Annotated in this window: 52 protein-coding genes and 1 pseudogene; 11 read left to right on the top strand and 42 right to left on the bottom strand. The window is 40.8% G+C overall.

Features of this window, described 5'->3' with window-relative positions; genetic code table 11:
- The coding region (locus HMPREF9447_RS08260; protein ID WP_009129250.1) for a TraM recognition domain-containing protein at positions 1-1,183 on the top strand (1,183 nt) is incomplete at its 5' end.
- Positions 1,184-1,317: 134 nt separating this feature from the next.
- Here HMPREF9447_RS08260 and HMPREF9447_RS08255 read toward each other — a convergent pair.
- From HMPREF9447_RS08255 to HMPREF9447_RS08190, 14 genes are all read right to left on the bottom strand, one after another.
- Positions 1,318-1,701 carry an Imm10 family immunity protein gene (locus tag HMPREF9447_RS08255; RefSeq protein WP_009129249.1) on the bottom strand — a complete coding sequence of 128 codons (384 nt, stop codon included), beginning with the start codon at positions 1,699-1,701 and terminating at the stop codon, positions 1,318-1,320.
- Between the two features lie 85 nt (positions 1,702-1,786).
- The gene (locus tag HMPREF9447_RS08250; RefSeq protein ID WP_009129248.1) at positions 1,787-2,278 is read right to left on the bottom strand and encodes a YfbM family protein; all 492 of its coding nucleotides are present in this window, start codon (positions 2,276-2,278) and stop codon (positions 1,787-1,789) included.
- 59 nt (positions 2,279-2,337) lie between these two features.
- Positions 2,338-2,802, bottom strand: coding sequence for a hypothetical protein (locus HMPREF9447_RS08245; RefSeq protein WP_009129247.1), 465 nt, complete (start codon positions 2,800-2,802; stop codon positions 2,338-2,340).
- A 96-nt stretch (positions 2,803-2,898) separates the two neighbouring features.
- Positions 2,899-3,729: a hypothetical protein gene (locus tag HMPREF9447_RS08240; protein ID WP_244267587.1), complete on the bottom strand. Its 831-nt coding sequence runs from the start codon at positions 3,727-3,729 to the stop codon at positions 2,899-2,901.
- A 196-nt stretch (positions 3,730-3,925) separates the two neighbouring features.
- Entirely contained in the window at positions 3,926-4,510 is a 585-nt protein-coding gene (locus HMPREF9447_RS08235; protein WP_009129245.1) for a GAD-like domain-containing protein, read from the bottom strand.
- Between the two features lie 79 nt (positions 4,511-4,589).
- Positions 4,590-5,021, bottom strand: a complete 432-nt coding sequence (locus tag HMPREF9447_RS08230; protein WP_009129244.1) for an NTF2 fold immunity protein — start codon at positions 5,019-5,021, stop codon at positions 4,590-4,592.
- Positions 5,022-5,089: 68 nt separating this feature from the next.
- Entirely contained in the window at positions 5,090-6,043 is a 954-nt protein-coding gene (locus HMPREF9447_RS08225) for a hypothetical protein (RefSeq protein WP_009129243.1), read from the bottom strand.
- Positions 6,044-6,122: 79 nt separating this feature from the next.
- A complete protein-coding gene (locus HMPREF9447_RS08220; protein ID WP_009129242.1) occupies positions 6,123-6,527 on the bottom strand; it encodes a hypothetical protein in 405 nt (134 codons plus the stop codon).
- An 87-nt stretch (positions 6,528-6,614) separates the two neighbouring features.
- A complete protein-coding gene (locus HMPREF9447_RS08215) occupies positions 6,615-7,031 on the bottom strand; it encodes a hypothetical protein (RefSeq protein ID WP_009129241.1) in 417 nt (138 codons plus the stop codon).
- A 59-nt stretch (positions 7,032-7,090) separates the two neighbouring features.
- Positions 7,091-7,786, bottom strand: a complete 696-nt coding sequence (locus tag HMPREF9447_RS08210) for a hypothetical protein (protein WP_009129240.1) — start codon at positions 7,784-7,786, stop codon at positions 7,091-7,093.
- Between the two features lie 49 nt (positions 7,787-7,835).
- Positions 7,836-8,636 (bottom strand): hypothetical protein, encoded by an 801-nt coding sequence (locus tag HMPREF9447_RS08205; protein WP_044137588.1) that lies wholly within the window; start codon positions 8,634-8,636, stop codon positions 7,836-7,838.
- Between the two features lie 77 nt (positions 8,637-8,713).
- On the bottom strand, positions 8,714-9,382 hold the full coding sequence (locus tag HMPREF9447_RS08200) for a hypothetical protein (RefSeq protein WP_009129238.1): 669 nt from the start codon (positions 9,380-9,382) through the stop codon (positions 8,714-8,716).
- A gap of 66 nt (positions 9,383-9,448) precedes the next feature.
- Positions 9,449-9,994, bottom strand: a complete 546-nt coding sequence (locus HMPREF9447_RS08195) for a hypothetical protein (RefSeq protein WP_009129237.1) — start codon at positions 9,992-9,994, stop codon at positions 9,449-9,451.
- Between the two features lie 355 nt (positions 9,995-10,349).
- Entirely contained in the window at positions 10,350-11,570 is a 1,221-nt protein-coding gene (locus HMPREF9447_RS08190) for an IS91 family transposase (RefSeq protein ID WP_009129236.1), read from the bottom strand.
- A 411-nt stretch (positions 11,571-11,981) separates the two neighbouring features.
- Between HMPREF9447_RS08190 and HMPREF9447_RS08185 the strand changes: the two genes are divergently transcribed.
- The 4 genes from HMPREF9447_RS08185 (at position 11,982) to HMPREF9447_RS08170 (ending at position 17,407) form a co-directional block, all read left to right on the top strand.
- Positions 11,982-13,532: a DUF4099 domain-containing protein gene (locus tag HMPREF9447_RS08185; RefSeq protein ID WP_009129235.1), complete on the top strand. Its 1,551-nt coding sequence runs from the start codon at positions 11,982-11,984 to the stop codon at positions 13,530-13,532.
- Positions 13,533-13,633: 101 nt separating this feature from the next.
- Positions 13,634-15,733, top strand: a complete 2,100-nt coding sequence (gene topB / locus HMPREF9447_RS08180; RefSeq protein ID WP_009129234.1) for a type IA DNA topoisomerase — start codon at positions 13,634-13,636, stop codon at positions 15,731-15,733.
- Positions 15,730-16,197: a helix-turn-helix domain-containing protein gene (locus tag HMPREF9447_RS08175; RefSeq protein ID WP_009129233.1), complete on the top strand. Its 468-nt coding sequence runs from the start codon at positions 15,730-15,732 to the stop codon at positions 16,195-16,197. Before topB ends, HMPREF9447_RS08175 begins: the two co-directional genes overlap by 4 nt.
- A 127-nt stretch (positions 16,198-16,324) precedes the next feature.
- Complete coding sequence (locus tag HMPREF9447_RS08170) at positions 16,325-17,407, top strand: PDDEXK nuclease domain-containing protein (protein ID WP_009129232.1); 1,083 nt, start codon at positions 16,325-16,327, stop codon at positions 17,405-17,407.
- A gap of 97 nt (positions 17,408-17,504) precedes the next feature.
- On the opposite strand, the gene HMPREF9447_RS08165 is transcribed toward HMPREF9447_RS08170, so the two are convergent.
- The 25 genes and pseudogenes from HMPREF9447_RS08165 to HMPREF9447_RS08045 all read right to left on the bottom strand — a co-directional run bounded on the left by HMPREF9447_RS08165 (position 17,505) and on the right by HMPREF9447_RS08045 (position 35,784).
- On the bottom strand, positions 17,505-17,990 hold the full coding sequence (locus HMPREF9447_RS08165; protein ID WP_009129231.1) for a dihydrofolate reductase family protein: 486 nt from the start codon (positions 17,988-17,990) through the stop codon (positions 17,505-17,507).
- Between the two features lie 399 nt (positions 17,991-18,389).
- Positions 18,390-18,710 carry a helix-turn-helix domain-containing protein gene (locus HMPREF9447_RS08155; RefSeq protein ID WP_009129230.1) on the bottom strand — a complete coding sequence of 107 codons (321 nt, stop codon included), beginning with the start codon at positions 18,708-18,710 and terminating at the stop codon, positions 18,390-18,392.
- On the bottom strand, positions 18,685-20,787 hold the full coding sequence (locus HMPREF9447_RS08150; RefSeq protein WP_009129229.1) for a bifunctional DNA primase/helicase: 2,103 nt from the start codon (positions 20,785-20,787) through the stop codon (positions 18,685-18,687). The genes HMPREF9447_RS08155 and HMPREF9447_RS08150 overlap by 26 nt, the downstream gene beginning before the upstream one ends.
- Entirely contained in the window at positions 20,750-21,160 is a 411-nt protein-coding gene (locus HMPREF9447_RS08145; protein WP_009129228.1) for a helix-turn-helix domain-containing protein, read from the bottom strand. Before HMPREF9447_RS08145 ends, HMPREF9447_RS08150 begins: the two co-directional genes overlap by 38 nt.
- 233 nt (positions 21,161-21,393) lie before the next feature.
- Entirely contained in the window at positions 21,394-22,218 is an 825-nt protein-coding gene (locus HMPREF9447_RS08140; protein WP_009129227.1) for an RteC domain-containing protein, read from the bottom strand.
- A gap of 75 nt (positions 22,219-22,293) precedes the next feature.
- Complete coding sequence (locus HMPREF9447_RS08135; RefSeq protein WP_009129226.1) at positions 22,294-23,142, bottom strand: helix-turn-helix domain-containing protein; 849 nt, start codon at positions 23,140-23,142, stop codon at positions 22,294-22,296.
- Entirely contained in the window at positions 23,139-23,642 is a 504-nt protein-coding gene (locus HMPREF9447_RS08130) for a hypothetical protein (RefSeq protein WP_009129225.1), read from the bottom strand. The genes HMPREF9447_RS08135 and HMPREF9447_RS08130 overlap by 4 nt, the downstream gene beginning before the upstream one ends.
- 104 nt (positions 23,643-23,746) lie before the next feature.
- Positions 23,747-24,103, bottom strand: coding sequence for a hypothetical protein (locus HMPREF9447_RS08125; protein WP_167549112.1), 357 nt, complete (start codon positions 24,101-24,103; stop codon positions 23,747-23,749).
- A gap of 57 nt (positions 24,104-24,160) precedes the next feature.
- Positions 24,161-24,721, bottom strand: a complete 561-nt coding sequence (locus HMPREF9447_RS08120) for a hypothetical protein (RefSeq protein ID WP_009129223.1) — start codon at positions 24,719-24,721, stop codon at positions 24,161-24,163.
- Positions 24,722-24,756: 35 nt separating this feature from the next.
- The gene (locus HMPREF9447_RS08115) at positions 24,757-25,353 is read right to left on the bottom strand and encodes a GAD-like domain-containing protein (RefSeq protein ID WP_009129222.1); all 597 of its coding nucleotides are present in this window, start codon (positions 25,351-25,353) and stop codon (positions 24,757-24,759) included.
- A gap of 82 nt (positions 25,354-25,435) precedes the next feature.
- Positions 25,436-26,020, bottom strand: a complete 585-nt coding sequence (locus HMPREF9447_RS08110; RefSeq protein ID WP_009129221.1) for a T6SS immunity protein Tdi1 domain-containing protein — start codon at positions 26,018-26,020, stop codon at positions 25,436-25,438.
- 86 nt (positions 26,021-26,106) lie between these two features.
- Complete coding sequence (locus tag HMPREF9447_RS08105; protein WP_009129220.1) at positions 26,107-26,628, bottom strand: hypothetical protein; 522 nt, start codon at positions 26,626-26,628, stop codon at positions 26,107-26,109.
- Between the two features lie 61 nt (positions 26,629-26,689).
- Positions 26,690-27,520, bottom strand: coding sequence for a hypothetical protein (locus tag HMPREF9447_RS08100; RefSeq protein ID WP_009129219.1), 831 nt, complete (start codon positions 27,518-27,520; stop codon positions 26,690-26,692).
- A 55-nt stretch (positions 27,521-27,575) separates the two neighbouring features.
- On the bottom strand, positions 27,576-28,226 hold the full coding sequence (locus tag HMPREF9447_RS08095) for a hypothetical protein (protein ID WP_009129218.1): 651 nt from the start codon (positions 28,224-28,226) through the stop codon (positions 27,576-27,578).
- Between the two features lie 81 nt (positions 28,227-28,307).
- Positions 28,308-28,547 carry a hypothetical protein gene (locus HMPREF9447_RS29080; protein ID WP_244267586.1) on the bottom strand — a complete coding sequence of 80 codons (240 nt, stop codon included), beginning with the start codon at positions 28,545-28,547 and terminating at the stop codon, positions 28,308-28,310.
- A gap of 180 nt (positions 28,548-28,727) precedes the next feature.
- Positions 28,728-29,012, bottom strand: coding sequence for a hypothetical protein (locus HMPREF9447_RS29075; RefSeq protein ID WP_009129216.1), 285 nt, complete (start codon positions 29,010-29,012; stop codon positions 28,728-28,730).
- A 31-nt stretch (positions 29,013-29,043) separates the two neighbouring features.
- Positions 29,044-29,928 carry a hypothetical protein gene (locus HMPREF9447_RS08085; RefSeq protein ID WP_009129215.1) on the bottom strand — a complete coding sequence of 295 codons (885 nt, stop codon included), beginning with the start codon at positions 29,926-29,928 and terminating at the stop codon, positions 29,044-29,046.
- Positions 29,929-30,033: 105 nt separating this feature from the next.
- Positions 30,034-30,555, bottom strand: a complete 522-nt coding sequence (locus tag HMPREF9447_RS08080) for a DUF7691 family protein (RefSeq protein ID WP_009129214.1) — start codon at positions 30,553-30,555, stop codon at positions 30,034-30,036.
- Between the two features lie 9 nt (positions 30,556-30,564).
- Positions 30,565-31,323 (bottom strand): PoNi-like cognate immunity protein, encoded by a 759-nt coding sequence (locus HMPREF9447_RS08075; RefSeq protein ID WP_009129213.1) that lies wholly within the window; start codon positions 31,321-31,323, stop codon positions 30,565-30,567.
- Positions 31,324-31,427: 104 nt separating this feature from the next.
- On the bottom strand, positions 31,428-32,270 hold the full coding sequence (locus HMPREF9447_RS08070) for a hypothetical protein (RefSeq protein ID WP_009129212.1): 843 nt from the start codon (positions 32,268-32,270) through the stop codon (positions 31,428-31,430).
- A gap of 52 nt (positions 32,271-32,322) precedes the next feature.
- Positions 32,323-32,940, bottom strand: coding sequence for an NAD(P)H-dependent oxidoreductase (locus HMPREF9447_RS08065; RefSeq protein ID WP_009129211.1), 618 nt, complete (start codon positions 32,938-32,940; stop codon positions 32,323-32,325).
- Between the two features lie 50 nt (positions 32,941-32,990).
- Positions 32,991-33,413 carry a hypothetical protein gene (locus HMPREF9447_RS08060; RefSeq protein ID WP_009129210.1) on the bottom strand — a complete coding sequence of 141 codons (423 nt, stop codon included), beginning with the start codon at positions 33,411-33,413 and terminating at the stop codon, positions 32,991-32,993.
- Positions 33,414-33,485: 72 nt separating this feature from the next.
- Positions 33,486-33,761: pseudogene (locus HMPREF9447_RS08055) on the bottom strand (recombinase); the annotation flags it as partial.
- Positions 33,762-33,859: 98 nt separating this feature from the next.
- Complete coding sequence (locus tag HMPREF9447_RS08050) at positions 33,860-34,471, bottom strand: TetR/AcrR family transcriptional regulator (protein WP_009129208.1); 612 nt, start codon at positions 34,469-34,471, stop codon at positions 33,860-33,862.
- A 470-nt stretch (positions 34,472-34,941) separates the two neighbouring features.
- Positions 34,942-35,784 carry a hypothetical protein gene (locus tag HMPREF9447_RS08045; RefSeq protein ID WP_009129207.1) on the bottom strand — a complete coding sequence of 281 codons (843 nt, stop codon included), beginning with the start codon at positions 35,782-35,784 and terminating at the stop codon, positions 34,942-34,944.
- Between the two features lie 154 nt (positions 35,785-35,938).
- Between HMPREF9447_RS08045 and truA the strand changes: the two genes are divergently transcribed.
- The 6 genes from truA (at position 35,939) to HMPREF9447_RS08015 (ending at position 39,633) form a co-directional block, all read left to right on the top strand.
- Positions 35,939-36,694, top strand: coding sequence for a tRNA pseudouridine(38-40) synthase TruA (truA, locus tag HMPREF9447_RS08040; RefSeq protein ID WP_009129206.1), 756 nt, complete (start codon positions 35,939-35,941; stop codon positions 36,692-36,694).
- 78 nt (positions 36,695-36,772) lie between these two features.
- Positions 36,773-37,669: a DMT family transporter gene (locus HMPREF9447_RS08035; RefSeq protein WP_009129205.1), complete on the top strand. Its 897-nt coding sequence runs from the start codon at positions 36,773-36,775 to the stop codon at positions 37,667-37,669.
- Between the two features lie 132 nt (positions 37,670-37,801).
- A complete protein-coding gene (locus HMPREF9447_RS08030) occupies positions 37,802-38,095 on the top strand; it encodes a type II toxin-antitoxin system HigB family toxin (RefSeq protein WP_044137584.1) in 294 nt (97 codons plus the stop codon).
- A gap of 2 nt (positions 38,096-38,097) precedes the next feature.
- Positions 38,098-38,463, top strand: a complete 366-nt coding sequence (locus HMPREF9447_RS08025; protein WP_009129203.1) for a helix-turn-helix domain-containing protein — start codon at positions 38,098-38,100, stop codon at positions 38,461-38,463.
- Between the two features lie 2 nt (positions 38,464-38,465).
- A complete protein-coding gene (locus tag HMPREF9447_RS08020) occupies positions 38,466-38,936 on the top strand; it encodes a GAF domain-containing protein (protein ID WP_009129202.1) in 471 nt (156 codons plus the stop codon).
- Positions 38,937-38,988: 52 nt separating this feature from the next.
- Positions 38,989-39,633 (top strand): DUF3256 family protein, encoded by a 645-nt coding sequence (locus tag HMPREF9447_RS08015; RefSeq protein ID WP_009129201.1) that lies wholly within the window; start codon positions 38,989-38,991, stop codon positions 39,631-39,633.
- Positions 39,634-39,654: 21 nt separating this feature from the next.
- Here HMPREF9447_RS08015 and HMPREF9447_RS08010 read toward each other — a convergent pair whose 3' ends face one another.
- The 3 genes from HMPREF9447_RS08010 to HMPREF9447_RS08000 all read right to left on the bottom strand — a co-directional run bounded on the left by HMPREF9447_RS08010 (position 39,655) and on the right by HMPREF9447_RS08000 (position 42,445).
- Positions 39,655-40,545 (bottom strand): YitT family protein, encoded by an 891-nt coding sequence (locus tag HMPREF9447_RS08010; protein WP_009129200.1) that lies wholly within the window; start codon positions 40,543-40,545, stop codon positions 39,655-39,657.
- A 149-nt stretch (positions 40,546-40,694) separates the two neighbouring features.
- The gene (locus HMPREF9447_RS08005; protein ID WP_009129199.1) at positions 40,695-41,438 is read right to left on the bottom strand and encodes a LytR/AlgR family response regulator transcription factor; all 744 of its coding nucleotides are present in this window, start codon (positions 41,436-41,438) and stop codon (positions 40,695-40,697) included.
- Complete coding sequence (locus tag HMPREF9447_RS08000; protein ID WP_009129198.1) at positions 41,435-42,445, bottom strand: sensor histidine kinase; 1,011 nt, start codon at positions 42,443-42,445, stop codon at positions 41,435-41,437. Before HMPREF9447_RS08000 ends, HMPREF9447_RS08005 begins: the two co-directional genes overlap by 4 nt.
- Between the last annotated feature and the right edge of the window lie 123 nt (positions 42,446-42,568).

The raw sequence follows: 42,568 nt of genomic DNA, 5'->3' as shown, positions 1-42,568 counted from the left end.
TAGAAATATTGAGTTGCTTGAGCCGTATGAGGGGAAACTCTCACGTACGGTTCTTAGGGGAGAAGGGGGCAGTAATGCCCTTGACTTACCCGATATCAGCAAGCAGGGCGACTTCTTTGTTGAATCACCTATCATCTTGTTAGCCAGCATTATATGGTATTTGAGAATCTACAAGAACGGCAAATATTGCACCTTCCCCCATGCGATAGAATTTCTGAACCGGAAGTATGCCGATATTTTCCCTATCCTGACAAGTTACCCGGAACTGGAGAACTATCTTTCCCCGTTCATGGATGCTTGGGAAAGCTCGGCGGTGGAGCAGTTGCAGGGGCAGATAGCCAGTGCCAAAATCCCGCTTTCCCGCATGATTTCCCCGGCTCTCTACTGGGTGATGACGGCGGATGATTTCACACTCGACATCAACAACCCCGAAGAACCGAAAGTGCTTGTAGTAGGTAACAATCCCGACAGGCAGGGCATATACGGCGCAGCATTGGGACTGTATAACTCTCGTATTGTCAAGCTGATAAACAAAAAGAAACGGCTCAAATCCGCCGTTATCATTGACGAGTTACCAACCATCTACATGCGTGGACTGGATAACCTGATTGCCACCGCCCGAAGCAACAAAGTAGCCGTCATGTTGGGTTTTCAGGACTTTTCGCAGTTGAAGCGTGACTACGGTGATAAAGAGTCCGCCGTGATCTGCAATACAGTCGGCAATGTCTTTGCAGGTCAGGTCGTTGCCGAAACCGCCAAAACGTTAAGTGAACGTTTCGGCAAGGTCTTGCAGAAACGGCAGAACATGACCATCAACCGCAACGAGACTTCCGTTTCCATCAATACCCAGATGGATAGCCTGATTCCGGCATCCAAAATCAGCAACCTGACGCAGGGTATGTTTGTCGGTGCAGTCGCCGATAACTTCGACGAGCGTATCGAACAGAAGATTTTCCATGCCGAGATTGTCGTGGATAACGAGCAGGTCAAGCGGGAAACCGCCCGTTACGTGAAGATACCGCAGATTATCGACTTCACCGACAAGGACGGCAACGACACCATGCAGCAGCAGATTGATGCGAACTACTACCGCATCAAGAACGAGGTCAAGCAGATTGTTGCCGACGAAATCGAGCGTATCAAGGCTGATCCCGAACTCTCGCACCTGATTAAGAACGTGTGATAAAAGAAAAACGGATATTCCGGCCAGACAGATTGCTGGCGGAATATACGTTTTAATAATAATTTATCTCACATTTCCATATATAGTACACTGTTTTGATTGTTAATGTTGAGCGGGGAACGCTGTAAGCGTTATCACGCTTTGTTAACGATTTCTTTTGTCAATTTTAGCTCAAGTAAATCACCAAAAATTTCTTTCATATAACCAATGATACGTTTATTCAATTTTATATTGCTTATATCTACAGTTATAAGGCTATCACTAACTTCTATTTCAAACTTGCCATTAGTCATAATGATTTTTTTTACTTGATTATAACATTGGTCGCCATTACATTCTGCATATAGACCATTTATATCTGCATCAGGGTCATCATCTGTTCTTAATGTGATAGGCTTCTGAAACAGAATATAATTATCTACATCGTATTTGTCGTTTGCAAATCCTACCATGTAATAGTTATCTTTTGAATTTTTGGATGCGTGAGATACATTTGCTTTGAAATTGACTTTTGCCATATTCTTTTTTTGTTATCGTTAATGTGATGCAGCTTGCCGCCGTTAGGTGGCACAGGTGCTTGTTATCAATATTTTCTTCAGTGAGTTACAAATCAACTGTAAAGATGACTGAACAACCTTCTTTTTGAGCATTTTCATAGAAAGATAGAATATCTTCACTCCAACCTAAAAGATAGTTTAAAGTATCATCATTTTTAGGTAATGTGTATTCTTGTTCATCTATTAGTGGACAATTCTTTCGTACAATTTCTTGCAGATTATTTTGATGCAAATAGCTAACTATTTGTATTACATCAGAATGTTTTTTTAGAGTGATGATTTCATCGTCTGTTTCAACTAAGAACTCTCCACCAAATACAATGTTTGTTGGAATAGTATTTTCCTCATTCCACACACCACCACCAAGACAATATTGGATACCTTCCCATGCTTTATCCAACTCACAACCACGAGGCGTTTCCAATAAAGATTCCTCTATTTCTTCTAACATATAATTATATCTTTCTTCCTGTGGCAAGGAACGAAGTTTGTTCAGTTCATCTTCTTTCAAAGCATATAAAACACCTAATCTTGACATAATTTATTCTCCTATTATTTAATTTATTGATAATGGTTAGAAAGGAGCATCGTCAGATGCTATCTTTCGTTGTTAGATACTAAATTTATGGTTTCAAGGACATTGCCCGATACAATATTTTGAACACCACTGAATATATCACTGCCATAATAATAAACAAGATTATCATAATCAGCCCACACTTGTTCTCGTTCATCTAACCATACAGTTAAATAACCGGGATGAATGTCTGCTAAATAGATAACCTTATTGACCTTTAACTTCACAGCCACTTTCTGCATAGCTTCCGGGCTGTATTTCTTTATTTTCTTGACATCAAAATAAAGAATATTAGATTGGTTCAGCTCTAATTTCATGTTATAGAATAGAGCAATCTTGCTTATAATACCGTCATTCAAAGGATAATCAAACTTTGAATAGGATTGTTTCAACTTATCAGCGTAACAATCCGACATCATTTGAAAGTTAAATTCATCCCAATGGTTATGAACAAGTATTTCCTTTATTGCAGTAGGTATATTCATATCTAATTGTATCTAATGGTTTGACAAGAGGCTGCGTTTAGCAGCTATCTTGGCTCGTTAATACTTAGTTATATTTTGCGAAAATCGTTTTTTATATTATTCTAAGAAACAATCTTCAACATTTCCTTTATTATTGAGGTAGCAACATACAGAGTAATCCGGATATAACTTCTCGGATTTGAATGAAATTTTAATCAAAGGCTTACATTCAAAATCAATCAAATCAATGCGCAAGTCCTCATATAAAGATTGGAAGTGTGTTCTTATTTCCTCTTTTGTAATGTTGTCTGCTTGTGAGAATGTAGCTTTGATTATTTTCTCTGATATAGCTTTTTTTATCTCAGAAACTTTTTTCTCTGTCAATTTTGCAATCCATTCATTTATGTAAGAATGGATTTTATCATCTTCGTTTATCTCAATATTTATCAACTGACTATGTAATGCTACTTTTCCTGTTACTATGTTTCCTAAAAGTTGTCCACCTATTATGACATCCAATTTATACGGAACACCTTGTTCTTTCGTATTTATGATATTTAGTTTCTTGAAAATATCGTCCAATACAATTTGGCTTTTAGCAATGAAGAAAAGTGACACATCATCTTTCATAAAAGTGATTGCATCATAATGCTTACTTAACCGTAACGTATAGAGAGGGAACTCCTTTACTCTTATCAATTCAGGAAACATTTCTCTAACAGTATAATAATTCAGTCCAAATAATTTAGTTTTATAAACATATTTACACTGAACAGACATCCATTTCACCAGTTCAATTAATAAAAGGAAAGATGAATTTGCATAACAAATATCGTCTGCTATATATATAGGCGGTTCTTCTTTTTGCTCATCTTCCTTTTTTATCAGATAGATAACCTCATTATCCAATGAAAAAGAAAATTCAAATCCGATTTCTGTTTGTTTCATATTCATAAAATCTTTAAGATGAAGATTATTTATCATCCAAAGATTTTTAGGATTATGCAGATGTATATCTGATACTGCTTTTATCCCAATTATGTGAATCAAACGATTTATAATGTTCGCAAAATTGTTCATTTCCATGCTTAAATATTGTCGAGCAGGGAACGGTTTGCCGTTATCCTGCGTTGTTAATAATCTGTTATCCCATTCTCTCAAACTCTCCGATTGATTGGGCAATGATTTCAATGTACGGTACGGTTTTTAGAATTTGGATATTATCATCAGTTTCAGTGCCGCCTAATACCAATGCTGGGACATATCCCAAACATTCATCTAATTGTGGCAGACCAACTTTATCTTTAATTTCAGCATAACGTTCCACCTTAAACCATGCTTTTAAAGTACTTTCATTGAATACACATTTATTGAGAAGCAGTGCAATGTTGCTGCTCAGGTTTTTGAATGTTCCGTATCTGACATTTATATAAATGACGTAATCCCCGATAATGGAATGATTCACGAAGGCGAAAATATCCCCGAAAGCTGTTACCATAAATGGCAAAGCGGTCTTATAGAATGAATCCGAGTTATATTCATCTGCAAAGTCCTGAAATTCTTCGGGGTTGATAATTCGGAACAGTCCGTCACAAAACATTCCTAAACCAGCCTCTTTCCAAAGGGCAATCAGGTTTTCCGGAGCAATATCAGCATATTTTGCAATGAAAGCATCATCAACTGTCTGTCTGATGCAATCTGTATTTCTTTCTAAAAATTTTTCGTACATATCGTTGTAGTTTTATGACTATTAATGGTTTGACAAGGAGCTGCGTTTAGCAGCTAACTTGGCTTGTTACCAATATAATTTATAGGGAAACAGATAGCCATTTTTGCTTCCATGAAGAATATCTTTTCTTAGAATCCAAAAGCCATTTGCCTTTTTTAAACAAGAATATGTATTGCTTCTTTTCCTGCATAGGCACTTCTCTGTATGTGTGAACTACAATTCTGTCCTTTCCTTCTTCTACAATATCGGTTATTTTCTCTTCATCAATATCATATTCATAAGAACCTTCATTGCCATAAGATATAGTAGTAGGTCTGCTATTCTTGCGTTCACGAGAAGTGCAGTAGTTCAAAAAGATTTTTGATACCAATTCTTTTTGCTTGTTAAATTGTTCTTCAAATGAAAGTTCATTCTGCTTTGCAATATCATTACACATCACTTCCCACTCGTGCATATTCTGCATGAATTGAAGCAATAAATTCTGTATAGTTTCTTTTAGTTCTGTTTCCATATCTGTTCTATATTATTGGTAATGGGGTTCAGCTAACTGCGTTTAGCAGTTTAGGTGATTGTTACCTGCTATTCGTATTTCCAACAGGTTATTTTTTTAGGATTTTCTATGTTGTAGCTTAAAGCAACTCCTTTATCATCAAAGAGTTCTATAATTTGTTCTCCCTTGTTTATATTCAACGTATCAATAATTCTCTTTTCTTTTAGTAAGTAAATTGATATTTGATTTCTTTTCATAAAATTGACATTATTAAGATACATTAATTCCTCATTTTCAGAAATCCAAAATTTACGATATTCGGCGTCAAGTATGATCTCATTCGTGAGATTCGGTTGATTCGCTGAAATTGTAATAATCTTATTTGTTGGCACAATGTGTTCATGCGTATTTGACGTTGCTTCTACAATTTTGCCCAAATGAAAATAAAATGTACCGGAGTTACCTTTCCATGCTGAATAATATATATCTGTTCTGATAATTTCCTCTAATTTATTTTCCATCAAATAATACTTCAAGACCGTTCCCGTTTTGGGACAAAAAATCAGGAAAGTATCGGGAGTTTCTCCTTGAATGATACCTTTACAGGATTTAAGTTTTTTCTTTATTCCTTTTTCTGTCAGATAATTATACACACATAGATAATCACTATTGTAATTCATCAACAAAAGAGAATCTTTATTATTTGAGGAAATATAATCACTGTACCGCTGTATGCCTTTATCAAACTTTTTTATAATGGATAAGTTTATTCTGTCTATTTGAAATATTTTGTTGTCGGATACGGCAAACATATTCCTTCCATCAGAATTAAAATACAGACACCTTACAATATTTTTTATTGATACAGAATTTAATTCTTTTCTGTCAGAGAAAGAGAGTTGGCGCAATTTTATGGAAAGGAAAGCCGATCCCCAGCCATCGGAAAGATAAAATCTATTTTTGTCAAAAGGATCAATAATAGGCTTTAATCCACCATAGGCTCCATTTTTCAGTTCAATCGTCCAAGCTTCTTTTATTTTCATTTCTTCTAATATTTTTAATTGCAGGTAATGGCACGGAAATATGCACCGTTTAGGTGCTTTATTTTCATGTTAGTAATATTTATTCATCCTTTTGCTCCTCTAAGAAATCATTTATCCATTCTTTAACTCCCTCGTCAATATCCTTTTGCAAGGCTTCTTCTAATATCATAATGCCTTCTGCCTTTTCAGTATTATCAAGCGTATTCAAGTATCTGTTCACCATCCAGACATTATATTCTGTTGGTTCTCTACGAACCGAATCGTATAAAAGAGGAACATAAACTTCATTGGCAAACCTCTCTAAATAACGTACAATATTGCCCGGATTACCAAAGTTGAAAAAAGGGAACCTTTCAAGCAACTTGAACAATGGTTCTATTAAGGTATTGTCCTGTATTATCAGGTCTGACTCAACCTTTTGCAAATCCTCTTGCGATTGCAGGTTTGCATTATTGATTTTTGAAATGATTTCGTTCGTATTCATAACTTTAATTCTACTAATCTATTACTAATGGGATGCAGCTTGCCACCGTTAGGTGGCACAGGTGCTTGTTAGCATCATATTTAACTATTAGCAGAAAGCGACATCACCCGTTCCCACCTCAATAATATCGTATTTGCCATCGTTGACCTTTATCTTAATGCCACAACCATGTTCAACATCAAATTCAACTCTGAAACCCAGTCCAAATAGTTCGTCTGCATTTTGTTCAAATAAGACAAAAATGCACATCAATTCTATGTCTTGTAAGTGTGCATCAATCTTATAGGTATCTTTAGACCATGATATGATTGAATTGCAAACTGCACTATACCACTGCGAAATATTGTTGACAAAATAGGCTATTTTTTCTTTATACTCATCGGTCAGTTTTTCTACTGACGCTTCCAAATCGTCTAAAATACAGAGCCTGATTTCTTTATTAAGGTATTCTGAAAATACCCCCATTTCAAAATTATCATCAAATTTTATTTCAGTCGCTTTCATATATTTATTGTTTTTTAGTTTCGTTGATGCTAATGGTTTAGCGGGGAACGCTGTAAGCGTTAGCCCGGTTCGTTATCATCATTTTTATTATCACTATGTTGTTGGCTGTATATACTTATATTCGTTACAAATCCAAAATGCAACAGGATATCAAGTATATTCACTGGCTTTGAGTCGAAATTTATTTTCCATTGGTACATGTAATCAGTGATTAAGTCACTTTCGTCCCATAAATTATGCCCCTTACATTTGACATGAATTGTGCTGTTTTCGTATGTACAGTTATCAATTAAGAATTGTTTTCCGGGTTCAGGATAAACCAAAGAGAAATAATTTCTATATTTATTATAGCTTACAACGATTCGTTTGCCTGTCAATTCATTTTCCAACGATAGGTGCAGTTCATTTCTTTCTGCAAGAAAATCAAAACTATCGTATTCATTATTGAAAACTACTCCATATTCATTTATATATTTAATATAGTTAGCGATAAGCATAGCAATATCAAAAGAAGAATAATGCACTTCAAAGTGGGTATCTTGATTTTTATAAAAAGAATCAAACGAGAAACATTTTTCGTTTATGGCTATATTCTTTATAGGCACTAAATGTTCGTCAGAATATGGAGTTTCGTCTATCATAATTTGACCTTGTAGCAGACGAAAAACAACACTGCCAAAATTTATGTCAATCCATTTCCGTTTAGAATTGTATTTGACACCTAAAACTGATATTTTCTTCTTTATGACTTTCATTTTCAAGAAAATTGATGATAATGGTTTGGTGAGGAACAGCGTTTAGCTGTTATCTCGACCTTGTTACCGATTGTTTAACTTTTTTGTATATATCTCTATCATATCTATCTTTATAAATCAGACCTTTCTTGTGAATAATAAATTTGTAAACTATTCTTCTTTTAATAGCCTTTTGCTTATCATCTTCCCAACCTCCACCAACAAAATGCAACACTTGTCCGGGATAGCGTTCTTGAACACTTGGCGGATATAATGTTGGGACAGTTTCACAAACGATTGTATCCTGTTTGATTTCCCATTTTCCTGTATGATAAGTAACACTATTAATATCCCATTCATCTCGTATTTCCATAAATTCAAATGTACCATCTGTTTTTAATTTTAGAGTTGCATCGGATGTTACATAAAAATCATAATACGATTTTTTCTTTCTATGTTTATAAATGCCTGCCAAACCAGAACGGTTTATTCCATATTTGATTGGCAGATGAGTTGTTTTATATTGCTGCTCAAAGTACCATTCTTTACATGATTTTGGAAAGCTCCATACATGTATATGCTGTTGTGTAGTATCTTTTGCAACGAACTCAACAGAGTAGCTGTAAGGAGAAGCCAAAGTTTCCAATACCAAAGTATCACCACGCATACATCGGATAAAGAACTCCGGACGGTCCAGTCCTACAATATGGCTACCGGAGTTAGGATTATTCTTTACATGGAGAATAAACCCAATATTGTGTAATATTCCGTCATTTACGATTTTCCCATGAAAGACAATAGAATCAGGCATTGCTTGTCCCATTATTGTCTGAAATAAGAACATCAGTATTATGGTATAAAATATCTTCATCACTATGCTATTATCGGTAATGGTTTGGTGAGGAACAGCGTTTAGCTGTTATCTTGACCTTGTTAGCAATATTATTATCAAATTACTGATATATATTTAATATCAATTCCTTTTAGTTCTTCTATATTGACTTTTCGACACGCTTCCAAATTCAACTGCTCTAAATTATACAAATGTAAAATTGTTGGTTTTAGCTTTGTGAGAGCTGTACATCTTTGCAAAAAAAGCGTTTTTAGATTAACACAATTTTCCAAACCTTCGATTGAAGTAAAGGAAGCTCCAATAATACGTAAATACTGTAGACTAATTGTATTTTCTAAAAATGTAAGATTATCTGTCTTTACTCCGCTTAATAGAAGCCTCTTTAATTGATGAAGCATTTCCCAGCCATAGATTTTTGTATCATAGCCAATATTGATATTCTCTAATAATGGGAAGAAAGATAAATCAAAATCAAAATTATTACTCACTTTCCAACGGAAGTCTTTCAACTTTGATAGATGATAAATTCCTGTAACATCCGACTTTTTGGAAAGAGAAACAATCCAATGAAACGTTTGTATAAAATCTCGTTTCTCCAAAAAATCAAAGTTTACAACTCTTTTTTCATCTTTCTCAGAGCGGACAAAAACATTTTTAATATTATTTTTTTGAGCATAGTCAAGACCTTCTTCCAGATAGTCAAAATCTATCGTTATGCCCTTAAAATTGGCAAAATCACTATAATCTACTTTGTATTTTTCCATAAATATAATTTTTCAATATTGCTAATGGTTTGCAGCTAATCGACATTTTGGCGATTGAGGTGCGTGTTAGATACATAATTCATAATCAAAAGGAAGATTATCAATTAAGTTTTCATTTATTTTTGATAGTTCATTTTTCAATTTGGCTTTATCTTCATTTGTGTACCTATCTGATTTTTCATACTGTCTAAAAAGAAAAGCTAATTGTAGCCATTGTGAAAAATCAATTTCCATACATTTGAAATTTTCTTCACACATACACTCTTTATCATGGTCGTAGAAGAAAACTTTTCCTTTAGTATCGAACAACCATAAATCTCCTTGTCCGTCAGTACCCAATATCCACCACTCGCTAATTTCGCTATCACTTGTCCCTTGTACCCAATAACTAATATCTGAAAACTCTTTATTTTCTTGATATGCTTCTTGCATGTTATAAAGAATATAATCAGCACTAATTTCGGTTGTTTGAATGCCGGTTACAATATCCTTGTACAACTCTTGAAACACAAATGATACAGATTTAGGAATACCATACTTATTGTTTGAACGAGGTAAAGCTGTTCTTATCTGTTTGATTGTTTTTATTTCAAATGAACTATCTTTTTTCATATTCACATTGTATCTAATGGCACGGAAATATGCACCGTTTAGGTGCTTAATTTAATGGCACGGAAATATGCACCGTTTAGGTGCTTAATTTAATGGCACGGAAATATGCACCGTTTAGGTGCTTAATTTTCATGTTCAAGACAGTTTTATCCGTCTTGCCTTGTTACATATTATATAGAACTTCAATTTTTAACTGCTGTTTCCGGCAGAAAGAGGTGTAAAGTTCACGCTTACACCTTCCTTGTTTTATTACTGCTCTTATCTGTATTTCATTCATTTTTTGTTCTCCTTTCTTCTGTTTTATGGGATTTTTCTGTATTTGTTCACGGCAGGGCATAGCTATCCCATGTTGCTATCATGCCGCTTTTCGTCTGTGTATGTCGCAATGCTCCAATACAACCGTATATGTTGTGCCGCCACTTGCTACCGTTGTGTGACTGTAAACTCTCATTTGTCCGCAGCACTCGCAGAAATACGGGTTTTCATACTCGCTTTCTTCCTGCTGCAATTTGGCTTCCTCAATCTCGCTTTCATCCCGTCCGAAGTATTCTTCCGGCAAATTACCTTTGTTGGAGTAGAAGCCGTAATACCTCACGATGCGGAAGTAACGCAAGGGAACGTGTTGCAACAATCGGGGGAAGAACTCACGATAGTGCAATGTCAGTTCCTTTTCTACCGGATTTCTTCTGTCGGGTGAGTTCAGGTAGTCACGATAGCGGAATGAAATGTTTTCACCATCCATTGCCGTAATTTTATACTCGCTCAAACACGCTCTTTTGGAATATCTGCCTACATATTGTATCACCTGCTCCGGCATTTGTATCGGCGGCTCCAAATGCACAATCCAATCCTTTTTGTTCGCCACCTTTTTGATGAAGCCCATAAACTCCATGCGGTCACGGAAATCATGTTCCAGTCTGCCCGCATCGAACAGTTCTATCAACGCATTTTCAAACTTGTAGCGGAACACCTTGCAGATAGATGGGATATGTACATAGTCACGTTCGGGAATGACAATCTTTCCGTTGCTGTCAATACCGCCCCACGACATAATCATGTGCGTGTGTACATGAAGCTGCTTTGTTTCCCCATAGGTATGCAGCACGGCAATCACTCCGGTTTTCAAGCCGAACTTGTGCTGCATCCAGTCCTTAACGGTTTCTGCCGATGTGCGCATCAGGATATTCAATATTTCTTTCTTGTTGTGCTTCACCAAATCCAGTAATATATGCGGCAAGGTCATAACCACATGGCGGTGTGGCACTCGCAGCAATTTGTCTTTCATCCGTCCCGCCCATTTCAGCGTATCACGCCAACCGCATGACGGACAGAAACGGTTTTTGCAGCTATGGTAGATTTCCCGTACTTCGCCACATTCGGGACAAGCATAAGTATCTATGCCTAAAGCTGCTGTACGGCATACACGGATAGCGTTCACCGCCTTGTACTGTTCGGGGGTGATATACTCCGCCGGGTGCTGTGCATACTCGTCCCACCACTGATTGAAGAAGTCGGATAAACGGTGCTTTTTCGCTTGGCAACCGTCTGTGTATATGTCGTTTAACAAATCTATCATACTCGTGTCGTTATTTCCGTTGTTTTTGCTACTTCGCTGTAAACTACTGATTCATAGTTGTTTTAATTGTCTTGAATTATTCAATAACCACACCCTATGGTGTAGTTCCTAATCTCTAATAACCACACCTACGAATGTTGTTTCCCCAAAGATAAAATAAAGCTATGGAAAAACGAACGACTGTTCGATTTTTATTTTCAAAATCAGTAAAAAATGAAAAAAAATGCTTTTAATAGTCAGGAAACAGATGTAATTCAGATTTTGCCAAATATCAACTACGACAAACCTGCGAACCGGATGACAAGTAGCGACACCCCACCACAAACTTGCTAATTATCAATGCTTTCCCCTATATATTTACGTCCGGTTTCCACTGAAACCGTTAGTATTCACTATTAAAAATTTAAGTTTATGGACGAAAGACCGGACAACAGCGAACAACTGATGGATATTCTTCTTGTCATGGATCAGGAGAAAAAGACCATCCAAGCCGTCAGCGGAGTAAAGGACGGAGAGTTACAAACCAAGAACCCGTTAGAGGACAACAACGACCTGCTACGGGTAGATCGCCACGGAGATATGTTCTCCAACTTCTTTTCCAATCTTTGGAACCAGTTGAAAGATCCCACCCGTTTCCATTTCTTCCGTGTGCCGGAAGAAGATGTGCAACGGGTAGCGGCAGATTTCCAGCAGACCGTGCAGAACCCCACGCCCGAAGGACAGGCACGCATGGCACAGTACGAGGTACAACATCCCGCACAGGCACAACAACAGGGCGAGCAACAGGCGCAGCCTGCCGCCGGGCAGCAGCAACAACAGCCGACAGACGCACCGCAGCAAGGGCAGGCACAGCAACAGCCGCAGTACAAGTACGACGTGGAAAAGATAGATTGGAACTCGCTCGCCAATCTCGGCATCAAACGTGAACAGATCGAGCAGAACGGTATGCTCGACCAGATGCTACGGGGCTTCCAGACCGACAAGACCGTCCGGGTATATTTCAATCTTGATTCGATCTCCCATGCCAACGACAGCCAGCTTTCCTTGCGTGAAGCTCCCGACGGCAGGGTAGTCGTTTGCAGCCACGGTATTCTCGATCCCCAAAAGTTGCAGCAGCAATTCTTCGGGCATACCTTCACGAAGGAAGATAGCGACGCTATCAAGACCGCCGGGAACGTGGGGCGCATTGTCGAACTCACCAACCGGGCAGGCGAGAAAGTCCCGTCCCTCGTCAGCCGTAACCAGAAAACGAACGAACTGGCATCCTTCCCGGCTGACAAGGTGCGCATCCCGGCGGAAAAGAACGGGCATACCTTCACCCCCGACGAGGTGGCACGGCTGAAAAAGGGCGAAGCTGTGATATGTAAATTCCAGACCAAAGCCAAAGAAGGGCAGAAGCCCAAAACCTACGAAGCCCCCGTCCAGTTCAACGCCGCCAAGATGCAACTCGAACTACTCTTCAACGACCGGGCTAAACTGGCGATGGACGCACACAAGGAGTTACAGAAACAGACCGCCAATCAGGAAGTCCCCAAGACCTTCCGCAAACAGGAACTCACCGAAAAGTCGCAAACGGAACTTGCGGGCGGCGGCACGGTCAAAGTTTCCGGCTTGAAAGACAAGAACGGCAAACCTTATCAGGGGTACATCACATGGCAGCCCGGACAGAAATACCCCGCCTTCATGTTCCCCAAGGATTACAAGACCGCACTCGAAGAGGGACGTGTCAAACCCGCCGTCGAGAACGAGGTACAGGTAGCCGTCAATTCCGAGGGCAAGACCAACGAAGCCACCAAGAGCCTGAAAGAAGCCTTGCAGTCCGCACAAACCCGCCCCACCGGAGAGCAGAAGGAGCAGCAAGACCGCAAGCAGGAACAGAAAGAGGGCAAGAAAGAAGATAAGAAACAGGAGCAGCAACAGGACAAGCCCAAACCCCGGCAGCGCAAAAGTCCCCGCCTCTGATACCCGTCTTATCCGGTAAGATGATCACAAGTAACTATCCGAGGTGTCCCGTCCCCAAGTGACGGGACACTTTTTGTCAAACCATTAAAAACTAAAGAAATATGATTACAGCAATTATTGCCGAGAAACCTTCCGTTGCGAAGGACATAGCAAACGTGTTGAATGTTCGCCAGCGTCACGATGGCTACCTTTCAGGCAACGACTACCTCGTTACCTGGGCGTTCGGCCATCTCGTCCAGCTTGCCATGCCCGATGCTTACGGGTTCTCCGGCTTCCGCCGTGAAAACCTTCCCATCATCCCGCAGGAGTTCAAGTTCATACCCCGCCAGATACGGGAAGGCAAAGAGTACAAATCCGATCCCGGCGTACTCAAACAACTAAAGGTCATTAACGAAGTTTTCGCCCAGTCCGACCGGATCATCGTGGCAACCGATGCGGGTCGTGAAGGCGAAGGAATCTTCCGCTATATTTACAACTACCTCGGTTGCCGCAAGCCTTTCGTCCGCTTGTGGATTTCCTCGCTGACCGACCGTGCCATCCGTGACGGGCTGGATAAGCTCAAACCCGGCAGCGATTACGATAACCTCTACCGTGCCGCTGAAGCCCGTGCCATCGCCGATTATTTAGTCGGCATCAACAGCACACAGGCACTTTCCATCGCCGCCGGACAGGGAATTTTCTCACTCGGACGGGTGCAGACACCCACCTTGATGATGATTTGCTCCCGGTATCTGGAGAACAGGAATTTCACTCCGCAGACCTACTACCAGCTAAAGGTCACGGCGGAAAAGGACGGCACGCCCTTCTCCGCCATCTCCGAACACAAGTACGAAACCCTTCCGGCAGCAACCACCGCCCTTAGTGCCGTTACCGCCACAGGCACGGTCACCGTTGCCGATGTGCAGCGCAAGGAAGTGAACCAAGAACCGCCGCTGCTCTACGACCTCACCACGTTACAGAAGGAAGCCAACAGCAAGCTCGGCTTTTCAGCGGACAAAACCCTTTCCATAGCGCAGTCGCTATACGAGAAAAAGGTACTTAGCTACCCCCGTACCGGCTCCCGCTTTATCTCCGACGATGTTTTCGACGAAATCCCGTCCCGCATCGCCCTTTTGGAGCAATACCCCGCTTTCTCCGCCTGCGCCGCCACCCTGAAAGGGACGGCACTCAACCGCCGCAGCGTGGATGCTGGGAAAGTCACCGATCACCATGCCCTGATTATCACCGAATGTCTGCCCGGCGAACTGCCGGAGGACGAACGCAAGGTGTACGATATGGTCGCCGCCCGCCTGCTCGAATCCTTCTCCGCCCGTTGCGTAAAGGACGTTACCACCGTCCGTTTCACCGCAGCGGGTAGCGACTTTAGCACCAAAGGGACAGTTATCAAGTCCGCCGGATGGCGTGCCGTCCGTGGCGAGAAGGACGAGGAAGAAGAATCCGCCGCCCTTCCGCCTTTGCAGCCCGGCGAAACCTTCCCCCTGCAATCGGCGGAGAACGTGGAGAAACAGACCAAGCCCCGTCCCCTGCACACCGAGAGCAGCCTGCTTTCGGCTATGGAGAGTTGCGGCAGGGAGTTGCAGGAAACCGAACTGCGGGACAGCCTGAAAGACATCGGTATCGGCACGCCCGCCACCCGTGCGTCCATTATCGAAACCCTGTTTTCCCGTGACTACGTGCGCCGTGACAAGAAGAACCTTGTCCCGACCGAGAAAGGTCTGGCGGTGTACCATACCGTAAAGGGCAAACGCATTGCCGATGTCGAAATGACCGGGCAATGGGAAACCGCCCTTGCCCGCATCGAAACGGGCGAAATGGACGCAGCCACGTTCCGCAAGGGAATCGAAGTCTATACCGCCCAGATTACCGAAGAACTTTTGCAGGTGCAGGTATCGGTTACGGACGGTGAACGCATCCCTTGCCCCAAATGCCAGTCCGGGCGCATCCTCTTCTATCCGAAAGTCGCCAAGTGCAGCAACGTCGATTGTGGCGTTACCATCTTCCGCAACAAGGGCGGGAAAGAGCTTACCGACAATCAGATTACCGACCTTGTAACCAAAGGCAAAACGTCCCTAATCAAAGGCTTTAAGAACAAGGACGGCAAAACCTTCGATGCGCACGTTACCTTTGATAAGGATTTCCACACCGTGTACGAGTTCCCGCCCCGCACGGACAAGGCAAAAGGAAAGGGCGGCAGACGATGAACGGCTGGTTATCCGTGGAAGAAGCCGCCCGTATCTGTGGAACGGACGTGCAGCGCATCACCCTCTGGATGAACGGCAACCACATCGCTTTTGCCCGTTTCGATACCGTCCTGATGATAGACAGCGCATCCCTTTTCGCCCTTTTCGAGCGTAACCGGGTAGATACCATCTATGACGATGTACAGCAGAAGAAAAAGAGGGGCAGACCGGGTAAGCACAGTGAGTTGCTGAATACCCCGTTGGATAGGCTCGGCTTCTCGCAGCGTGTCGTCAAGGCTTGTCGGGAACTTAGCATTTTTACAACTGAACATTTGCTGATCCACCTGAAAAGGTATCGCCTTTCCCGGCTGTACTGTGTTCGTAATTTCGGCAGTCAGTCCGGCACTGAAATTCTCCGTTGGCTGCACCGTAACGAACTCATAGACGACGGCGGATCACGGGATTTCCGGGTATTATACCCTTAATCCCATATTACACCTTTGCCAGTCGGTCACTCCGAAAGGACGGTTTTCCCCTTTTCCGTGACCGGATGGCAGACGTTCAGGGCAGCAATACCCCGAACGCCTTTAATCTCAAATAAAAAAGAATAAAATGGAAATTCAGAACAATATCTTTAGCTATGCAACCTTGCTTAAACAAGTCAAGGCACGTGTAGCACTCGCCCAGAAAAAGGCTATCTACGCAGCCAATGAAGAAATGCTTACCATGTATTGGGACATTGGCAAACTGCTATCCGAAAGTCAGAAGCAAATCGGTTGGGGCAACAATGCCCTCGAACGGTTATCCAAAGATTTAAAGAATGATTATCCGAAGGTAAAAGGCTTTTCATCACGTAATTGCAGGTGTATGATTCAGTTCTATAAAGAATATAATCAGGAACTTACAATTTGGCAACGAGCCGTTGCCAAATTAGAAACACCGGATATTATTCTTCCGATCAAGCAACTAAGCTGGTCGCACAATATCGCTTTGGTACAAAAGGTAAAAGACCATAAAGCCCGGTATTGGTACATGATACAGTGTATAAGAAACGGGTGGACTCGTGATTTCTTAGTCGAAGCCATCAATCAGGACTACTACAATATTCACGGCGCACTGGCAAACAATTTCGATGCCACCCTTCCCGAAATACAAGCCAAGCAGGTGAAAGAAACCTTGAAAGATCCTTATATTTTCGATATGCTGACTTTTACCGACGAGTACGACGAACGGGACGTGGAATTAGGTTTGATTAAACATATAGAGAAGTTCCTTCTCCAGATGGGGGCAGGTTTCGCTTTCATGGGCAGGCAGTACCACATCGAAGTTTCGGAAAAGGATTTTTATATCGACATCCTCATGTACAATGCCTTTATGCACCGATATTTAGTTGTGGAGTTGAAGCGGGGGGAGTTCCAGCCCGAATATATCGGCAAGCTGAATTTTTACTGTTCGGCAGTGGACGATATTCTTTGCCGGGAAGGGGATAACCAGACAATAGGCTTGCTGCTTTGTCAGAACAAAGACCGCATTATGGCTGAATACGCTTTGCGTGATGTACACAAGCCTATCGGTATTTCAGACTACGAATTAGGCAGGGCATTACCTAAAGATATTAAATCCGGGTTGCCTTCCATTGAAGAATTGGAGAATAAACTTAGTCGGGAGTTACAGGATAGTGAAGATACGATTTGAATTTAGGCAACAGTGATGCCTAAATTCAACAAGAAAAGTGCGACACTGTTGCACTTTTCTTTCGTATATCTGAATTTGTGCATCACTGATGCACAAATTACACCCTTCCATACACCGTCCTTACCTTCTCGCCGTCCAGTACCTTACAAGACCGTACCACCCATGCCGCACCGTCCTTCACCGTACCCGGCAAAGCCTTTTCATCACCGCCCGTAATTTCCGGCAATGTAATCACCACGATTTCATCTGCCAGCCCGCTATTCAGCAGCACAGCCGCAATTCCTTCGCCGTAGGCGACCATCGCCCCGTCACCCGCAGCTTTCATCCGTGAGAGTTCCGCTACGGCATCCCCCGTGATGAACTGCACATTTTGTTTTTCCGTCAGGTTACAATCAGCTTGCGCCACTACAAAAGTTTCTTTTTCCGTCAGCGGCCAGCCGAGGTGATTCATAAATACATCCAGATAAGTTTCTTCATCCAAGAGCAGGCAATCGGCTTTCAGAACAGCATCGTCCACCTGTTTGTCGGCACGGGCGGCGCACCCATCAATGGTTTGGTACACATACAAAGTAATCTGTTTCATAACACTTTTCTTTTTATTGGTTATGCCCGCCAACTACCATAAAAAACAGCGTGAATTACGCTATTCCGGTACGAGGTACTGGCATACCTAAGAAACGAAACAGGCAAGACACGCTGTATGTGCATACAACATGTGCATTGCGCCGTAATCCCGTTTCTTAGTGAAAAGTGCCAGTTTTCGTACCGAGACGTTCAGCGAACGTACAATCTATATAATCAAAACCCGCTTGCGTTCAAGCCGGGCAATGAACTTTCATATTTTCATCTGCAAATATAGTGCAAACCTGCCGAACTACAAAAGAATAGCCCTGCCTTATCTCACGACAAAGCAGGGCAACCGTTCACTCTTCGCTTACGCCTAAGTGCAGGGTGAACGTGGGGTTATAGTCTGTTTATACTTTCATCCGCTTGTTTTTCTTTCCGGTTTTTTCCTTTCCATCACTGCATCGAATCGGTTACGGATAAACTCATGTACATCTTTTGCCCGGTAGAATACCTTCCCGCTGATCGTGAAGTAGGGCAACAGTCCCATAGCCCGGTATCGCTGCAACGTCCGTATGCCGACTTTCAGCAGCAGGCACAAGTCCTGATTATCCAGCACCTCTTCACCGTCCAGTTGGCTGTTCTTTTTCAGCACCCTTTCCAGCAGCTTTTCGGTCGTGTCGAACCGCTGCATGATCCGCTGCATCCAGCCTTCAAACTCTTCCCTGTCCGTGTACATAGTAATCCCCTTCCTTTTCGACGATTTCCTTCTCACGCATATAGCGGATATATCCCTTTGCCGTCCGTTCCTTCACTTCCAGCATTTCCTGTATCAGTTCGCACAGTTCGATGTAGCCGTACTTCTCCTGCCGGGTGAACGCTTCCCGTGCCATTTCCGCCAGTTCCTTCTCCTTGCGCTTCTCCTTCTCCGCACGGGGCTTTTCGCCCACGTACACGGGCATACCCATCTGTTTGTCCCAGCGGAACTGCATGATAGGAATATCCAGCGGGCTGCCGTCACGCACTTTCAATGCTTTCACTACCGAGATTTCCGGGTTATCGTCCTTCTCTATCGAGAGGATAGCCGCCGATTTGCGCTGTAACTCGCTGCCCAAGTGCCCCCTTAACTTCAACCCGTTCGGGACAAAATGCACCACGGCGGCGATGCACGTGCGGTAAATCCCTGCCAGTCGGTAAATCTCGTCTATCAACGCCACGCTTTCCCCCTCGTCATTGGCGCAGCGTATCAAGTCCGCCACCCCGTCAATCACCACCAGATGAATACCCCCGTGCAGGTAATGGTACTTATCCATGCTCTGCATGATAGCCGTCAGCCGCTCGCTCCGTGACATTCCCGTCAGGCAGTACACGTGCAGGTAGGGCGGCATCTTCTCCCGTCCGGCACGCCGCAACAGCCGCCCCGTGTTCTTGTACAGTTGTTGCTCGCTCTGCTCCGTATCGTAGAGCAGCACCGCACGCCCTTTCCGGTTCGGCTCTACCCGAACCCCTAACAGGTCAGTATCCGTTTCCTTCTCCTGAATCGCCCCGGCGACCAATGCCACCGTATAATTACTCTTTCCCGTGCCTTCCCCGCCCGTGATGCAGAGGATGTTCTCTTCCGAACCCAGCGGCACGTCCCCGGCGGTCACGATGGCGACCGCCTGCTGTGGCGGGTGGTCGTAGTCGATCTCACAGGATTTCAGCACCGCCATTGTGTCACCGTACAGGCTATCCAGCATTTTAAGGAACAGCTTCACGAACTCGTCCCGTGTTCGTCCCGCCTTGAAGTAGTCCGACACGTCCTTGTCCGTCTTTTCACCCGTCAGCGGCAGCACCAGCCGTTTCACCCCGTACTCCGTTAGCTGCTGTCGGTGCTTCTCGGAGCTTTCCAGCCCTATCTTATCCACATCGTACAGCAGAACGATATGTTTGAACCGATACACCAGCTTCCGTATGATCTTTGCAGGTATCACCGATGTTTCCGAATTGAAACAGATCGCATGGAATCCGTGCGCCGCCAGCGTCAGCACGTCCTTTTCCCCGCCCGTCAGGAACAGCGTGTCACCTTTGGGCGGCAACTCTTCCAGCCCGAAACAATAGTTGTCACCCGTATGACCGCCGTACACGAACCGTACTTCCGATTTCGGGCGGTACACCTTCACGCCCCATTTCCCTACGTACCCGAACATCGGTTCTATGGTTGTGGACGTGAAACCAAACGCTTTCCCGTCTTTCGTTTCGCTCCGGTACTCCTTCAACGACTGCACCCCGCATCGGTTCAGCACCGCTTCCGTGATCCCGTACCCAGCCCAATACTCCAGTTCTTTTTCCGTGAACGGCTGCTGCACCGTCCGGTACGGGCGTGGCTTGTGTTCCGGCTCTGCCACCTGTTCTTCCGTCCCGGTCGGCTCTGCCGTTCCGTTTCCTTTCATCCCGTTTCCTTCCGCCAACGGAACAACCCGCATGGCAGCCTGCCGTTCCCGTACCGTTTCCGGCGGCACATCCTCGCTGATACCCAGACACAGCTCACGGTCTATGGTTTCCAGTATCTCCACGAAGTCGGCGGCGTTCTTGCAGTCCAGCCCCTTGATTTTCGCCACGATAAAGAAACAGTCGCCCGAAAAGTCCCCGTTCCCGAAGTCCTTCATCCTGTACGTCCCGCTACGGCGGTCATAATACACGTTGCACGAAGCCTTGCTGTCCTCGTACAGCGGGTTCAGGAAATTCCTGCCTACCCGCCACTTCACGGGCAGGTAGTGGCGGAACACGTCCAGCCCGTTACTCGTCCTTGCCAGTATTTCCTCTTTTCTTACCATACAGCTTGTATTTACGTTCATGCAAAGGGTGTTGTTCAATCATCCGGTCGATCTGCTTGTCGGGTGTTTCCCGCATCCACCGTTCCCGGAACTGTTCCACGTCCGTGCGGCGGTAGCGGATTTTCTTCCCGCAGATGGAGAAGGCGATAATCCGGTTCGTGCGGTAACGTTGCAAGGTGCGGGGACTGATTTCGAGATATTCGCACACCTCGCTGCCCGTCATCCACTTGCCCGTCGTCCGGCTGTTCTTCTCTTCCTGTCCCTGCTGCCCGTCCAGTTCCCTTTGCCGGGACTCTTCCACGTATGCCGCTATCCCGTCTATCTTCTCCACGAGGGCGGCAAACGCTTTGCTTTCGATTGTTATTACTTCCATAATCTGTTGAATTTTAGATTTATGGTCGCAAATGTCCGCCTATTCGATTATTTTTCTTTTCACGTCCGTACCACCTTGCCAAAGATTTTTTCCGGCACGAAAAAAGCCGCCGGAGAGCCTTTTCTTCGCTTCTTCCGGCGGCTGCAAGCCGCTTGTCACTGGTTAGGGTTCGATAAAGTCGCTTTTAGCAGCTTGCTACGAACTTGGTAATCCTATCATTGGTTTCTAATAAGTTAGCTATCCGTTTCGTCCATCCGTTTCAGCAGTTGTTCGATTATTTGGTCAAGATACACCGTCCGGCTGTTCTTCCGGTTACGCATGGCGATAAACGTGTGGTACACGTCGCCCAGATCAATATGGAACGTCCGTTCAAATGCCGTCACGATGTCGATAATGTCCGCTTTCCCGTTATCCACGCTTCCCACCGCATGGATGCCGTATATCAGTTCCACCGCCGCCGCTTTCTTGTCCGTCCAGTACAGTTTCTTTCCCGATAGCGGCTCGCCGTCCGCAGGCTCACGCATCCGCCTTGTCAGGAAGGCTAACAGCAGTTCCACCGCAATCAGCCGGGCGACCAGTCGGTCATACCCTGTGGAGAACTCCGCTTCCGGCTCGAACAGAAAAGTGTCCGTTTCCGGGCTTATCTCTGTTTGTCCCCGTTTGAAGTAGAAACTGTCCCGGTACGTAGCCCCGCTACGGTAATACTGGAAAAAGGAAAGGCTGCGTTCAAAGACCGTTTTCAGTTTCTCAATCTCACCTTGGTAATAACCTACGGCAAGTTCATAGTTTGGCGGTCGGTTACTTTCAATCTGGTATAGCTTGTAGAAGTACAGCAACCGTCCGAGTATCAGCGGTTTTTGGTACTTAAAAAATCGGATTTCCTCTGCGTCGTCCTTAAACTCACGGGACAACGCAAAGTTTTTCAGTTCAATCATTTTGCCTTTCAGGTAATTCATCATTTCACGGCAGCCCGGAATAATGTTTTCCCCTTCCAGATTGACCGTCCCCGTATAACGGTCAATCTCCTGTAATAATGTACTGAAGTACGTTTCGATCATAAATTATGCCTTTTTGTTAATCGGGCGCAAAGTTACAGGGTATATCTCGCAGCCTTTTACTTGATGCTGCAACTTCTATTCTTCATGGTGAACATTCCGTTGTTTTTGCAGGTTTTTACGCAATGCGCCGGGAGTTCCGAGCATATACTTCACGCAGAAGTCGTTTAAGTTGGCGGGAGAAGAAAATCCGGTTTCGTCCGCAATCTCCAGTAACCTCTTGTTAGTATATTCCAGCAGGTAGGTTATCTCCTTTACCCGCTGTTCACGTATCCACTGGCACAACGTTCTTCCAAATTCCGCCCTGAACCTGCGGCGGAACGAACGATATTCCATACCGCAACATTCGGCAAGGGCAGTCGGCGAATATACTTTATAGCCTTTTATCTGCACCATTTCCCGGAATGACCGCTGCCGCAGGTATTTCAGGTTTCGTTCGGCACGCCGAAACTGTGCATCGGTGATGTGGCTGCCTTTCCCATGATAGACTTCCCGCCGTGCCTGAAAGAAGTAGTCGCACACCCAGTTATAGACACCCGACAAGTATCTGTGATTGTTGAAAACCTGCCGGAGCATATCGGTAAAGAACAACAGTTCATCCAGCTTGTTTTGTTCGATATAAGGTACTACAAGGTTTTCTTTAAGATAGAAGAAAGCGAAATCTTCGGGGCAATATGCCAAGAGGAAAATATAGGTTTTATAATCCTTTTGTCCCAATGTCGGCAGTTCTCCGCTTTCTTTCAGGCTGTCGGTGACAAAGCGCAGCAGTTCACTGTTTCCGGCAAACTGTTCTAAGGTTTCCAACTCTTTCAGCGAACGGCTGTTATTCACCAGCCATTGTATCTTGTCCGCCAATTCTTGCACAAGGGGCAATATCTCCGGACGCTCCGCCGCTTTGGATAGTAAAAATCCGGTAATTGTTTTCATTTTCGCTTTTGAATCAATAAGTTATTGTTTTTACTTATTGGAAATTCATAATATTTATATCCTGTATTACTTCCCAATTTTTCATTTTCATTGTTATATATAAAAGCAATATAAATCGCTTTTAAGTTCAGAGTATCTTTACATATGCTATTTCTAATATGCGACGCATAATATCTTGCTTCTTTTTCAGATTGGGCTTCAAAAAATGCTTTGTTGGATGTTGATAATTCCATATAATAGGAATATTTCTCTGATAAATTTAATGGATAATTGAGTATGATATTTCCAATACTATCTTCATTTGAATACATACGATTTATCTCTTCCCATTGACTCTTCTCTTTTAGCTGACTAAAATACAGTTTCTCTTGTGTAGATAAATCAGGCTGTTTAGGCAATGAAGTCCCCATAAAAAAAGCAGGATAAGGGAAAAAATATATTATTGCCAAAATTGCTATCCCTAAAATTAAAAAGATATATTTTTTTAAAGTCCACTTCATATTTAATCAATTCTAAACTTTTGAGTAAAATTATCAAAATACGAATCTATCCGTTTATTATGTACATAAGCCAGTAACGGTATTCGGATAACTGCAAATGCAGGCTATCCGACATTCCCGTTCATCATATCATTCCAGTCCTGCACCGCTTTTATGGCGCATTGGTAGTAGCAGATACCCCACACGATTAACCAATATACCAACACGGCAGTTATCTTGAACAACCGTCTTTTCCATATATCATTCACTTGTTTTCCGATGAAGTGGAAAAGGAATAGCATAATCCCCCATAATACAAATGTCAGCACTTTGCATTTTATCGTTATGAATATATCGTTAGCCGCTATGTCGAAGTCGGGCAAGGCAGATGTATAGTAAGAAGTGATACGCCATCCCACCAGTAGAGAAATAATAGCAAACAGAGCGTTTTCAATTCTTTTATATGACATTGTTGTTTTCATGTTTTTATATAATGGTTAGAAAGGAGCATCGTTAGATGCTATCTTTCGTTATAAATGCTATTCTTTAATTTGAAATAGTTTGTTGTATGGTATTACTATCTCGTTTGTTTCATAAGTAGGAGCAAACATTCGTATCAGAAACACCTTACAATATATATTCTCATTGATATTTCTGCCATTAGATTGCCTTGTAATAAACAATGTTTTATACAAGAATTTATCATTGACTTTTCTTACAAACTCTGCTTCATAAGAGGTAAACACACTCAAACTATCGTTATTAATAAAGTCATTATAACTTAAATTCTTAATAGAACTACCTTTCATAACAATTAGGTTATAATCATTTAGTGTCTTATCAGATATAAATTCTATTATGCCACTATAAATCGTACTGTCTTGACAAGTATTTTCAGGCACTTCTTTAATTTGTACCAGCTCTATAAAGGGCATTTTTTTTAATCCCCATTGTACTGGTAGTAATGTGAATAGCCATACATATATTCCTATAAGAATGATAATCGGAAATGCAAATATCATGGAATGTCTTAAATCCTTTCGGATAAGGCAATCCAATAATGCTATAATTAGCATAAGAAGCAATATAATGACTATCATTCTATTTTCAAATCTAATTGTTTATAATTATAAAATCACCTTGCTTCAAAACGTTCAAATTCACCGATGAATTGAGCCGCCATGTCAATGTATGGAAAGATTTTAACTACTTGTATGTGTTCGTCTGTTTCTTCCCCACCTGCTGACAGGACGGGAACATAACCAAAACATTCATCGCCTTGCAGCGCACCCAGTTTTTCTTTTATTCGAGGATATAGCCCTAACTTATATCTGAACTCCAAAGAATCATTCTTGAATAAAAGAATGTTGAACAGCAGATTAAAGTTATCCGTGAATATTTGGAATGTTCCATACCGTATATTCAAAAAAACGATGTGATTGCCAAGTTGCTTTTGGCTACTTTTGATATATACGAACAAATCCCCGAAAGCCGTTACCATGAAAGGGATTGCTGCTTCATTATACTCCCGTTGGTAATATTGGTTCACGAACTCTTGATAATCTGCCGGATTCATTATCCGGAACAGACCATTACAAAAGATACCCAATCCGACTTCTTGCCACAAAGTAATCAACTCTTTAGGAGCTATATCGACATACTTTGCAATAAAAGCATCATCCGCTACCTGCCTTTTGCAGTCTATGTTCTGATTTAAAAATCTCTCGTACATAATGTTTATGCTTTAATAGTTACTAATGTCTAAGTGAAAAACAGCATTTGGCTGTTTTCACACTCTGTTAGTAATTTTGTTATCATGCAAATTCAAAATCCCCCAATGACTGACATATTAAATCAATATACGGCACATATTTGACACGTTCTACTTTATCTATGTCATTATCTCCACCTAATGCCAATGCAGGAACATAACCGTAACATTCATCTTCTGCAAGCCGTCCTAATTTGCTGACTAAAGCAGGAAACATTTCCAAGTCAAACATTTTAATACAAGTGTTCGATAAAATACGAACATTAATCAATATTTTGATATTGCTCGCTCCTATCTTCCATGTTCCTTTTCTGATATTTATATAGGCTACATAACTCTCATTGAGACATGTGTCATAAACCCATACGAATATATCACCGAAAGCCGTTATCATAAATGGTATTTGCGGCTTGATTTGTCCCGATTCTCCAATATAAGCGTCATTCCAAAAGATAAATTCTTCGGGTGGCAGCAACCGAAACAGACCATTATAAAATGTTCCGAAACCAACTTCTTGCCATAGGGTAATCAACTCTTTAGGGGCTGTGTTGGCATACTTTGCAAGAAAAGCATCATCCGCTACCTGCCTCTCACATTCCATATTCTGACTTAAAAATTTCTCGTACATAATGTTTATCCTTTAATACTTACTAATGGTTAGACAAGAAGCTGCATTAGCGGCTATCTTGGCTTGTTAGCAACATTCTATTTTACTCACTGATATTTTGAATTTTGAATAATTATATCTTTCAATAGGCTAAAATCAATCAAATTATTTTCGTTATATCCGTTTCTTTCTAAATCCTTATCTATTTGCTTCAAGAGCTTTAGCCATTCATTTATGAAAGTGTCTATTTGAATTGTCACTTCATCAGAAACATAACTCAATTGTTTTAGAATTTCAGCTCCACCCCTTAGTGCTTGTAATTTGGACTTAATTTTGACTTCGTTATTGTCACAAAAACATTCCCAAGTTCCAAAAAAGATGTTGCTTCCCCAATTTACGTCAAATTGTTCCACATTCTCTAAAGAATTGATTAAAAAGAAAATATCTTGGATTATATCTGATATTTCAGCACAAAAATAGAGCTCCAATATATAACCATTCCAATACATATATACAGATGCTTCTTTTGTATATGGATATATCGTTTGCAATGCTTCACTAATTGTAGTGTCTTGTTTGTCATGACGCAGGAAGTGATTTGTTTTACTAACTAATAAGCTAAAATTCATAATGATATAATTTCTTATTTTATGATTGTTGTTAATGGTTAGAAAGAAACATCGTCAGATGTTATCTTTCATTGTTACTGATGAATTTTATTTCATACTTATTTCTTTCAAGTTTATAAACTTCAATTTCTCTACCAACATATTCGGTATCATCTTTATTTTTTACAACAACAGGCTTTAATATTTCCTTTTGTTTTCCAAGATATACGATACGGGGAAACGTAAAATTGTTGCCAATGAATAATCGTGCGTCTATATTATCCTCTGCAAAACGATAAGAGATAGATAAATAATCCTTTTGCTGATTACCTGAAACGAATATTGTTTCTTTCTTCAACTCTCTATTTGCAAAACTAACGGCTTTCATTACTGCTAAAGGATATGCAGTCGCTATTTGACTTGTTCCCGAAAGCAGGTAATATCTTTTATCCGATGCTTGAATGGAATAAATAGTATCATAGCATACCCCCATATCATTATCATTATTTATATTGAAGAAATACGTGTGTTCTTTATCCTTATATTGAATATAAGAGGCAAACAATGGCATCGAACCACCGAAATAAGTATTCCGGGAAAATACCCTCATATCCCCGTCTGTTGATACAGCCATAATAAATTGCCGTTCTTTTTTTCTCAATTCTCTAAAGTCGTATTTCATTCCTTTATCGGCTGTACAAAGTTCTTCCAGCAGGATAGAGAATCTATTTTGTAAAGAATCGCAATAATCATCATTCGTATATGGATAATTCTGCCGTAGCGTATATAAAGTATCTTGAATAAAGCAAAGCTGTTTTTCCAAAGAAGGCAAGTTATTGTCACTTTGTGCTATTGTAACTTCCACTGCTCCAAAACACAAGACGATACAAAATATGTATTTAATCTTCTTCATTTTTATCTGCTATTATCAGTAATGGGTTGGAAAGAAACGTTGCAAGTATTTTGTATCATTCCTGTTTTAAAAAATCAAGATCGAAGAAGTAATCCTCTTCATCCTTTGGATTTATATAGATAACTCCGTTTTTTTGCAAAGCAAGAAAAACACCTAAACTACTTCTATCCATAATAATTGGTTCGCTGACAAACTGCGTCTGTTTTCCTCTATAGTCTAAAGTAACTTTTACTATACAATGACAACGTTCATAAGAAAGCGGTTCATTCATTCGGTCGGGATTTGTCAATGCTTCGCAGGCGTTAATTTCCTGACTATGCAAAGATTGGTGGGGCAAATCCGGTTCCTCTAACGAAGTAGGTGAATATAAACGTGTTTTGAACGAGTAAGCAGGTACATCCATTTGGGTGTAATGGATATTTTGTTTGCTTTCACATATTTCGCAACTGTTTAAATCCACTTTCAAAGTAATACCTTTGGAGCGGAGAAATGCCTTGTGTTTCTCTTTGATTTTCTTTTCTTGTAACTTCTTTCTTCTCATTACCCAGACAATAATAGCAATCGGAACTATCGCAAGGCTTCCAGTCACCAGCATATAGCCAAATTTCCCTTTTTCCATGAATATATGTGTTTGCAATAATAGCAAACCTTCAATGGCTATGCCTAAAAAGAGAAAAGCATCATGAAATATCGCTTTTAGTTTCATATCTATATAATTTCTAATTATTACAGCTAATGGTTAGAAAGGAGCATCGTCAGATGCTATCTTTCGTTGTTATAAACTTAATTATTCTTGCTCACTTACATTTTCGCTTATTAGTCTGCACATATATTCTTGCAGGCAGCAATGATATTTTTCAGTAGTAAGCAATGACTTTATATAGTTCATATTTTCATATATGTATTTCATTTTATAAGCTAATATTTCAAAGGGCATATCTTCGTTATTATAAGTAGCTATTATCTGCCATAAGTTTGAAATCGTTTGGCTTATGTCATTATCTTGGGGCTTTTTATTAGCTTCCATATTCTGATATTTATAGATGTAATACTCTGTGTATGCAGGTATGCGGTATGTTTCATGTGTGAAGCCAGTTCCACCCCCGGCGATACATCTCAACATATCGTTTACACAATAGAATATTTTGTTTAACGTCTTACGTTCGCTACGATAGTGTTTCCTATTATTGGCATTAAATTGTGCATATCACATACAATATAAGTCAAATCCGGTTTCTCCATAAAAGTAACCTTGCAATGAAGTGTATTGTTGGCAGTATAATGTATCGGGATAAACCGTTGCCGAATTTACAAACAATCTTTCAGCATCTTCTTTTATATAGCGGTACTCTTTCTTACTTTGCTTACGAAGTTTATCAACATTGAGTATTTCATCTTGTATGTTACGTTCACACAGAGTTTTGCTGCAAGAACAACCCATTATCACGAAAATGGCAAGAACAAATAATACTATGTTTGCAATACGATACATATTGTTTATAATGGTTTGGTGAGAAACAGCGTTAAACTGTTGGCTCGACCTTGTTACTAATATAGTTCTTATAAATCACCTTTTTAAGACTTTGTGCCGTTTGAGATAATTCGTACTTTTCTTGCATTAGAAAAGGTATAGATTTCTTTATCATTCTGTTTTTTACGAAACTAATAGTTTTTCCTCTAATCACTCGTAACCGTAAGAAAGCCCATATTTCAACGGGTATAAAACGCCAAGCCCGACTGTAAAACTCACGTTGGTAAGTATCATTCCGGCATTGCATAAGGTGATAATCGACCATTTCATCTATCGCAAGATCAATGGAATCTTCATCGTCAGAATCTATTAATTGCAAAAAGTTTTTATAGACAGAGTGCATAGGTGTATCTCCAATGTATTTGTTCAATAATGCAGACGAATTATTATCAGTGAGTAAGTCATATAATATAAATACCTCAGGAAATAAGGTATTCTTATAACGAACCCCATTGCCCATTTCAATTTCATCTTCTATTACATTTAAGAAACATTCAAACGCAATTTTAGCATCTTGTGGTGATAAACAAGTAAGAATACCTAATATACGATGGCACATATCTAAACTTGTGAAAAGCAATCGAGCTTTATCCTCTTTATCTTTAGGAATTACTGAAAATGCTATAAAATCATATAAGAATGCGTCTGCAAGACCTGTAAAACTTTCTTTACTCGGTTTTGTTATACACGCTAAATAACTTTTTAGCATTGTCATTTCCGCATAATAAGTTAACTCGATTGAAGAACAAGAATGATATGTTTGATTTAAGAAGTAGCCTTTTATTCTCATTCCTAATTCCTCATAAAAGGAATTATTTTCCCGTTCTTGATAAGCAACAGCTTTTTTCAAATTCTTAAAGAGAGTTTCTATTGTCATAAGTTCTTGTTTTTAGCTGAATTATTAGTAATGGTTCAGCAGGGAACGGTTTTCCGTTATCCTGCGTTATTAACGTCATTTTTATTCTCATTCCAGTGTACCACATCAATACACCATAATTACAAGATCTTTTTGCGCTTCAATGGCTTCATCGAAAATGAAATTCAAGTCGTCCATTTCCTGCTCATAGTCATAATCCCCGATGCCGTTACCCTCTTGTAACGAAGTGTATTCCGTTCGCTTGCTCTCCAATTCAGAAACGGATATGCTGATAATGTAGGGAAAATCATCACTCAACGGAATAGGGAAAAATGTACTTTGACTATCCAACTGCCATAGGTTTTCTGCATTGTAGATTAATGTCCCGTAATGGCTGCAAATCTTTTCATATACATATCCGTACATGAAAGCAATTTCAGGATAACGGATTTTTCCGTTCACTATGTCAGTCAATACTGCATAAGCATCTTTATCCGTGTTCAGGCTATCGCTGAAATAATCGTTCAGCCTGTCAAGTTCTTGTTTTAATGAAGCCTTTAGCTGGTTTATCAGCAGATTATCGCAAGTCCCATAAACGGATTTTACCTTATCGGCTTCTGTCAAATAAGCATAAACATAGTAACTCATACTTTATCTTTATTTAATGCCGTTCCAATGTACCATATCGTAAGGATAGTAGGGCAACCCTTTCAGGCTGCTGTCGTCCAACCCCAAGACCTTGACTAATGCACCACTTTCAAAACTCCAATAGCCAGAGTGCGCAAATACGTTTATCTTATGAATGTTATGCCAACCACAATCTGAATGACCTCTGTACCATTCTTGTGAAAGATATTTTTTTAATCTCTTTACACTTGACATCTTATCTTTTTCAGCAAACAAGATAATTTCCTTTGTTACTGCATAAGGTCGAGGGAACAAAAAATTATCGGTATTTGGTGAAACATCAATTTTGCATATGTGATGAAGAAGATAATTTATTAAGAAATCGTTTGGTTTATCCTTTTGGACAATCATTGCTAATTTATTGAATATAGTATCTTCCACATCTAATAATATACCAATAGAAAGCATATTTACCATTAGAATATATCCATTGTCTTTTTTCCATGCAATATCCATGAATGAAACGATTTCTTTATATAATGGCAATATCTTATCTATGTTTTCTCCCATAGAATAAGTTGCAAGTAAATTATCATATTCATACATTAAAATTGTTTCATACTTATTCTGAATAACTTCTATGTTTGGCAAACTGTATAATTGAATACCTTTCCCTTCACTGTCTTTCAAATTCTGTATGTTTTTTTTACAATCGTCAACAAATTCAGTTTGCAACCCAATAAGGGATAAAAAATTTTCTTTTGTACTCAACTTATCTCTTGCTTCCATGTATGGTACACTATTTTGATGTTAATGGGATGTGAAAAATGGTATTTAGCCGTTATCTCAACCTCGTTACTAACTTTATTAATTCGTAACCAGTGAGTTTAATTCTAATCCAAAATATTTTCCGGAATATTATAATCGGTGTCTAATTCTCCTATGATTGAATATCCCATACTTTCTTCTTGCATTTGCAAAATATTATCTGGATAATTAGAGCGTGTAGCATTTTCTACCATATTGTCCCAATTAACGCCAAGTTTGCTTTCAAAGACACGATAAACGAATTGTGAGGGATGTAATATATTGAATTTATGATCTGTTTGAGGAATTTCTCCAGTAATGTAACTACCATTCTCATCAGATGTATATGTTAAGGTGAGATATGGAATAAATTCCGCTTTACTGTCTTTTGTTGTTTTTTCGACACATAAACTATAAGCCCCATAGCCATAAGGCTTTTCGTACAAGGTATGGTGCATATCGTTCATTTGGAAAGCATAGAAATTTCGTGCTTCATTATTTATCAGGAATAGAGTGATACCCATTTTCAGGAAAGGATGATTGCTTTCCGTGATATGGCAGGCTACATAAGAATCGGTTATCTTTATACTTACTGTTTCGGATTCACGAGTTATATTATCTGTGATTTTTATAGTTGTTTCTCCTTTGCTCTTCCCTTCCACAAGAATTACACCTTTTTGTTGGTCTGCAAAGAGTTCTCCGTTGTATGTGGCACTCACAATTTCTTCGTCTTCAACGAACACATTTACATCTCCGCTTCCATTCACTATTGGTATGCTATTGTAACCTCTTAAAGCTACTTCATAATAGTGTTTTTTCAAATGGAACGGTATCGCTTCCTGAACATTTTCATTTTTGTCATCGCAGCTTGTAATGCTGCAAATACTAACGAATAGCAATATTAGTCCGAATATTTTTTCAACTTTCATTTCTTTAGTTATTAAATTGTTAGTAATGGTTAGAAAGCAACATCGTCAGATGTTATTTTTCGTTGTTATAAACTCTATTAGCCGGGAAATATTTGTTTATCACACTTTTAACTTCCTTGAACCAGTCCGCTCGCTGTTCAGCCGAACTGTTAGCCACCACACGAAACATTCTCCGGTCAAACACAGCAACCCCGCAAAAATCAAAAATGCAATCCTTCCAAATGCGTTGCAAGGGATCACCGAATATTTCATTTTCCCGTATTTCGGGAGTGTTCGATGTGTTGAATACAATGCCTGCTTTCGCCTTTAGCAATCCGATTGGCAATCCGCCACCATTATCACCGACCGGGAAGGTATAGGCTACATTTTCACGTAACACCCTGTCGATCCATCCCTTTAGTATGGCTGGCGGTTGTCCCCACCAGTTAGGGTGAATGATTATTATTCCGTCCGCTTCCCTTATTTCCCGTTGGTGTAATGTCACCAATTCATCATCCGAAACGTCGCAAACCAATTCTTTTGGGGGAATGGAAGGGTTAAACTTTTCATTATATAAATCATGGAACATAACTGTATGTCCGTTACTCTCCAATGTTTCTGTTACGATATAAGCAATAGCAGCATTAAAACTGCCCTTGTATGGATGTCCTAATATTACTGACACTTTCATTCTGTTTCTTTTTTATTTTATCAATTGTAATGGTTTGACAAGGAGCTGCGTTAGCAGTTATCTTGGCTTGTTACTAACTCAATTTTAACACAGTCAGCTAAGACTTCGATAAAACTATCATATCCCCAAAAAAGAAAGTGCTTGAAATTTTGATAATTCAATGAATCAAATGGTTGCTGTTTGAGCCAGTCTGAATTAAGAACTTCAAAACAGAAACTTTCCTTTGATAAAGTATTCTCTATCTCAAAATCTGAATAATACATTTCTTCAAAGTTGAAGTTATGCAGTCGAACTTCTATCACTCTATCAAACAATAGAAGAATATCTCTTTCTCTGTCTGTTACAGAGCTATATGCAGATGTTCGTAATGCCAAACTTTCTGTTCGATTCTTTGGATAAGTGATTATATCAAAATCATAATTTCCAATTCGCCAATCAAATGGAATATGTTTTAGTTTTATCTTAACTGTCATATTGCACTATTGTTAGTAATTATTCAATAGCCACACCTTATGGTGTAGTTCCTGATCTCTAATGAATCATACTTTTGGCAATATATATTCACGTTTAGGATGCCGTATATATACCCGACTGTAATCAATATAAGAATGGGGAGAATAGCGGTCATAAAATGCTGAAAGCCGGAAAGTGGATGCTGACATATAGGCACAACTGTTTGCATCTACCTTTATTTCGGTATCTTGGGCAAACAGCAAAGCAATAGTCTGACTGTTTGAATGTTCTATTCGTATGCAGTTCTGCCCGTCCCTTTTTTCCTTGTGCAAGACGACATTTTCCCGTTGTTTCTGTACATTATCCATATTGCTGAAAATAGATTCATGCTCCAAAGATAAGAAAAACAACGAAAAGCGAACACTCATTCGGTTTTTATTTTGCCGAAAACATTAAAAAATGAAAATCAGGCTTTTAGCAGGGAATAAATATAGCGAAAATTACTTGCCAGTTCTTCCACATCAAGCCCGTTTAAGTAAGATTGCTCGTATGATAAGCCGAAGTACATTTGCCTGAACATGGTAGCAGCCCTTTTAACATCCGTATCAGGTCGTATTTCTCCGTTATCCTTTGCTTTCTGTATAATATTCATCCACAACTCATAATCCTGTGCAAAGAAATGCACAGTCTTTTCTTTTATATTGGGGTAGTACATTCTAACTTGTGCAAAGAAGTGATAATAATAAAAATTAGGACTGCATCCATAAGGATTGTTACCATCATCCATAAGTTCACACAACCGCTTCATAGTAACAATTATCCCCTGTATGTACTGTTCGATAAACTCCGCCAGTGTACATTCGGTCTTGTTAAACTTGTTTTTCGGGTGATGTGTTTGAAATATGAACTTATCAACCACAGCCACAAACAAGTCTTGTTTGTGGGGGAAGTAATGAACAATGCCAGTCCTTGCCAACCCGCAGGCTTTGGCAATTTCCGTAAAGCTCGCTTTCTCATAGTTCATCTTCACAAAAACTTTAAATGCGTTTTCCAGCACTTCATCCCGGTTAGTTATCATATCACATACAGATTTTATATTTCAATTACGAAGATACACTTTTTCTCCCGTTTAATTATCCGCATAACAACACATTCCACAAAGCTATTTTAGGACAAGTGATAGGGCAGGTGCAAGGTGCAGCTATATCTATATATATAGCTGCACCTTGCACCTGTAAAATACACACTGAATATCAGCAACTTACAACATCGCAAAAATACACTGTGCAACCCTCTTTTTTGCACCTTTCATTTCCAGCCCATCCGTTCACCCTCAAAAATCCCCCCAATAAAAAAACACCGCATTTATTTCCTATTTTCAGTCTATTTTTGTACATTTGTACCAAGTTATCAGCGCAGAGCGAAGAAACGCAAAGAACCCCGCACCGTTACTAATTCGTTACCTGTTACCTAACTTTCTACTCTTTACGTCTTGACAATTAGTTAATTAAACTTTTCCCGCAGTTTTTTATAGAAAAAAGTGACGGCTCAATCTATTTCACAAATAGCGTTCTCTTTCATTAGGGCAAACTCTTCTAAAGAAGATGGGGTTATGTTTATCATTCCGGATTTTAATTGTTTGTGTAATCTAGCTAATGTGAAATATTCATCGTCCAATACATCCTGTATTCCCCAGATATTATTTTCTTCATCTTTTATATATGACTCTATAGCTGTGCCATTCATATAACGCACATAGTAAATCATATCTTCGTAACGATCATAGAAACTAAGGTAAGTCTCTACGGAATGAAGATATTTATCTTCTATACTTCTCAGAAAATTCCCTATAAGCAAGAGCTGGGATTTAGATATGAGTTTGTCTGCTTCGCAGCTTATAGAACAATCCCAAATGTCATTGAATAAAGAATTTTGGTGGAGTAGTATGGTATCTTTATATTCCGGATGTTCAGCGATGAATGATTGTATCTCTTTGAAAATTTTGTGGTGTATTTCTTCATAAGAATCGCTGATTAATATAAAATTCATTAAGAATAGGATGTGGCACTTTTGTTGGGGTGATATTGAGAACCAGTAGTCGACTGATGAAGTTTGAAACTTGAAATCAGTTGTCTTTCCGAGTGGTGGGGTTGTTAGACTGTTCTTTCGGTTGGCCTTTAAAAGTTCAAAGATTTGCCTGGTGGTGTCTTCTGCTGATTTTCTTTTTAGAAAATCCCAATACATGAATCCAGAGAGAATTGATGCGCCTACAATGAGAGAGGCTGGTTTACCAAAGAATCTTTCTGTTAAACCGATACTGCCTCCTGTTATGAGAATAAGGATCATCCAAATAGCAGTATTTTTTAATAATCTTGCAGTTTCACGTTCCATGTTTGTATTATTCAAGATTTATTTTATTATATGATAGTAAATTAGTGACGAAGGTACATATATAAAACAATGGAAGCAAGATTTGTTGACGTATTCTTTCATTTCTTTTGGGGTTTGCGCTATCTTTGCGCCCGGAAAATGAAAGCAAAAGAGTATGCAACGGTATTTTATTTATTTAGCTTACGACGGAACCGCCTACCACGGCTGGCAGATACAACCCAACGGAGACAGTGTACAAGAGTGTCTGATGCGTGCGCTTGCCATACTGATGCGCCGTGAAGTAGAGGTTATTGGTGCCGGGCGTACCGATGCCGGGGTGCATGCTTCCCTGATGGTAGCCCACTTTGATAGTGACGAGCCGCTTGATACCGCCTTTTTTACCGATAAGCTGAATCGTCTTTTGCCACCAGACATTTCTATCTACCGTATTCGTGCAGTGAAGCCTGATGCCCATGCCCGCTTTGACGCAATAGCCCGCATGTATAAATACTACGTGACTACAGCCAAGTCTCCCTTCAACCGCCAATATCGTTGCCGTCTTTTTCAGGCGCCGGACTTTGAGCGAATGAACGAAGCTGCCCGTATTTTGTTTGATTATACGGATTTCACCAGTTTCAGCAAGTTGCATACGGACGTAAAAACAAATAATTGCCGCATCATGCACGCTGCCTGGACACAGGTAGATGATGTAACCTGGGTGTTCACCATTCAGGCCGATCGTTTCCTGCGCAATATGGTTCGCGCAGTAGTAGGTACTTTACTTGAAGTGGGGCGTGGCAAGCTCACTATTGATGGTTTTCGCCGTGTCATCGAACAGAAAGACCGCTGCAAAGCCGGTACCTCCGTCCCCGGCAATGCCCTGTTTCTGGTAGACGTCACCTATCCGGAAGAACTGTTTATCACCAGTTAATTCCCCAAAGTAGTAAACCGGAATAGTCTTATTACCCCAAGCCCTTTTTTAATTTTTAATTTTCAATTTTTATTTAATATGTGGTTATTACTCGCCTTCGTCTCAGCCACCTTGCTGGGATTTTATGATGCTTTCAAGAAGAAGTCATTGCGCGACAATGCCGTGCTTCCCGTCCTGTTCCTGAATACGGTGTTTTCCAGTATGATATTTCTTCCTTTCATACTTATTTCCGCTTTTACCCCTGCACTTAGCGGAACGATGTTTGACGTACCCATCGTAGGCTGGGAAGTTCATAAGTTTATAGTTATCAAGTCCTTTATCGTTCTTTCCTCCTGGATATTCGGCTATTTCGGCATGAAACATTTACCACTGACTATCGTAGGACCAATAAATGCTACCCGTCCTGTAATGGTGCTGGTGGGTGCTATGTTGATATTCGGCGAACGATTGAACCTGTACCAGTGGATTGGAGTCATGCTTGCCGTGCTTTCTTTCTTTATGTTGAGCCGTTCCGGCAAGAAAGAGGGTATCGACTTCAAGCATAACAAATGGATACTCTTCATTGTGCTTGCCGCCATCACCGGTGCCATCAGCGGATTGTATGACAAATATCTGATGAAGCAGTTCAACCCTATGGTTGTGCAGTCGTGGTACAATGTCTATCAGGTGTTTATCATGTGCCCCATCATTCTTTTGCTATGGTATCCCAAGCGGAAAGAAAGCACGCCTTTCCGTTGGGACTGGACTATTATCTTAATATCCGTCTTCCTTAGTGCCGCCGACTTTGCCTATTTCTATGCCCTGAGTTATGAAGACTCCATGATTTCCATAGTCTCAATGGTTCGCCGTGGCAGTGTAGTGGTATCCTTCCTTTTCGGAGCGCTCTTCTTCCGTGAAAAGAATTTGAAAAGTAAGGCTGTCGACCTCATTTTGGTATTGATTGGAATGTTCTTCCTGTATTTGGGAAGCAAATAGTACTGATTACTATTGAAAAAAGGAAGATTTAGAGAAAAAGTAAGAAGCATCTTATATTAATAGTTTTGAAAGATAATAAAATATTTTGTTTTTCAAAATTAAACATATACCTTTGTGCAAATCGTGCGAGTAATGAGAATAATTGCTAAAAGTAAAATAGTTGAATATTATACCGAAAATCCTGATGCTGAAACTGCTCTTGAAGATTGGTATCAGAAAGTAAAGAAAGCAGAATGGACATGTTTTGCTGATATGAAAAAGACCTTTAATAGTGTTGATAATGTAGGCAATCAACACTATGTATTCAATATTAGAGGCAATAATTATAGATTGATTGTAGTGATTAAATTTACTATTAAGACAGTCTTAATTCGTTTTATTGGTACTCATACGGATTATGATAATATAGATGCTAAAAATGTTTAGGTATGGCAAAGATTCAGAGTGAAATAGCCTATAAGGCGGCAATGGAGAGAATAGAAGAACTTCTTCCATTAGTTGATGATGATACTCCTTTGACTGATAAAAATCTTATTGAGCTGGATTTATTGTCAGGGCTTGTAGAAGAGTATGAGGACGAACATTATCCAATCAAAGTTCCCTCTTTGGTTGATGTGATAAAATTGCGTATGTATGAGATGGGAATCAATCAGGCTAAGTTGTCTGAATTACTTGGAGTGAGCACTTCACGGGTTAGTGACTATCTTACTGGAAGGAGTGAGCCTACTTTGAAGGTGGCTCGTGAGATGAGCAGAAAACTGAATATTGATGCTCATATCGTATTAGGAGTATAATCATGGCAGAAGATTTATCCGTCAGCAACGGTAACAAGGCCGAAAAGTATCAAACTTTGCTTCCCCAGATAAAGAGCCTGATTGAGGGTGAGGATGACCTCATTGCCAATCTGGCGAATGTTTCGGCTGCGCTGAAAGAGACGTTCGGATTCTTTTGGACAGGTTTCTATCTGGTGAAAGGAGAAGAATTGGTGCTTGGCCCTTTTCAGGGGCCGATAGCTTGCACACGCATCAGGAAAGGACGGGGTGTTTGCGGCACGGCATGGGCTAAGGCGGAAACACTTGTTGTGTCCGATGTCGATGCATTTCCCGGACATATAGCGTGCAGTTCCTTGTCCCGTTCGGAGATAGTGGTTCCGCTGGTTCGTGGAAACGGAGAGGTGTGGGGTGTGCTTGATATAGACAGTGAGAATTTGAATACCTTTGACGCAACAGATGCACGCTTTCTTGAAGAAGTGTGCTCCTGGCTTTGATGCGTGAAGTTGAAATGACAGAATATAGAATGTGAAATAACAGAAAAATAATATGATGAAGAAATTGACAATGTTCCTATGTTTGGCTTGTGCCTGGATGTGCTCTTTGCAAGCTCAGGAAGCTAAAACTTATTTCAAAAATATGCCCGATAGCCTCAGTTCGTTACTCACTTCCGTGAATCGTGCCGATTGCATCGACTTCCTGGAAAGTAAAATGAAAGCGGAAGTAACCAACCGTTTCGGGGGTAAATCGGAAATGACGGAACTTTCTCCCGATTATATTAACGTACAGATGACACCCCAGAGTTCCTGGCAGATGAAGTTGCTGGCAATGAATGACACCACGAAGCTGATTTGTGTTGTAGCTACAGCTTGCGCCCCAGCATGCGACAGTGATGTGCATTTCTATACAACAAACTGGGAAGAACTGCCGGCTTCTTCTTATCTGGCGCTTCCGGTAATGAAAGACTTCCTGTCATTGCCCGATACTTTATTGGACTATGAGGTGAGAGATGCAGGCGAAAAGGCGGATATGCTGCTGATGAAAGCCAATCTTTCTGCAAAGGATAATACATTGACTTTCACTTTTACTACACCGGATTATATGGATAAAGAAACGGCAGAGAAACTGAAACCGTATCTCCGCCGTCCTGTTGTTTATGTGTGGAAAGAAGATAAATTCGTTTCTGCTGAATAGTTTGTTTATTGAAGATAAGAATTACTTCACCTTTATTCTGTCAAATCCTTCCCCGTATACCCCGATAACCGCACTCTGCGATACAAAGGCATTCGGGTCTATATCTTTTATCAACCGGAAAATGATGGTCGATTCCCGCTTCTTGGCGAGTACGAACAACATTTTCTGTTCCTTGCCGCTATAGAATCCTGAAGCGTTGATTACGGTAGCTCCCCGGTGCGGATATACATTGATGTGCCGGGCTATTTCTTCATATTTCTCACTGATTATGAAAAACTGGACCGATTGCCGTGCACTGTTCACCACCTGGTCGAGCACAAAACTACAAATGTAGAGGGTTACATAACCATAAACCACCTTTTCCCAATCCTTCAATGCAAAGTAGCTGGAAGAGATGATAATCAGGTCACAGACCAGCATCACCCGCCCCAGCGTGATGTCACGGTATTTGTTGATGATGGCAGCGATGATATCCGTTCCGCCCGTACTTCCGTTAGAGGAGAAAGCGATGCCGATACCGCCTCCGCAGAGGGATGCGCCGATGACACACGCCATGAAAGGCTGGTCGTGCAACAACACCACTCCGTCTGCCAGTTTCTGTATCACGGACAGGAAGAATGTCAGCGTGAACACCGCAAATACAGTTTTGATACTGAACTTCCATCCCAAAATACGGATAGAGAGCAGCAGTAAAACTAAGTTGATGCTGAAATAAGTATATTGCACAGGAAAACCTGTAGCAAAATAAACAATAGAGGCAATGCCCGGTACTCCTCCGGTGGTTATGTCATTGGGCAATAGGAATACCGTCCAGCCGATACCATAAAGAATCAATCCCAGGGCAATCATCACATAATCTCTCGTTTCCCGGAGAAGGCTTTGCTTTGACGGGACATTTACAATCTTTTTCATCTGACTTTATACGCAAGTATGGGTTATAACTAATTTGACAAGCTTTCTCATGATAAATGTGTTTTGGCCGTAAAATCGGCGCAAAGATAAATCTAATTTTTTGAATACTTGTTCAAAAGGTTATTGTTCGTGAGGGATGGACTTAAAATTTATTTGCTGAGAAGATTCTTGTAAACTACTGTTTGTAGTAACTCTTCCCGCCTTTGTGCTGAGAGGGGAAGGTCCTTCCCGTTGATGAACACTCTTCCTTTGGCGATGGAGTCGATATGCGACAGGTTTACCAGAAAGGATTTGTGTATTCTGAAAAAAGAACTTTGTGGCAGCATCTCTTCCAGTGAAGTCATGGTCTGGTGAATGATGAGAGTTTTGGTTTTGAAGTGTAGTTTCAGATAATTCTGCATTCCTTCCACGTACAATATATCTTTCCAGAATATTTGAGTGAAAGCGTCTCCTTGCCTGATGTACATCTCTTTGGTGGCTTCCGTTAGGTTGCTGTTTTGCAATAACAATTGGGTCTTGAAAGCATGGGCAGCTTTAGTGGTTGCCTGAAAGAAGCGTTGGAAAGAGATGGGCTTTAACAGATAATCGACAACATTCAGTTGGTAGCCTTCCAAGGCATATTCGGAATAAGCAGTGGTTAGTATGGTCAGAGGCGCTTCTTCCTGTGATTTCAAGAAATCAATACCGGAAAGATAGGGCATGTTGATGTCCAGAAACATGAGGTCAATGGACTGGCTTTCTAATATCTCCCTTGCTTCCAACGCGGAGGCACAGGTGGCGGTCACTGTGAGGAAGTCCAGTTTGCCAATGTGGTTTGCAATACCTTTGATGGCGATTTGTTCATCGTCTACGATGAGGCATTTCAGAGGCTGCGGTTCAAGGGGTTCTTTCATAGCTCAATGTTCAGTAAAGTTTGATATTTTGTTTCTGTTTCGTTGACGGACAATTGATATTTCTTGTGAAAGAGGATATCCAGTCGTTTGGTTGTATTTGCCAAGCCCAGCCCTGTGCCTGCCCGGCTGGAATAGGGAGATTTGGAATTGGTGACTTCAAGATGGATATGACGGTTACATTGTTCAAGTCGTATGTATATTTGTCCTTTCTCTGTTGGCGTGTGCGATACGTGCTTAAAGGCATTCTCTATGAATGTCAGCAATAATAGGGGGGGGAATTCGATAGTACCGTCTTCTACCTGCCATTCGGTGCCGACGGTCAGTTTGTCTTCCCAGCGTATGTTTTCTATTGCGATATAGTTTTGCAGGAACTGTATTTCCTGTTCCAGGCTGATGTATTCTTTTTGACTGTTGTATAGCTGATAGCGCAGGATATCCGAATATTTTTCTAACAGTGAAGAAGCCAATGGCACATTATCCTGCATTAGTATGTTTATGTGGTTCAGTACGTTGAACATGAAGTGTGGTGTGATTTGCTGCCGTAATGTCTGAAATATGAATTGTGATTTCTCTTTCTCCAGTTGAAGGTTTTCCGAGTAGAAGCGCAAGCCGCAAAAGGCGAGGTTGATTACCAATGTGCCGGGAAGTAAGAGGGTGGCATTTTCCAGAAGACTTTCTTTTCCTTCTATGAAAATATCGGATGGAGGGAATACGCTTATATGTTCAAGATACTGGAACAGGACGAAGTAAGAAGCCACTGCCAAACTTGTAGGAATACAAAGCGCTATGAATAGTAGCCAGAAACGTTTCATCTGTTTGGTGCGTATTGCTTTTTTCAGCAAATGATTGCATAGATAGTGGTTCATCAGTATGTAGCTGCCACAAATGCAGGCGGCGAGAAGTGTCGCTTCATATACATTGGCGGACATATTGAGAAACTGTATCCAGAATGTGCCGGCAATGAGTGACCAGAAAACAGTGGGAAGTTGCCGTGGCTTTAATGTCATATCCTTTTTCATGTTGCAAAGATAAAGGATAAAAAGTTTGTCGCCTATTCATTTCGTCACAGGCAAACCGGTGGTTCGTCAAAAAGATTTCTTTGTTCGCCTTGGTATTGCCAATCTTTGTGG

It is taken from the genome of Bacteroides oleiciplenus YIT 12058, from assembly GCF_000315485.1.
Taxonomy (GTDB): Bacteria; Bacteroidota; Bacteroidia; order Bacteroidales; family Bacteroidaceae; genus Bacteroides; species Bacteroides oleiciplenus.
This window is presented reverse-complemented; position numbering and strand designations above follow the sequence as displayed.

Bases quoted from the DNA above. Each gene is read 5' to 3' on its own strand.
- HMPREF9447_RS08255 (WP_009129249.1), bottom strand. From the start codon at position 1,701: ATGGCAAAAGTCAATTTCAAAGCAAATGTATCTCACGCATCCAAAAAT.
- HMPREF9447_RS08250 (WP_009129248.1), bottom strand. From the start codon at position 2,278: ATGTCAAGATTAGGTGTTTTATATGCTTTGAAAGAAGATGAACTGAAC.
- HMPREF9447_RS08245 (WP_009129247.1), bottom strand. From the start codon at position 2,802: ATGAATATACCTACTGCAATAAAGGAAATACTTGTTCATAACCATTGG.
- HMPREF9447_RS08240 (WP_244267587.1), bottom strand. From the start codon at position 3,729: ATGAAACAAACAGAAATCGGATTTGAATTTTCTTTTTCATTGGATAAT.
- HMPREF9447_RS08235 (WP_009129245.1), bottom strand. From the start codon at position 4,510: ATGTACGAAAAATTTTTAGAAAGAAATACAGATTGCATCAGACAGACA.
- HMPREF9447_RS08230 (WP_009129244.1), bottom strand. From the start codon at position 5,021: ATGGAAACAGAACTAAAAGAAACTATACAGAATTTATTGCTTCAATTC.
- HMPREF9447_RS08225 (WP_009129243.1), bottom strand. From the start codon at position 6,043: ATGAAAATAAAAGAAGCTTGGACGATTGAACTGAAAAATGGAGCCTAT.
- HMPREF9447_RS08220 (WP_009129242.1), bottom strand. From the start codon at position 6,527: ATGAATACGAACGAAATCATTTCAAAAATCAATAATGCAAACCTGCAA.
- HMPREF9447_RS08215 (WP_009129241.1), bottom strand. From the start codon at position 7,031: ATGAAAGCGACTGAAATAAAATTTGATGATAATTTTGAAATGGGGGTA.
- HMPREF9447_RS08210 (WP_009129240.1), bottom strand. From the start codon at position 7,786: ATGAAAGTCATAAAGAAGAAAATATCAGTTTTAGGTGTCAAATACAAT.
- HMPREF9447_RS08205 (WP_044137588.1), bottom strand. From the start codon at position 8,636: ATGAAGATATTTTATACCATAATACTGATGTTCTTATTTCAGACAATA.
- HMPREF9447_RS08200 (WP_009129238.1), bottom strand. From the start codon at position 9,382: ATGGAAAAATACAAAGTAGATTATAGTGATTTTGCCAATTTTAAGGGC.
- HMPREF9447_RS08195 (WP_009129237.1), bottom strand. From the start codon at position 9,994: ATGAAAAAAGATAGTTCATTTGAAATAAAAACAATCAAACAGATAAGA.
- HMPREF9447_RS08190 (WP_009129236.1), bottom strand. From the start codon at position 11,570: ATGATAGATTTGTTAAACGACATATACACAGACGGTTGCCAAGCGAAA.
- HMPREF9447_RS08185 (WP_009129235.1), top strand. From the start codon at position 11,982: ATGGACGAAAGACCGGACAACAGCGAACAACTGATGGATATTCTTCTT.
- topB (WP_009129234.1), top strand. From the start codon at position 13,634: ATGATTACAGCAATTATTGCCGAGAAACCTTCCGTTGCGAAGGACATA.
- HMPREF9447_RS08175 (WP_009129233.1), top strand. From the start codon at position 15,730: ATGAACGGCTGGTTATCCGTGGAAGAAGCCGCCCGTATCTGTGGAACG.
- HMPREF9447_RS08170 (WP_009129232.1), top strand. From the start codon at position 16,325: ATGGAAATTCAGAACAATATCTTTAGCTATGCAACCTTGCTTAAACAA.
- HMPREF9447_RS08165 (WP_009129231.1), bottom strand. From the start codon at position 17,990: ATGAAACAGATTACTTTGTATGTGTACCAAACCATTGATGGGTGCGCC.
- HMPREF9447_RS08155 (WP_009129230.1), bottom strand. From the start codon at position 18,710: ATGTACACGGACAGGGAAGAGTTTGAAGGCTGGATGCAGCGGATCATG.
- HMPREF9447_RS08150 (WP_009129229.1), bottom strand. From the start codon at position 20,787: ATGGTAAGAAAAGAGGAAATACTGGCAAGGACGAGTAACGGGCTGGAC.
- HMPREF9447_RS08145 (WP_009129228.1), bottom strand. From the start codon at position 21,160: ATGGAAGTAATAACAATCGAAAGCAAAGCGTTTGCCGCCCTCGTGGAG.
- HMPREF9447_RS08140 (WP_009129227.1), bottom strand. From the start codon at position 22,218: ATGATCGAAACGTACTTCAGTACATTATTACAGGAGATTGACCGTTAT.
- HMPREF9447_RS08135 (WP_009129226.1), bottom strand. From the start codon at position 23,142: ATGAAAACAATTACCGGATTTTTACTATCCAAAGCGGCGGAGCGTCCG.
- HMPREF9447_RS08130 (WP_009129225.1), bottom strand. From the start codon at position 23,642: ATGAAGTGGACTTTAAAAAAATATATCTTTTTAATTTTAGGGATAGCA.
- HMPREF9447_RS08125 (WP_167549112.1), bottom strand. From the start codon at position 24,103: ATGAAAACAACAATGTCATATAAAAGAATTGAAAACGCTCTGTTTGCT.
- HMPREF9447_RS08120 (WP_009129223.1), bottom strand. From the start codon at position 24,721: ATGATAGTCATTATATTGCTTCTTATGCTAATTATAGCATTATTGGAT.
- HMPREF9447_RS08115 (WP_009129222.1), bottom strand. From the start codon at position 25,353: ATGTACGAGAGATTTTTAAATCAGAACATAGACTGCAAAAGGCAGGTA.
- HMPREF9447_RS08110 (WP_009129221.1), bottom strand. From the start codon at position 26,020: ATGTACGAGAAATTTTTAAGTCAGAATATGGAATGTGAGAGGCAGGTA.
- HMPREF9447_RS08105 (WP_009129220.1), bottom strand. From the start codon at position 26,628: ATGAATTTTAGCTTATTAGTTAGTAAAACAAATCACTTCCTGCGTCAT.
- HMPREF9447_RS08100 (WP_009129219.1), bottom strand. From the start codon at position 27,520: ATGAAGAAGATTAAATACATATTTTGTATCGTCTTGTGTTTTGGAGCA.
- HMPREF9447_RS08095 (WP_009129218.1), bottom strand. From the start codon at position 28,226: ATGAAACTAAAAGCGATATTTCATGATGCTTTTCTCTTTTTAGGCATA.
- HMPREF9447_RS29080 (WP_244267586.1), bottom strand. From the start codon at position 28,547: ATGGAAGCTAATAAAAAGCCCCAAGATAATGACATAAGCCAAACGATT.
- HMPREF9447_RS29075 (WP_009129216.1), bottom strand. From the start codon at position 29,012: ATGTATCGTATTGCAAACATAGTATTATTTGTTCTTGCCATTTTCGTG.
- HMPREF9447_RS08085 (WP_009129215.1), bottom strand. From the start codon at position 29,928: ATGACAATAGAAACTCTCTTTAAGAATTTGAAAAAAGCTGTTGCTTAT.
- HMPREF9447_RS08080 (WP_009129214.1), bottom strand. From the start codon at position 30,555: ATGAGTTACTATGTTTATGCTTATTTGACAGAAGCCGATAAGGTAAAA.
- HMPREF9447_RS08075 (WP_009129213.1), bottom strand. From the start codon at position 31,323: ATGGAAGCAAGAGATAAGTTGAGTACAAAAGAAAATTTTTTATCCCTT.
- HMPREF9447_RS08070 (WP_009129212.1), bottom strand. From the start codon at position 32,270: ATGAAAGTTGAAAAAATATTCGGACTAATATTGCTATTCGTTAGTATT.
- HMPREF9447_RS08065 (WP_009129211.1), bottom strand. From the start codon at position 32,940: ATGAAAGTGTCAGTAATATTAGGACATCCATACAAGGGCAGTTTTAAT.
- HMPREF9447_RS08060 (WP_009129210.1), bottom strand. From the start codon at position 33,413: ATGACAGTTAAGATAAAACTAAAACATATTCCATTTGATTGGCGAATT.
- HMPREF9447_RS08050 (WP_009129208.1), bottom strand. From the start codon at position 34,471: ATGATAACTAACCGGGATGAAGTGCTGGAAAACGCATTTAAAGTTTTT.
- HMPREF9447_RS08045 (WP_009129207.1), bottom strand. From the start codon at position 35,784: ATGGAACGTGAAACTGCAAGATTATTAAAAAATACTGCTATTTGGATG.
- truA (WP_009129206.1), top strand. From the start codon at position 35,939: ATGCAACGGTATTTTATTTATTTAGCTTACGACGGAACCGCCTACCAC.
- HMPREF9447_RS08035 (WP_009129205.1), top strand. From the start codon at position 36,773: ATGTGGTTATTACTCGCCTTCGTCTCAGCCACCTTGCTGGGATTTTAT.
- HMPREF9447_RS08030 (WP_044137584.1), top strand. From the start codon at position 37,802: ATGAGAATAATTGCTAAAAGTAAAATAGTTGAATATTATACCGAAAAT.
- HMPREF9447_RS08025 (WP_009129203.1), top strand. From the start codon at position 38,098: ATGGCAAAGATTCAGAGTGAAATAGCCTATAAGGCGGCAATGGAGAGA.
- HMPREF9447_RS08020 (WP_009129202.1), top strand. From the start codon at position 38,466: ATGGCAGAAGATTTATCCGTCAGCAACGGTAACAAGGCCGAAAAGTAT.
- HMPREF9447_RS08015 (WP_009129201.1), top strand. From the start codon at position 38,989: ATGATGAAGAAATTGACAATGTTCCTATGTTTGGCTTGTGCCTGGATG.
- HMPREF9447_RS08010 (WP_009129200.1), bottom strand. From the start codon at position 40,545: ATGAAAAAGATTGTAAATGTCCCGTCAAAGCAAAGCCTTCTCCGGGAA.
- HMPREF9447_RS08005 (WP_009129199.1), bottom strand. From the start codon at position 41,438: ATGAAAGAACCCCTTGAACCGCAGCCTCTGAAATGCCTCATCGTAGAC.
- HMPREF9447_RS08000 (WP_009129198.1), bottom strand. From the start codon at position 42,445: ATGACATTAAAGCCACGGCAACTTCCCACTGTTTTCTGGTCACTCATT.